56 protein-coding genes and 2 pseudogenes (1 of these 58 cut by a window edge) are annotated in these 55,147 nt (G+C 74.8%); 26 read left to right on the top strand and 32 right to left on the bottom strand.

The annotated features are described in order from the left end of the window. The 3 genes in view from ACWF41_RS14820 to ACWF41_RS14810 are tightly spaced (at most 19 nt apart) and all read left to right on the top strand, a layout consistent with a single transcriptional unit that may run on beyond the window. On the top strand, positions 1–1,412 hold the 3' portion of the coding sequence (locus ACWF41_RS14820) for a glycoside hydrolase family 1 protein (RefSeq protein ID WP_380325072.1). 160 nt of this gene lie to the left of the window's left edge; only the last 1,412 of its 1,572 coding nucleotides appear in the window; its start codon lies beyond the left edge, outside the window; its stop codon occupies positions 1,410–1,412. Between the two features lie 15 nt (positions 1,413–1,427). Next, positions 1,428–2,432, top strand: a complete 1,005-nt coding sequence (locus ACWF41_RS14815; RefSeq protein ID WP_380325094.1) for a LacI family DNA-binding transcriptional regulator — start codon at positions 1,428–1,430, stop codon at positions 2,430–2,432. Positions 2,433–2,451: 19 nt separating this feature from the next. Continuing rightward, the gene (locus tag ACWF41_RS14810; RefSeq protein WP_380325075.1) at positions 2,452–2,913 is read left to right on the top strand and encodes a YdeI/OmpD-associated family protein; all 462 of its coding nucleotides are present in this window, start codon (positions 2,452–2,454) and stop codon (positions 2,911–2,913) included. Between the two features lie 2 nt (positions 2,914–2,915). On the opposite strand, the gene ACWF41_RS14805 is transcribed toward ACWF41_RS14810, so the two are convergent. From ACWF41_RS14805 to ACWF41_RS14785, 5 genes are all read right to left on the bottom strand, one after another. Beyond that, the gene (locus ACWF41_RS14805) at positions 2,916–3,659 is read right to left on the bottom strand and encodes a class I SAM-dependent methyltransferase (protein WP_380325078.1); all 744 of its coding nucleotides are present in this window, start codon (positions 3,657–3,659) and stop codon (positions 2,916–2,918) included. 7 nt (positions 3,660–3,666) lie between these two features. After that, positions 3,667–5,286: an APC family permease gene (locus tag ACWF41_RS14800; protein ID WP_380325081.1), complete on the bottom strand. Its 1,620-nt coding sequence runs from the start codon at positions 5,284–5,286 to the stop codon at positions 3,667–3,669. A 90-nt stretch (positions 5,287–5,376) separates the two neighbouring features. Next, positions 5,377–6,438: a 1-acyl-sn-glycerol-3-phosphate acyltransferase gene (locus ACWF41_RS14795; protein ID WP_380325084.1), complete on the bottom strand. Its 1,062-nt coding sequence runs from the start codon at positions 6,436–6,438 to the stop codon at positions 5,377–5,379. Continuing rightward, positions 6,435–7,307, bottom strand: coding sequence for a patatin-like phospholipase family protein (locus tag ACWF41_RS14790; protein ID WP_380325087.1), 873 nt, complete (start codon positions 7,305–7,307; stop codon positions 6,435–6,437). Before ACWF41_RS14790 ends, ACWF41_RS14795 begins: the two co-directional genes overlap by 4 nt. A 187-nt stretch (positions 7,308–7,494) precedes the next feature. Then, positions 7,495–11,028, bottom strand: coding sequence for a proline dehydrogenase family protein (locus ACWF41_RS14785; protein WP_380322914.1), 3,534 nt, complete (start codon positions 11,026–11,028; stop codon positions 7,495–7,497). 53 nt (positions 11,029–11,081) lie between these two features. On the opposite strand from ACWF41_RS14785, the gene ACWF41_RS14780 reads away from it, so the two are divergent. Continuing rightward, on the top strand, positions 11,082–11,927 hold the full coding sequence (locus ACWF41_RS14780) for a helix-turn-helix domain-containing protein (protein ID WP_380322911.1): 846 nt from the start codon (positions 11,082–11,084) through the stop codon (positions 11,925–11,927). 3 nt (positions 11,928–11,930) lie between these two features. On the opposite strand, the gene ACWF41_RS14775 is transcribed toward ACWF41_RS14780, so the two are convergent. Then, the gene (locus ACWF41_RS14775) at positions 11,931–13,220 is read right to left on the bottom strand and encodes an Nramp family divalent metal transporter (protein WP_380322908.1); all 1,290 of its coding nucleotides are present in this window, start codon (positions 13,218–13,220) and stop codon (positions 11,931–11,933) included. 217 nt (positions 13,221–13,437) lie between these two features. On the opposite strand from ACWF41_RS14775, the gene ACWF41_RS14770 reads away from it, so the two are divergent. The 3 genes from ACWF41_RS14770 to ACWF41_RS14760 all read left to right on the top strand — a co-directional run bounded on the left by ACWF41_RS14770 (position 13,438) and on the right by ACWF41_RS14760 (position 16,465). Beyond that, positions 13,438–14,031 carry a biotin transporter BioY gene (locus ACWF41_RS14770; RefSeq protein ID WP_380322905.1) on the top strand — a complete coding sequence of 198 codons (594 nt, stop codon included), beginning with the start codon at positions 13,438–13,440 and terminating at the stop codon, positions 14,029–14,031. Positions 14,032–14,291: 260 nt separating this feature from the next. After that, complete coding sequence (locus ACWF41_RS14765) at positions 14,292–15,629, top strand: Glu/Leu/Phe/Val family dehydrogenase (protein WP_380322902.1); 1,338 nt, start codon at positions 14,292–14,294, stop codon at positions 15,627–15,629. Positions 15,630–15,646: 17 nt separating this feature from the next. Further along, complete coding sequence (locus ACWF41_RS14760; protein ID WP_380322899.1) at positions 15,647–16,465, top strand: putative protein N(5)-glutamine methyltransferase; 819 nt, start codon at positions 15,647–15,649, stop codon at positions 16,463–16,465. A 33-nt stretch (positions 16,466–16,498) separates the two neighbouring features. Here ACWF41_RS14760 and hemQ read toward each other — a convergent pair whose 3' ends face one another. The 4 genes from hemQ to ACWF41_RS14740 form a co-directional block, all read right to left on the bottom strand. Then, a complete protein-coding gene (gene hemQ, locus ACWF41_RS14755) occupies positions 16,499–17,284 on the bottom strand; it encodes a hydrogen peroxide-dependent heme synthase (RefSeq protein ID WP_380322896.1) in 786 nt (261 codons plus the stop codon). Continuing rightward, positions 17,281–18,426 carry a ferrochelatase gene (locus ACWF41_RS14750; protein ID WP_380322893.1) on the bottom strand — a complete coding sequence of 382 codons (1,146 nt, stop codon included), beginning with the start codon at positions 18,424–18,426 and terminating at the stop codon, positions 17,281–17,283. The genes hemQ and ACWF41_RS14750 overlap by 4 nt, the downstream gene beginning before the upstream one ends. A gap of 94 nt (positions 18,427–18,520) precedes the next feature. Next, the gene (locus ACWF41_RS14745) at positions 18,521–19,009 is read right to left on the bottom strand and encodes a MarR family winged helix-turn-helix transcriptional regulator (protein WP_380322890.1); all 489 of its coding nucleotides are present in this window, start codon (positions 19,007–19,009) and stop codon (positions 18,521–18,523) included. Between the two features lie 58 nt (positions 19,010–19,067). After that, positions 19,068–19,829: an isoprenyl transferase gene (locus ACWF41_RS14740; RefSeq protein WP_380322887.1), complete on the bottom strand. Its 762-nt coding sequence runs from the start codon at positions 19,827–19,829 to the stop codon at positions 19,068–19,070. Between the two features lie 268 nt (positions 19,830–20,097). Here ACWF41_RS14740 and trhA point away from each other — a divergent pair, with 268 nt between their 5' ends. Beyond that, complete coding sequence (gene trhA / locus ACWF41_RS14735) at positions 20,098–20,859, top strand: PAQR family membrane homeostasis protein TrhA (protein ID WP_380322884.1); 762 nt, start codon at positions 20,098–20,100, stop codon at positions 20,857–20,859. A gap of 31 nt (positions 20,860–20,890) precedes the next feature. Here trhA and ACWF41_RS14730 read toward each other — a convergent pair whose 3' ends face one another. From ACWF41_RS14730 to mca, 3 genes are read right to left on the bottom strand one after another with little or no spacing between them, the layout of a single operon-like run. Beyond that, positions 20,891–21,856, bottom strand: coding sequence for a nitrilase-related carbon-nitrogen hydrolase (locus tag ACWF41_RS14730; protein WP_380322881.1), 966 nt, complete (start codon positions 21,854–21,856; stop codon positions 20,891–20,893). Further along, positions 21,853–22,224: a hypothetical protein gene (locus ACWF41_RS14725; protein WP_380322878.1), complete on the bottom strand. Its 372-nt coding sequence runs from the start codon at positions 22,222–22,224 to the stop codon at positions 21,853–21,855. Before ACWF41_RS14725 ends, ACWF41_RS14730 begins: the two co-directional genes overlap by 4 nt. Beyond that, on the bottom strand, positions 22,221–23,096 hold the full coding sequence (gene mca / locus ACWF41_RS14720; RefSeq protein ID WP_380322917.1) for a mycothiol conjugate amidase Mca: 876 nt from the start codon (positions 23,094–23,096) through the stop codon (positions 22,221–22,223). The genes ACWF41_RS14725 and mca overlap by 4 nt, the downstream gene beginning before the upstream one ends. A gap of 107 nt (positions 23,097–23,203) precedes the next feature. Here mca and ACWF41_RS14715 point away from each other — a divergent pair, with 107 nt between their 5' ends. The 5 genes from ACWF41_RS14715 to ACWF41_RS14695 all read left to right on the top strand — a co-directional run bounded on the left by ACWF41_RS14715 (position 23,204) and on the right by ACWF41_RS14695 (position 27,073). Continuing rightward, the gene (locus ACWF41_RS14715) at positions 23,204–23,623 is read left to right on the top strand and encodes a DUF4307 domain-containing protein (RefSeq protein WP_380322875.1); all 420 of its coding nucleotides are present in this window, start codon (positions 23,204–23,206) and stop codon (positions 23,621–23,623) included. A 180-nt stretch (positions 23,624–23,803) separates the two neighbouring features. Then, positions 23,804–24,286 (top strand): transcription elongation factor GreA, encoded by a 483-nt coding sequence (gene greA, locus ACWF41_RS14710; RefSeq protein WP_380322872.1) that lies wholly within the window; start codon positions 23,804–23,806, stop codon positions 24,284–24,286. A gap of 281 nt (positions 24,287–24,567) precedes the next feature. Continuing rightward, positions 24,568–25,179 (top strand): diaminobutyrate acetyltransferase, encoded by a 612-nt coding sequence (ectA, locus tag ACWF41_RS14705; RefSeq protein ID WP_380346960.1) that lies wholly within the window; start codon positions 24,568–24,570, stop codon positions 25,177–25,179. Positions 25,180–25,306: 127 nt separating this feature from the next. Next, positions 25,307–26,617 (top strand): diaminobutyrate--2-oxoglutarate transaminase, encoded by a 1,311-nt coding sequence (ectB, locus tag ACWF41_RS14700; protein WP_380327098.1) that lies wholly within the window; start codon positions 25,307–25,309, stop codon positions 26,615–26,617. 51 nt (positions 26,618–26,668) lie between these two features. Further along, positions 26,669–27,073, top strand: a complete 405-nt coding sequence (locus tag ACWF41_RS14695) for an ectoine synthase (RefSeq protein ID WP_380327095.1) — start codon at positions 26,669–26,671, stop codon at positions 27,071–27,073. Positions 27,074–27,191: 118 nt separating this feature from the next. Here ACWF41_RS14695 and ACWF41_RS14690 read toward each other — a convergent pair whose 3' ends face one another. The 6 genes and pseudogenes from ACWF41_RS14690 to ACWF41_RS14665 form a co-directional block, all read right to left on the bottom strand. Next, positions 27,192–28,526 (bottom strand): RNA polymerase sigma factor, encoded by a 1,335-nt coding sequence (locus ACWF41_RS14690; RefSeq protein ID WP_380322368.1) that lies wholly within the window; start codon positions 28,524–28,526, stop codon positions 27,192–27,194. Continuing rightward, complete coding sequence (locus ACWF41_RS14685; RefSeq protein ID WP_380322419.1) at positions 28,523–28,867, bottom strand: YciI family protein; 345 nt, start codon at positions 28,865–28,867, stop codon at positions 28,523–28,525. The genes ACWF41_RS14690 and ACWF41_RS14685 overlap by 4 nt, the downstream gene beginning before the upstream one ends. Then, positions 28,867–29,244 carry a YciI family protein gene (locus tag ACWF41_RS14680; RefSeq protein ID WP_380322371.1) on the bottom strand — a complete coding sequence of 126 codons (378 nt, stop codon included), beginning with the start codon at positions 29,242–29,244 and terminating at the stop codon, positions 28,867–28,869. The genes ACWF41_RS14685 and ACWF41_RS14680 overlap by 1 nt, the downstream gene beginning before the upstream one ends. A 164-nt stretch (positions 29,245–29,408) precedes the next feature. After that, a complete protein-coding gene (gene ilvA / locus ACWF41_RS14675; RefSeq protein WP_380322374.1) occupies positions 29,409–30,632 on the bottom strand; it encodes a threonine ammonia-lyase in 1,224 nt (407 codons plus the stop codon). Beyond that, the gene (locus tag ACWF41_RS14670) at positions 30,633–31,889 is read right to left on the bottom strand and encodes an AI-2E family transporter (protein ID WP_380322377.1); all 1,257 of its coding nucleotides are present in this window, start codon (positions 31,887–31,889) and stop codon (positions 30,633–30,635) included. A 115-nt stretch (positions 31,890–32,004) separates the two neighbouring features. Then, a pseudogene (locus ACWF41_RS14665) lies at positions 32,005–32,618 on the bottom strand (YdeI/OmpD-associated family protein). Positions 32,619–32,724: 106 nt separating this feature from the next. Here ACWF41_RS14665 and idi point away from each other — a divergent pair. Together idi and msrA are read left to right on the top strand one after the other, a co-directional pair. Further along, positions 32,725–33,294, top strand: a complete 570-nt coding sequence (gene idi / locus ACWF41_RS14660) for an isopentenyl-diphosphate Delta-isomerase (RefSeq protein ID WP_380322380.1) — start codon at positions 32,725–32,727, stop codon at positions 33,292–33,294. Between the two features lie 128 nt (positions 33,295–33,422). Further along, positions 33,423–34,097 carry a peptide-methionine (S)-S-oxide reductase MsrA gene (gene msrA, locus ACWF41_RS14655; RefSeq protein ID WP_380322383.1) on the top strand — a complete coding sequence of 225 codons (675 nt, stop codon included), beginning with the start codon at positions 33,423–33,425 and terminating at the stop codon, positions 34,095–34,097. Positions 34,098–34,134: 37 nt separating this feature from the next. Here the strand turns inward: msrA and ACWF41_RS14650 are convergent, their stop codons facing one another. Both ACWF41_RS14650 and ACWF41_RS14645 read right to left on the bottom strand, forming a co-directional pair. Beyond that, positions 34,135–34,782 carry a response regulator gene (locus ACWF41_RS14650; protein ID WP_380347104.1) on the bottom strand — a complete coding sequence of 216 codons (648 nt, stop codon included), beginning with the start codon at positions 34,780–34,782 and terminating at the stop codon, positions 34,135–34,137. After that, positions 34,773–35,933, bottom strand: a complete 1,161-nt coding sequence (locus tag ACWF41_RS14645) for a sensor histidine kinase (protein ID WP_380322389.1) — start codon at positions 35,931–35,933, stop codon at positions 34,773–34,775. Before ACWF41_RS14645 ends, ACWF41_RS14650 begins: the two co-directional genes overlap by 10 nt. 131 nt (positions 35,934–36,064) lie before the next feature. Between ACWF41_RS14645 and ACWF41_RS14640 the strand changes: the two genes are divergently transcribed. Further along, positions 36,065–36,778, top strand: coding sequence for a DedA family protein (locus ACWF41_RS14640; RefSeq protein WP_380322392.1), 714 nt, complete (start codon positions 36,065–36,067; stop codon positions 36,776–36,778). Between the two features lie 9 nt (positions 36,779–36,787). Here the strand turns inward: ACWF41_RS14640 and ACWF41_RS14635 are convergent, their stop codons facing one another. After that, complete coding sequence (locus tag ACWF41_RS14635; RefSeq protein ID WP_380322395.1) at positions 36,788–37,075, bottom strand: hypothetical protein; 288 nt, start codon at positions 37,073–37,075, stop codon at positions 36,788–36,790. A gap of 145 nt (positions 37,076–37,220) precedes the next feature. Then, positions 37,221–37,496 (bottom strand): annotated as a pseudogene (locus ACWF41_RS14630) (aminoglycoside phosphotransferase family protein); the annotation flags it as partial. Positions 37,497–37,723: 227 nt separating this feature from the next. Here ACWF41_RS14630 and ACWF41_RS14625 point away from each other — a divergent pair. Together ACWF41_RS14625 and ACWF41_RS14620 are read left to right on the top strand one after the other, a co-directional pair. After that, complete coding sequence (locus ACWF41_RS14625; protein WP_380322398.1) at positions 37,724–38,581, top strand: aldo/keto reductase; 858 nt, start codon at positions 37,724–37,726, stop codon at positions 38,579–38,581. Positions 38,582–38,626: 45 nt separating this feature from the next. Continuing rightward, a complete protein-coding gene (locus ACWF41_RS14620) occupies positions 38,627–40,183 on the top strand; it encodes an ATP-dependent DNA ligase (protein ID WP_380322401.1) in 1,557 nt (518 codons plus the stop codon). Between the two features lie 25 nt (positions 40,184–40,208). On the opposite strand, the gene ACWF41_RS14615 is transcribed toward ACWF41_RS14620, so the two are convergent. Both ACWF41_RS14615 and ACWF41_RS14610 read right to left on the bottom strand, forming a co-directional pair. After that, on the bottom strand, positions 40,209–41,117 hold the full coding sequence (locus ACWF41_RS14615; RefSeq protein ID WP_380322404.1) for a hypothetical protein: 909 nt from the start codon (positions 41,115–41,117) through the stop codon (positions 40,209–40,211). A gap of 139 nt (positions 41,118–41,256) precedes the next feature. Beyond that, the gene (locus tag ACWF41_RS14610; protein ID WP_380322407.1) at positions 41,257–42,180 is read right to left on the bottom strand and encodes a LysR family substrate-binding domain-containing protein; all 924 of its coding nucleotides are present in this window, start codon (positions 42,178–42,180) and stop codon (positions 41,257–41,259) included. A gap of 54 nt (positions 42,181–42,234) precedes the next feature. Between ACWF41_RS14610 and ACWF41_RS14605 the strand changes: the two genes are divergently transcribed. Next, the gene (locus ACWF41_RS14605; RefSeq protein ID WP_380322410.1) at positions 42,235–42,651 is read left to right on the top strand and encodes a DUF5997 family protein; all 417 of its coding nucleotides are present in this window, start codon (positions 42,235–42,237) and stop codon (positions 42,649–42,651) included. A gap of 19 nt (positions 42,652–42,670) precedes the next feature. Here the strand turns inward: ACWF41_RS14605 and ACWF41_RS14600 are convergent, their stop codons facing one another. Next, entirely contained in the window at positions 42,671–43,435 is a 765-nt protein-coding gene (locus tag ACWF41_RS14600) for a glucose 1-dehydrogenase (RefSeq protein ID WP_380322413.1), read from the bottom strand. A 162-nt stretch (positions 43,436–43,597) separates the two neighbouring features. On the opposite strand from ACWF41_RS14600, the gene ACWF41_RS14595 reads away from it, so the two are divergent. Then, entirely contained in the window at positions 43,598–44,866 is a 1,269-nt protein-coding gene (locus ACWF41_RS14595) for a class I SAM-dependent methyltransferase (RefSeq protein ID WP_380322416.1), read from the top strand. Positions 44,867–44,963: 97 nt separating this feature from the next. On the opposite strand, the gene ACWF41_RS14590 is transcribed toward ACWF41_RS14595, so the two are convergent. Both ACWF41_RS14590 and ACWF41_RS14585 read right to left on the bottom strand, forming a co-directional pair. Beyond that, positions 44,964–45,365 (bottom strand): FKBP-type peptidyl-prolyl cis-trans isomerase, encoded by a 402-nt coding sequence (locus ACWF41_RS14590; protein ID WP_380324918.1) that lies wholly within the window; start codon positions 45,363–45,365, stop codon positions 44,964–44,966. A gap of 66 nt (positions 45,366–45,431) precedes the next feature. After that, a complete protein-coding gene (locus ACWF41_RS14585; RefSeq protein ID WP_380324915.1) occupies positions 45,432–46,340 on the bottom strand; it encodes a LysR family transcriptional regulator in 909 nt (302 codons plus the stop codon). Positions 46,341–46,422: 82 nt separating this feature from the next. Here ACWF41_RS14585 and ACWF41_RS14580 point away from each other — a divergent pair, with 82 nt between their 5' ends. Beyond that, entirely contained in the window at positions 46,423–47,382 is a 960-nt protein-coding gene (locus ACWF41_RS14580) for a DMT family transporter (RefSeq protein WP_380324912.1), read from the top strand. A 23-nt stretch (positions 47,383–47,405) separates the two neighbouring features. On the opposite strand, the gene ACWF41_RS14575 is transcribed toward ACWF41_RS14580, so the two are convergent. The 3 genes from ACWF41_RS14575 to ACWF41_RS14565 all read right to left on the bottom strand — a co-directional run bounded on the left by ACWF41_RS14575 (position 47,406) and on the right by ACWF41_RS14565 (position 49,662). Further along, positions 47,406–48,713, bottom strand: coding sequence for an RNA polymerase sigma factor (locus ACWF41_RS14575; RefSeq protein WP_380324909.1), 1,308 nt, complete (start codon positions 48,711–48,713; stop codon positions 47,406–47,408). Continuing rightward, positions 48,710–49,147: a YciI family protein gene (locus tag ACWF41_RS14570; RefSeq protein ID WP_380324906.1), complete on the bottom strand. Its 438-nt coding sequence runs from the start codon at positions 49,145–49,147 to the stop codon at positions 48,710–48,712. The genes ACWF41_RS14575 and ACWF41_RS14570 overlap by 4 nt, the downstream gene beginning before the upstream one ends. 86 nt (positions 49,148–49,233) lie before the next feature. Next, the gene (locus tag ACWF41_RS14565) at positions 49,234–49,662 is read right to left on the bottom strand and encodes a YciI family protein (RefSeq protein ID WP_380324903.1); all 429 of its coding nucleotides are present in this window, start codon (positions 49,660–49,662) and stop codon (positions 49,234–49,236) included. A 150-nt stretch (positions 49,663–49,812) separates the two neighbouring features. Between ACWF41_RS14565 and ACWF41_RS14560 the strand changes: the two genes are divergently transcribed. The 3 genes from ACWF41_RS14560 to ACWF41_RS14550 are packed head-to-tail and all read left to right on the top strand — an operon-like array spanning position 49,813 to position 52,074. Next, positions 49,813–50,700, top strand: coding sequence for an alpha/beta fold hydrolase (locus tag ACWF41_RS14560; protein ID WP_380324900.1), 888 nt, complete (start codon positions 49,813–49,815; stop codon positions 50,698–50,700). Further along, the gene (locus tag ACWF41_RS14555) at positions 50,693–51,343 is read left to right on the top strand and encodes a TetR/AcrR family transcriptional regulator (RefSeq protein WP_380324897.1); all 651 of its coding nucleotides are present in this window, start codon (positions 50,693–50,695) and stop codon (positions 51,341–51,343) included. The genes ACWF41_RS14560 and ACWF41_RS14555 overlap by 8 nt, the downstream gene beginning before the upstream one ends. Continuing rightward, positions 51,340–52,074: a hypothetical protein gene (locus tag ACWF41_RS14550; protein WP_380324894.1), complete on the top strand. Its 735-nt coding sequence runs from the start codon at positions 51,340–51,342 to the stop codon at positions 52,072–52,074. Before ACWF41_RS14555 ends, ACWF41_RS14550 begins: the two co-directional genes overlap by 4 nt. A 77-nt stretch (positions 52,075–52,151) precedes the next feature. Here the strand turns inward: ACWF41_RS14550 and ACWF41_RS14545 are convergent, their stop codons facing one another. Beyond that, the gene (locus tag ACWF41_RS14545; protein WP_380324891.1) at positions 52,152–53,042 is read right to left on the bottom strand and encodes a Bax inhibitor-1/YccA family protein; all 891 of its coding nucleotides are present in this window, start codon (positions 53,040–53,042) and stop codon (positions 52,152–52,154) included. A 236-nt stretch (positions 53,043–53,278) separates the two neighbouring features. On the opposite strand from ACWF41_RS14545, the gene ACWF41_RS14540 reads away from it, so the two are divergent. Together ACWF41_RS14540 and ACWF41_RS14535 are read left to right on the top strand one after the other, a co-directional pair. Continuing rightward, on the top strand, positions 53,279–54,220 hold the full coding sequence (locus ACWF41_RS14540; protein WP_380324888.1) for an ABC transporter ATP-binding protein: 942 nt from the start codon (positions 53,279–53,281) through the stop codon (positions 54,218–54,220). Continuing rightward, complete coding sequence (locus ACWF41_RS14535; protein ID WP_380324885.1) at positions 54,217–55,089, top strand: ABC transporter permease subunit; 873 nt, start codon at positions 54,217–54,219, stop codon at positions 55,087–55,089. Before ACWF41_RS14540 ends, ACWF41_RS14535 begins: the two co-directional genes overlap by 4 nt. Positions 55,090–55,147: the final 58 nt, after the last annotated feature.

The raw sequence follows: 55,147 nt of genomic DNA, 5'->3' as shown, positions 1-55,147 counted from the left end.
GCGCGTCGACGGAGGGCGGCCGCGAGGACTCCGTCTGGGACGCCTTCTGCCGCATCCCCGGCGCCGTGAAGAACGGCGACGACGGATCCGTCGCCGACGACCACTACCACCGCTACCGCGAGGACGTCGCGCTCATGCGGCGCCTCAACCTCGACACGTACCGGTTCTCGACGTCGTGGGCGCGGGTCGTGCCGGACGGCAAGACCGTCAACCGCGAGGGCCTGGACTTCTACTCGCGCCTCGTCGACGAGCTGCTCGGCGCCGACCTGCTCCCCTGGCTGACCCTGTACCACTGGGACCTGCCGCAGGCCCTCGAGGAGCTCGGCGGCTGGCCGAACCGCGACACCGCGTCCCGCTTCGTCGACTACGCCGTGACCATGCACGAGGCCCTCGGCGACCGGGTGAAGGTCTGGACCACGCTCAACGAGCCGTGGTGCTCCGCCTTCCTCGGCTACACGTCCGGCGCGCACGCGCCCGGCAAGAAGTCCCCGGAGCTCGGCCTCGCCGCGGCCCACCACCTCATGCTCGCCCACGGCGGCGCCACCCAGGCGCTGCGCGAGCGGGACCCGGAGGCCGTGCTCGGGCTCACGCTCAACTTCACCGTCTCCGACCCCGTCGACCCGTCGGACCCGGCGGACGTGGACGCCGCCCGCCGCGACGACGGCATGTTCAACCGCTTCTTCCTCGACCCGATCCTGCGCGGCGCCTACCCGCAGGACCTGCTCGACGACGTCGCGCACCTCGGGTTCGCCGACGTCGTGCGCGCGGGCGACCTCGACGTGATCTCCACCCCGATCGACGTGCTCGGCGTCAACTACTACAACGGCGGCGCCGTCTCGGCCACGCCCCAGGTGCCCGCGGGCGAGACCCCGGAGGGCACCGCCGGCCCCGACGGCGCGCGCGAGACCACCGAGGGCGCCCCCGTGTGGGAGACCCGGTCGCCGAACCCCGTCCCGGACGGCATCCACCACCACAGCCGCGGCCTGCCCGTCACCGACATGGGCTGGGAGGTGCAGCCCGAGGGCCTCACGCGCCTGCTCACACGCCTGCAGCAGGACTACACCGGGCCGCGCGGCACGTCGATGTTCGTCACGGAGAACGGCGCCGCGTACCCCGACGTCGTGCAGGCCGACGGCAGCGTGGACGACCCCGAGCGCCTCGCGTTCATCGACGCGCACCTGCGCGCCGTCCGCGACGCGATCGACGCCGGCGCCGATGTGCGCGGCTACTTCGCCTGGTCGCTGATGGACAACTTCGAGTGGGCGCTCGGCTACTCCAAGCGCTTCGGGCTGGTCCACGTGGACTACGAGACGCAGCAGCGCACGGTGAAGTCGTCGGGCCGCTGGTACGCCGAGGTCGCCCGCACCGGCGTCGTGCCCGCACCCGCCGTGACCGGCACGGACGCGGAGTAGTCTCCGCACGTGGTCATCGAGCATCCCAGCCCCACGCTGGACGACGTCGCCCGGACCGCGGGCGTCTCGCGGTCCACGGCGTCGCGCGCCATCAACGGCGGGGACCGGGTGTCGCCGGAGGCCCAGTCCGCCGTCGACGACGCGGTCGCCCGGCTCGGGTACGCCCCGAACCGGGCGGCCCGCTCGCTGGTCACCCGCCGCACCGACTCCATCGCGCTGGTCGTGCCCGAGCCCGACGCCCGCATCCTCACCGACCCGTTCCTCGCGGGCGTGCTGCGCGGCGTCAGCGAGGGGCTGACGGGCACGGAGCTGCAGCTGGTGCTGCTGCTCGCCCGCCCCGGCGAGCCGCCGGGCCACATCGCGCGCTACCTGCGATCCGGGCACGTGGACGGCGTGATCGTGGCGTCGCACCACAAGGAGGACCAGCTCGAGCCGGAGCTCGCGCGATCGCGGCTGCCCGCCGTCTTCGTGGGCCGCCCCTTCGACACGGACTCGTTGCACTTCGTCGACGTCGACAACGCCTCCGGCGGGCGCACGGCCACGCAGCGGCTCGTGGACCGCGGCTGCCGGCACATCGCCACCATCACCGGCCCGCTCGACATGACCGCGGCCGTCGACCGGCACGACGCCTGGCGGCACACGCTCGAGGACGCCGGTCTGCCGGCGGACGCCGTCGAGAACGGCGACTTCACCGTCTCGGGCGGCGCCGCCGCGATGCAGCGCCTCCTGGCCGCGCACCCGGACGTCGACGGCGTCTTCGCCGCCTCGGACCTCATGGCCACCGGCGCGCTGCAGGTGCTGCGCGAGTCCGGCCGGTCCGTGCCCGACGACGTCGCCCTGGTCGGGTTCGACGCCCTCGGCGCCGAGCGGACCACGCCGCGGCTCACCACGGTGCTGCAGCCCGTCGTCGAGATGGTCACGGCCGCGACGTCGACGCTGCTCGACATGCTCGGCGGGGAGGGCGCTCCCCCGCAGCCGCAGATCTTCGTCCCCCGGCTGATCGAGGGCGAGTCGGCATAGCGGTCGCTACGGTGGCGGCATGAGCGAGGCGGCCACCGTCCAGACGTTCACCACGACCCTGCTCGCCACGGGCGGCAACAACGTGGGCCTGCCCGTGCCCGACGACGTCGTCGCCGCCTTCGACCGGGGCCGGCGCGTACCCGTCGTCGTGACGGTCGACGACGACTACACCTACCGCACCACCGTCTCGGTGATGGACGGCCGCTTCCTCGTCTCGTTCAACGCCGAGACCCGCCGCGCCACGGGCCGCGGCGCCGGCGACGAGGTGGCCGTGCGGCTCGAGGTCGACGACGCACCCCGCACCGTGGACGTGCCGCCCGCCCTGGCCGCGGCCCTCGCCGACCGGCCCGGCGCGGCCGCCGCCTGGGCGGCGCTGTCCCCGAGCAAGCAGAAGGCCCATGCGCTCAGCGTCGAGGGCGCCAGGACCGACGAGACCCGCGACCGCCGCGTCGCCAAGGTCCTGGACGCCCTGACCGCCTGACCTCAGCCCTGCGGCGCCACCGGGTCCGGGGGCGCGGTGGCCACCCGGGTCACCAGGGTCGAGGTCAGGGTGTGGGCGGCGCCCCCGCGCTCCTCGCGGACGGATGCCGTCGACGCGTCGCTGGACTCCACCGTGAACCCCCGGAACGCCCGGTCCAGGAGGTCCTGCGCCTCGGCCGCGGTGAGCGCGGTCTCGACGCGGGCGGGCCGGCTGGTCCCGTCGGCGTCGACCTCGACGCGGTCCGCGACGATCCCGACGGCGACCACGCCGCCCGGGCGCATCGCGCCGCGGACCCGCGCCAGGGCGCGGCCCACGGCCGCCCGGCCCGGCAGGTGCTCGAGCGCGGAGAACGCCAGGACGAGGTCGGCCGGCGCCTCGAGCTCGTAGGCGTCCAGGTCGGCCGCCCGCAGGTGCAGCCCGCCGCGGAGCTCCGGGGGCACGGCCGCCGCGAGCCGCTCCAGGGCCGAGGGGAGCAGGTCGACGGCGTAGACCTCCGACCCGGGCGGGAGCGCGCGGAGCATCGGCACGGTGTGCCGCCCGATCCCCGCGCCGAGGTCGTACGCCACGACCGGCCCCCGGCCCTGCACGCGCCCGAGGGCGTCGCGCAGGAGCCGGTGCGGCCTGGCCAGCCAGGACCCCGGCTGCCCGAGCGCCGTCGAGGCGTAGAGCTCCTCGTGGTAGCGCACGGTCTCCCGGCGCGCGGCGTCGAACGCGCCGGGCTCGGGAGGCGGGGCGGGCGGCGTCACGTCGACCTCAGTCGCGGCGGGGCGTGTCGTCGTCGACGCCGACGGCCGTCTGCAGGGCCTCCCGGTAGTCGGCGGCGAGCTGGGACGGGTTCTTGCCGAGCTGCGAGCTGCGGTAGCTGTAGCCGAAGTAGATCGCGAACCCGAGGACGAGCCACACGAGGAACCGCAGCCACGTCTCGACGTCGAGCTGGAACATCAGCCACAGGCACAGCACGCCCGAGACGATCGGGAGCACGGGCGACCACGGCACGCGGAAGTGGTCGGCGTGGGCCTCCCCGCCGCCGGCCTTGAGCTGGCGCCGGCGCAGGATCGGGATGCCGAAGCTCACCAGCACGAACGCCGACAGGGTGCCGATGTTCACCATGTTGCCGAGCACGTCGACCGAGAAGAAGCAGGTGACGATCACCAGCAGGACGGCGGTGCCGACCTGGATCATGACCGGGGTGCCGCGCTTCTCGGACGTCTTCGACATGCCGCGGGGCAGCAGGCCGTCGCGGCTCATCGCGAAGACGATGCGGGTGAGGCCGAGCATCAGCACCATGACCACGGTGGTGAGGCCCACGAGGATGCCGACCGTGATGACCTGGGTGGCCCACGCCGGGGCGTTCGGCTGCAGCTGGAACGCGGTGATGATGGTCGCGGACGCGCCGCCGTCGGGCGTGGCGTCGCGCAGCTGCTGCGGGGTGGCCATGCCGGACAGCGCGAGCGAGACCGCGATGTACAGCACGGTGCAGATGACCAGGCCGCCGAGGATGCCGCGCGGCACGTTGCGCCGCGGGTTCTTGGTCTCCTCGGCCGCGGTGGCGACGACGTCGAACCCGATGAACGCGAAGAACACGGTGCCCGCGCCGGCGAGGATGCCCATCACGCCGCCGACGGAGAGCTCGGCCCCGGCCAGCCAGGAGAAGAGCGTCTGCGTCATCGCGGTGCCGTGCGTGGTGGACTCGCCGAACGACTCCGGGGTCGGCACGAACGGGCTGAGGTTGGAGGCGCTGAAGAACGCGAACCCGACCACGATGATGAGCAGCACGATGGCGACCTTGACGGCCGTGAGGATGCCGGTGACACGCGTCGAGAGCTTGGTGCCGACGGCCAGCAGCGTCGCGAGCACGGCGATGAGGATCGCGGTGCCCCAGTCGAAGGACACGCCCCCGAGGTGGATCGTGTTGTGGATCCCGGACGCGACGCCGTGCTCGTCCACCCCGCCGAGGCCGAAGACCTGGAGGAAGTTGTCGAAGTACAGGCCCCACGCCTTCGCGACGACCGACGCGGCGAAGAACATCTCGAGGATGAGGTCCCAGCCGATGATCCAGGCGAGCAGCTCGCCCATCGAGGCGTAGGAGAACGTGTAGGCCGAGCCCGCCACCGGCATGTACGACGCGAACTCCGCGTAGCACAGCGCGGCCAGCGCGCACACGACGCCGGCGATGACGAACGAGACGACGACGGACGGGCCGGTCTGCGTGGCCGACACCTGCGCGGCCTTCGAGAAGATTCCGGCGCCGATCACCACCGAGATGCCGAGGACCACGAGGTCCCAGGCTCCGAGGGTGCGCTTCAGCTGGCGCTGGGGCTCGTCGGACGCTGCGATCGTCGCTTCGATCGAGCGCCTCCGCATGAGCTGCATCGTTGGGGGCTCCTTACTGGTCCGTACCAGCCACCGGGTCTCGGCGGCTGGGAGACCCTACCCGACGCTACGCCCAGGTGAAGGGGGTGTTCAGCCCGAGTGATCCCGGCGCAGGTCCGACACCGGCCGGTCGACGTCGCGCGCGGTGATCCAGGCGTCCACGCGCTCCCACTGCTCGAACAGCCACAGCTCGCGCCCCTCGGCGTCGGCCGGCAGGTCGGCGACCGGGGTGAGCTGCCCGCCGAGGACGATCTCCTTGTCCATGGGCAGCTCGCGCCAGATGTCGCGGACGGTGACGAGCCGCTCGAGGCCGCTGTGCGCGACGACGAGCACCACGGCGTCCTCACGCACGGTGTCGAGGGCGGACAGGAACCCGCCGGCGTGCGGCACCATGACGTGCGGCATCCGCTCCGCCCGGTCGGCGAGGGCGTCCTTGCCGCGGGCGCGCAGCGACGCGATCCGCTGCTCGCGCCGCTTCGGCGTCACGTTGCCGCCCTCGGGGAACAGCACGAGCGCGCCGTCGGGCCCCAGGTGCGCGGAGATCCGCGCGATCGTCTCGGCCGCGCCGGGCTGCCCCGCCCGGCGCCGCGACAGCGGCGTGACGAACGCGGCGGGCAGGCGGCCCAGGAGGACGTCGATCGCCGGGTCCCACTGCAGCGTGTCCTTGAGGACGATGGCGGGCGTGCGGCGGCCGCGCCCCAGGAGGGTGTCGACCAGGATGAACGAGTCCCCCGGGCCGGCGTGCCGGCTCAGCACGAGCACCGGGACGTCGGGGACGCTCGCCCCGGTCGGCGCCTCGACGACGATCCGCAGCCGCAGCGTCCAGCGCACCTGCCAGAACAGCACCGCCAGCGCCCAGCGGGCGACGGCCACGTGGGCCCGCTGCATCCAGGGCCGACGCATCGCGAGCCCGAACCCGGAGGCGATCCAGAGACCGAGCAGCACCACCAGTGCGGCGGCGTCCCACAGCACGTAGAACGACAGCATCCACAGCAGGCGCACCACCCGCAGCCGCCCCGGCAGCACCCACGTCAGCGCGGCGCCGACCACCAGCGCGAGCATGATCGACGTCGGCACCAGCAGCACCGCCAGCAGCACGACCAGCGGCGCGAGCACCAGCCGCCGGACCACCTTCGGCGGGGGCGCGATCACGGCTCCCCCGCGTCATCTGGGTCGGCAGCGTCGGCCACGCCGGACAGGCCGGAGACACCGGCGAGGTAGTCCCTCGCGGCGGCGTAGGACTGTGCGACGCGGCGGTGCGTGGCGTCGAGCTTGCGGAACGCGCCCAGCTTGTCGTCGCCGGGGAGCGCCCCGCCGGTGGGCAGCACGTGCACGGTCGCGACGGCGCGCGCCTCCTCCAGCTCGCGGAAGTACCGGTGCCGGCGGGCGATCTCGAAGCTCACGCGCGCGACGTCCGACGGCTTGGTCGGGGCGGTCAGCGGCTCCTCGACGCGGCCGACCTGCAGCACGTAGACGGTCGTCGCCCCGCGCCGCACCGCCTCGCCGAGGGGGATCGAGTTCACCATGCCGCCGTCGACGAAGTGCTCGCCGTCGATCTCCGTGGGCGGCAGCGCGCCGGGCACCGACGCCGACGCGAGCACCGCCTCCACCAGCGGCCCGGAGTCGAACCACCGCTCCGACGCCCGCTCGATGCTCGCCGCGACGACGACGAGCGGCACCCGCAGGTCCTCGAACGTCGTGCGGTCACCCAGGGTGCTCGCGATGAGGCGGCGCAGCGCCGCCGGGTCGTACAGGTGCGTGCGGGACTTCGCGAGGCGGCCGAGCTGCCGGTACCAGGCCTCGCCGTAGACGTCGTTCGCCGTCGGCGACGCCCACGCCGCGCCGAGGAGGTCGACGACGGCGAGGCTCGGCTCCGCGGCCACGGCCGCGCCGTTGATCGCGCCGATCGACGTGCCGACCACCAGGTCGGGGGTCACCCCCGCCTCGAACAGCGCCTGCAGCATCCCCACCTGGACGGCGCCGCGCACGCCTCCGCCGCCGAGCACGAACGCCACCGTCATGGGCGCGATCGTGCCACGGGGACGACGACGGGGCGCGCCGACATCGGGGCGCGGGGTCCGCGGGGGGCGGGGACGTTCTTGTCGCCAGGCGCGCCATCCGCCTCGCTCGTGCCTCGCTCGGCTCCCGCCAGGCCCGACCAGCCTGGCGACAAGAACGTCCCCGCCCCCCGCTCAGGGGTTGGCCCGGTCAGGCGTGCACGTGGCCGTACCGGTGACGGGTGCGGCTGACGGCCTGTTCGCGCACGACGGCGAGCAGCTCGCGGCGGCCGCTGGCGACCACCGGGGCGTCGAGGACCGTCACGGTGCCGAGACGCTTCGCGGCCGCCTCGCGCAGGCCCGGAGCACGGCCGACGACGCGGACGCGGCCGGTGACGCGGCCCGCCGCGACCGCGGCGGCGAAGTCCTCGTGGGACATCGGCGCCTCGTGCGGCACGCCCCACCCGCTGTCGCTGTCGGGGACGACGACGGCCGGCACGCCCGCGCGCTGCGCCGCCGCGAGCACGCGGCGCACCTCGATGGGGAGGGCGCCGTCGCCGACGCGGACGGTGAGCCGCTCGATCGGGCGGTAGCGGAAGGTGTTCTCCTCCACGCGCAGCCCGGATCGGTCGTGCCCGACGCCGATCTCGGCGGCCCAGGCGGCGTCGTCCGACGCCCGCGCGGCGGCGAGCCAGCCCTCGGGGTCGGCGGTGCGCGACGGCACGTCCGCCGCGTCCGCCCAGGAGCCGAGCTCGGCCACGTAGTTCGGGCCGCCCGCCTTGGCGCCCGGGCCGACCGCCGACGCCTTCCAGCCGCCGAACGACTGGCGCTGCACGATGGCGCCGGTGATGTGGCGGTTGACGTAGACGTTGCCGGCCTCGACGCAGTCGAGCCAGGTGGCGATCTCGTCGTCGTCGAGGGAGTGGATGCCGGCGGTGAGGCCGAAGTCCACCTGGTTCTGCAGGCGGATCGCCTCGTCCAGGTCCTGGGCGGTCATGATGCCCAGCACGGGTCCGAACACCTCGGTGAGGTGGAAGAACGACCCCGGAGCGACGCCGTCGCGCAGGCCCGGCGACCAGAGGCGGTCCGCCTCGAGCCCGGCGGCCGCGGCCGCGTCGTCGAGGCGGCGGGGGCGCACCAGCCAGGACTCGCCCGGCTCGAGCGTCGTGAGGGCGCGCAGCAGCTTGCCCTGCGCGGGCTCGGTGAGCGGCCCCATGACGGTGGACAGCTCGGTGGCCGAGCCGACCGCGAGCGACTGCACGGCGTCGACGAGCTGGCGGCGGAACCGCTTGCCGGTCTCGGCCGTCGGATCGCCGACGGAGCCGACGAGGATGACGAGCGACGCGGCCGAGCACTTCTGGCCCGCGTGCCCGAAGGCGCTCTTGACGAGGTCCGCGACGGCGAGGTCGAGGTCGGCCGACGGCGTGACGACCAGCGCGTTCTTGCCGGAGGTCTCCGCGAGCACCGGGCGCTCCGGGTTCCACGACGCGAACATCTCGGCGGTCTCGATGGAGCCGGTGAGGATGACGCGCGCCACGTCGGGGTGCGTCACGAGGTGCTGGCCGAGGTCGCCGTCGGGCACGCGCAGGAACTGCACGACGTCCTGGGCGAGCTGCGGGTCGAGCCCGATCTCCGGGGCGGCCTCGTCGAACGCGGCGTGGACGGCCTCGATCACCAGCTCGTAGCACCGGGGCGTGGTGGGGGCGGGCTTGGCGAGCGCCGCCGAGCCGGCCGCGAGCGCCGCCAGCACCCCGCCCGCGGGGATGGCGACGGGGAAGTTCCACGGCGGGGTCACGAGGGTGATGCCGTCGGGCGTGAACGTGGCGCCGGGCACCTGCTCGAGCGCCTCGGCGGACGCGGCGTAGTAGTTCGCGAAGTCGATGGCCTCGCTGACCTCGGGGTCCGCCTCGGCCACGGTCTTGCCGGGCTCGTGCACCATCGCGGTGACGAGGTCGGTGCGGCGCGCCTCGAGCTGGCGGGCGGCGGCGCGCAGCACGCGCGCCCGGTCGGCGGGGGTGACGCCGCTCCAGGCGCGCTGTGCGACCACGGCGCGCGCGACGGCCTCGTCGATCGCCTCGGCCGTGGCGACCTCGGGCGCCTGCACGGGCACGTAGCCCGAGTCCGGGCCGACGATGCTGCCGGCCCACGCGCGGTGCGCGGCGACGGCGGGGTCGGTGTCGACGGCGTTGCGGAACGGCTCCGACGTCGGGCACCCGGTCGCGGTGAGCGCGGAGGCACCGCCGGCGAACCGGTCGCGACGACGGGGCGCGACGTCCACGGCCTCGTAGTGCACGCCGTGCGTCACGGACGCGCGGAAGGCGAGCTCCTGGCGCTCCATCGGGGTGGACGCGACGCCGGCGGACCCGGCGGCCGGCGCGAAGGCGGCGTGCAGGAAGTTCTGCTCGGCGGCGTTCTCCTCGAGGCGGCGCACCAGGTAGGAGATCGCGACGTCGAAGTCCTCGTCGCGCACGACCGGGGTGTAGAGGACGACGTGCCCGCCGTCCTTGGCCACCTCGTCGCGCACGAGGCGCGCCTCGATGGGCGCCATGCCCTGGAGCATCTCGATGTCGAGGCCCTCGGTGACGCCGCGGCCGCGGGCCAGCAGCACGGCGAGCGCGACGTGGAAGAGGTTGTGCGACGCGACGCCGAGGCGGACGGCGGCGGTGCGGTCGGCGCGCAGGTGGTGGTCGAGGATGCGCACGTAGTTGGCGTCCACGTCCGGCTTGGTCGGGTAGGGGGCCTGCGCCCAGTCGTGCAGCTCGGCCTCGACCTGCTCCATCGCGAGGTTGGCGCCCTTGACGAGGCGCACCTTGATGCGGGCGCCGCCGGCGGCCACGCGCCGCTGCGCGAACTCGGTGAGCCCGTCGAGCGCGCCCATCGCGTCGGGCAGGTAGGCCTGGAGCACGATGCCGGCCTCGAGGTCCTTGAACTCCTCGCGGTCGAGCACCTGGGTGAAGACCGCGGTGGTCAGCGCGAGGTCCTTGTACTCCTCCATGTCGAGGTTGAGGAAGACGCCGTGGTCGCGCGCGGCGCGGTACAGGGGCAGCAGGTGCTCGACGACGCGCTCGCGCGAGCCGTCCAGGTCCCAGGTGACGAGCTGGGCCGCGACGGACGACACCTTGACGGAGACGTAGTCGACGTCGGGCCGGCGCACCAGGTCGATGGTGCGCTGCAGGCGGGCGGCGGCCTCGTCGTCGCCGAGCACGGCCTCGCCCAGGAGGTTGACGTTGAGGGTGTAGCCCTCGGCCCGGGTGCGGGCGAGGTGGGCGGTGAGGCCCTTGCCGGCGTCGGCGACGAGGTGGCCGACGAGCTGGCGCAGCCGGACGCGCGCGGCGGGCACGACGACGGACGGCAGCACGGGGGCGACGGCGGCGCCGACCTTGAACAGGGTGCGGTCGACGGGTCCGAGGAAGGTGGCGGAGCCGGCGTCCCGGCCGAGGCGAGCGAGCGCGGTGGCGGCGACGCCGATGTCCTGCGGGCGCGCGACGTCGTCGACGAACCCGACGGCGAGCTCGAGCCCCGCCGGGTCGGAGACGAGGGAGCCCAGCCGCTCGGCGGTGGCGCGGGTCTTGCGGTCCCCACGGGTGGTGGAGCCGGGGGTGCCGGACGAGCCGGACGCGACGGCGATCCAGTGGTGGGCGAGGGCGACGGCGTCCTCGACCAGGGCTTCGGCGCCGACGTCGGTGGGGGCGCTGTGCACGGCGGGAGGGGTGGCGCCGCCGCGCGCCGGAACGGAGGTACTCATGCCCCCAGGGTGCGCCCTGCGGGCGGGGCCCGTCTTGTACGATCGGGCACGCGATGGGGGCAGATTCCGACAACACGAACCGCCCGGCGGGCGACGCCCCCGGCGACCCCTCCGCGGCACGGTCCTCGACACGGTCGGGCACCCCGGCGGACGTGCCCGGCACCGCCGCCCTCATGGCCGCCCTGTCCCCCGTGATGGTGGACCTGATGGACGAGCTGTCGGACGTGATGTTCTGCGCCAAGGACGCCGACGGGCGCTACCTCGCCGTCAACCAGGTCTTCGTGCGCCGCACCAACGAGCGCTCGCGCCGGCAGGTGCTGGGCCGCCGGGCCGTCGACCTGTTCGTGCCCGAGCTGGCCGAGCGCTACGAGGCCCAGGACGCGGAGGTGCTGCGCACCGGCCGGCCCCTGCGCAACGAGCTCGAGCTGATCCGTCGCGTGGGCGGCACCCCGGGCTGGTTCCTCACCGCGAAGCTGCCCGTGCGGGACGCCGCCGGCCGCGTCGTCGGGCTGGTCTCCGTGTCCCAGGACCTGCGCTCGGGCGACGCCGACGACGCGACCATGGACGCGATGGCGCGCCTGGTCGGCGCCGTCGAGCGACACCTCGACACCTCCCCCGGCGAGCCGCTGTCGGTGGCCGACCTGGCGGCCATGGCGGGCAGCACCCCGGCCGTGCTGGACCGGCGGGTGCGCAAGGTCTTCGGGCTCTCGCCCCGCCAGCTCGTGCTGCGCACGCGGGTGGACCGCGCCGCCCACCTGCTCACCTCGACGACGACGCCGCTGGCCGAGGTGGCCGCCGCGTCCGGCTTCTACGACCAGCCGTCGTTCACGCGCACGTTCGCGCGCCTCACGGGCGAGACGCCGTCGTCGTTCCGGCGCCGCGCCCGCGCGGCGGGCTGAGGCTCACCCGCCGAGGACCGGCGCGAGCGCCTCGACGAGCTGCTGCACGCCGAGCACCACGAACATCAGCGTCACCAGCCCGAGGACCACGTTGGTGAGCGGCTTGTTGCGCCACCGCTCCGGCACCCGCGAGGAGTTCATGAGGATGAGCAGCGTGATCGCGAGGAACGGCATGAACAGCGAGCCCAGCGCCCCGTACGCCACGACGAGCGCGATGGGCTTGTCGAGCAGGAGCAGCAGCATCGGCGGGAACGTGAGCCACAGGATGTACGCCTTGTAGTAGCTGCCGCCGGCCTTGCGCCGCGGGTCGTCCTCCGGCAGGCCGCGCACCGTGGCGACGAAGTCGGCGAACATCAGGGACACGCCGTTCCACACGCCCAGCACGGACGAGAACGACGACGCCCAGAACCCGACGAGGAACAGGGGCGCCATGAAGGAGCCGTACCGCTCGGCGAGCACGTCGGCCAGGTCCACCAGGCCGCCCTCGCCGTCGGCGATCGTGATGCCGGAGGAGTACAGCAGTTCGGCGCCCACGATGAGCATCGAGATGACGAAGACGCCGGAGATCACGTAGGCCATCGCGTTGTCGATCCGCATGACCTTCATCCAGCGCGGCGAGTGCCAGCCCTTCTCCTTGAGCCAGTACCCGTACGCCGCCAGGGTGATGGTGCCGCCGACGCCGCCGGCGAGGCTGAGCGTGTAGAGGATCGAGCCGGAGGGGATGCGCGGCACGAGGCCGCCGACGATCTCGCCGAGGTTCGGCAGGGTGAGCACCGCGGAGCCCACGATCGTCACGAACATGACGCCCACGAGCACGGCGATGACGTACTCGAACACCTTGTACTTCCCGAGCCACACGATGGCCGCGCCGATCAGGCCCATCCCGATCGCGAACCAGATGAGGTCGACCTGCGGGAACAGCGCCACGAGCGGCAGCGCGGAGCTCGACATCGCGGCCGCGCCGTAGCTGAAGCCCCACACGACGACGTAGACGCCGAAGTAGATGCTCGCCCACGTCCCGAGCGACTTCCACCCGTCGAAGATCGTGCGGTTCGTGGCGAGCGACCAGCGGCCGGCGCCCTCGACGAGCACGATCTTGATGACGACGCCGAGCACCGCCGCCCACAGCAGGGTGTAGCCGAACTTGCTGCCCGCGACCAGCGTGGCCACGAGGTCGCCGGCGCCGATGCCGGTGGCGGCGACCACGAGGCCGGGCCCCACCAGGCGCCAGCGCGGCCGTTCTTCCGTGAGCTCGTTCTCGAGGGCGGGCGATGCGACGTCCTTGTCAGCCATGGTGCCGCAGGCTACCGACCGGAACGGATGGGGCAACGCCGACATGCCGGGCGCCACCCATGGCCGGCATGGCCGGTGTGCACGATTCCCACAACGCAGGGGGCCCGGCACGCCCCCGACCCCCCTGCGTGTGTGCGACCTGCACAAACGAGCACCCCCCAGTGTTGGCACACCCCGGTCATGACCCGGGCCCGGGGCACGCCCTAGCGTCGTCGGCATGACCGCAGCCGTACTCCCCCTCGCCCCCGCCCGCCCGCGCCGCGTCCTCGCGGACCTGCTGCCCGGGGCCCTCGCCCGCGACGTGGTGCTCGTCGTCGCCGTGGCCGCCCTCACCGCCCTGGCCGCCCAGGTCGTGATCCCCGTGCCCGGCCTGCCCGTGCCGCTCACCGGCCAGACCTTCGCCGTCCTGCTGGGCGCCGCCGCCCTCGGACCCCTCCGCGGCGCCGCCGCCCAGGGCGTCTACCTCGCCGCGGGCGTCGCGGGCCTGCCCGTCTTCGCGGGCGCCACGTCGGGCTGGGAGTCGGTCGCCGGCGCGACCGGCGGCTACCTGGTCGGGTTCGTGCTCGCCGGCCTCGTCGTCGGGTCCCTCGCCCGCCGCGGCGCCGACCGCCGCGTGCTGACCACCGCCGGCGCGTACGCGCTCGGCACCCTCACCGTCTACGCCGTCGGCGTGCCGTGGCTCGCCGTCAGCACAGGGATGCCCGTGGGCGCCGCGCTGCTCACCGGCGCCGTCGTCTTCCTGCCGGGCGACGCGCTCAAGGCGGCGCTCGCCGCGGCCCTCCTGCCCGCCGCGTGGCGCCTCGCGCGCTGACCTCCCGCCGTCGTCGAGCCCGCCCGGGACCTGCGCCCCGGGCGGGCTGGACGGCGCCCCGGTCGCGGTCGCGTCAACCGGGAGCCCGCCGAGACCATGGCCGGGTCAACGCTCGGGAACGGCTCCGCAACCCCGCGAGTTTCGCCCGCGGAGGCCCCCGCGGAAGGGGCTACGGTGGGCGCCGAGGCCCACCATCCCGGGCCGCGCCACCCCTGCCGGCCCCCGACCCGGGGCCACCGGCACCGTGTCCTGGAGGACCCGTGACGACGACGACGTCGATGACCTCGACACCCCTGCACACCACCCCCACGGCCGCCCCGGCGGCCCCCACGACCGGCACCGAGGCCGCCCCCCGCGGGGGCTCGCCGCTGGTCACCGCGCACAGCCAGCTCGCCAGCGCCGTGGCCGTCCTCGGTTACGACGAGGGCCAGCACCAGATGCTCGCCACCCCGCGCCGCGAGATCCACGTGGCCGTGCCGCTGCGGCGCGACGACGGCGAGACCGTCCTGTTCCACGGCTTCCGCGTGCAGCACAACATCACCCGCGGCCCCGGCAAGGGCGGCCTGCGCTACGCGCCCGGCGTCGACATCGACGAGGTCCGCGCGCTCGCCATGTGGATGACGTGGAAGTGCGCCATCGTCGACCTGCCGTACGGCGGCGCCAAGGGCGGCGTCGCCATCGACCCGCGGGCCTACTCGACGGCCGAGCTGGAGCGGGTCACCCGCCGGTACACGTCCGAGATCATGCCGATGATCGGCCCGGACACCGACATCATGGCGCCCGACATGGGCACCGACGAGCACACCATGGCCTGGGTCATGGACACCTACTCCGTGAACCGCGGGTACACGATCCCCGCCGTCGTCACCGGCAAGCCCCTGGACCTGGGCGGCTCCCGCGGGCGCGGCACCGCCACCAGCGCCGGCATCGTGCACGTCACCGCTGCCGCGCTCGGCGAGGCGGGCGTGCCCCTGAGCGACGTGACCGTCGCCGTGCAGGGCTTCGGCAAGGTCGGCTCGCACGCCGCCGCGATCTTCGCCTCGCGCGGGGCGACCGTCGTCGCCGTCAGCGACCAGTACGGCGGCATCCGCAACGACGCGGGGCTCGCGATGGACCGCCTGTTCTCGCACGTCGCCGCCACCGGCTCCGTGGTCGGGTTCGACGGCGGCGACCCGCTGTCCAACGACGAGCTGCTCGCGCTCGACGTCGACGTGCTCGTGCCCGCCGCGGTGGAGGGCGTGCTCGACGGCGAGACCGCCGCGACCGTCCGCGCCCGCTGGGTCGTGGAGGGCGCGAACGGCCCCACCACCACGGACGGCGACCGTGCCCTGGCGGCGAAGGGCGTCACGGTGGTGCCGGACGTGCTCGCCAACGCCGGCGGCGTCGTCGTCTCCTACTTCGAGTGGGTGCAGGCCAACCAGACGTACTGGTGGTCGGAGCAGGAGATCGCCGACAAGCTCGAGCACCGCATGACGTCCGCCTTCGGCGACGTGTCCGCGCTCGCGAGGCGCGAGGGGCTGTCGCTGCGCGACGCCGCGCTCGTCATCGGCGTGCAGCGCACCGCCGAGGCCCACCGGATCCGAGGGCTGTACCCCTGAGCACCGACCGCACCGACGTGCCGCCCGCCGCCCGCGACCTGGACGCCCTGGTCGTGCGGCTGCGGGCGGCCGGCTGCGTGTTCGCCGAGGACGAGGCGGCGCTCCTGGTGGAGGCCACGGCCGACGACGAGGCGGGGCTCGAGGAGCTGGTCGCGCGGCGCGTGGCCGGCGAGCCGCTGGAGCACGTGCTCGGGTGGGTGCGGTTTGCGGGCCGTCGCTGGTCCGTGGGTCCCGGCGTGTTCGTGCCCCGCCGGCGGACGGAGCTGATGGTCGCCGCCGCGCTCGCGCTCCCCGCGCCGTCGACGGTGCTCGACCTGTGCTGCGGGTGCGGCGCCGTGGGCGGCGCGGTGCTGCTCGGCCTGCGGACCGCGGGGGCCGGGCCGGTGCTGCACGCGAGCGACGTCGAGCCCGCCGCCGTCGGGCACGCCCGGCGCAACCTGGAGCCCCTCGGCGCGGCGGTGCACGAGGGCGACCTGCTCGCCGCCGTGCCCACGATCCTGCGCGGGCGGGTCGACCTGCTGCTGTGCAACGCGCCCTACGTGCCGACCCGCGCGATCGCGACCATGCCGCCCGAGGCCCGCGACCACGAGCCCGCCGTCGCGCTCGACGGCGGGGACGACGGCCTCGACGTCCTGCGCCGCGTCGTGGCCGCCGCCCCGGGGTGGCTCGCGCCGGGCGGGTCGTTGCTGTTCGAGGTCGGCACGGACCAGGTCGACGGCGCGACGGCCCTGGTCGCCGCGCACGGTCTGCGCCCCGCCGTCACCACCGACGAGGACCCGGACGCCGACGACGCCACCGGCGGCACCGTCGTCGTCGCCACCCTGAGCGCGAGGTAGTCCGATCTGCGCCGAGGCGGGACCACCTCGCGCTCAGGCGCGGGGCTGCTTGTCCGCCCAGTCGGCGAGGGTGACGCGGGGGCCGGTGAAGAACGGCACCTCCTCGCGCACGTGGCGGCGGGCCTCGGTGGCGCGCAGGTCGCGCATGAGGTCGACGATGCGGTGCAGCTCGTCGGCCTCGAAGGCCAGCAGCCACTCGTAGTCGCTCAGGGCGAACGTGCTCATCGTGTTGGCGCGCACGTCCTTGTAGCCGGCCGCGGCCATGCCGTGGTCGCGCAGCATCGTGCGGCGGTCGGCGTCGGGCAGCAGGTACCAGTCGTAGGAGCGCACGAACGGGTACACGGTGAGGTAGTCGCGGGGACGCTCGCCGGCGAGGAACGCGGGCACGTGGCCCTTGTTGAACTCCGCCGCGCGGTGCAGCGCCACGACCGACCACTCCGGCGCGAGCGCCGACCCGAGCCGGGATGCGCGCAACCGCTGGTAGGCGCCCTGCACGGACTCCACCGAGGGGCCGTGCACCCACACCATGAGGTCGGCGTCGGCGCGCAGGCCGGCGACGTCGTACACGCCGCGCACGACGACGTCGCCCTCGGCGCGGGCCGGGTCGCGGGCGTCGTCGGGCTGGCCGTCCCACAGGGCGGCCTCGGCCTCGGCGGCGATCTCCGCGCGCTCGGCGTCGCCGGCCGGCAGTGGCTCGGCGGTGGAGAAGACCGCGATCATCGCGTACCGGATCGACTCGTTGATCGCGGCGGCGTCGACGGCCTCGCCGGTGTCGCCATGCACGTGGGCGGTCTCGGGTGTGCTGCTGGGCTGGGTCATCGGTGCATGTCCTCGCTGCAGAGTGCCGGGATGCCGCTGGGCTCCTCGTGGCGCCGCAGGCAGCAGTCGTCCGGCGTGACGGACGGGAACGCGGGCAGGGAGCCCACGGTCGCCTGCTCGACGTCCTCGCCGCGGGCCAGGGCCGCGCGCTCGAGGATCAGGTCGACCAGGCCGGACACGAACACGCCCCGCGTGCCGACCGTGCCGGCGCGCACCGCGGTCAGGCCGAGCTCGGCGGCGGTGGCCATGGCCTCGGTGTCGAGGTCGTACGCCACCTCCATGTGGTCGGAGACGAAGCCGATCGGCGACAGGACGACGTCCGTGAGGCCCTCGCCGGCGCGCTCGGTGAGCAGGTCGTTGACGTCGGGCTCCAGCCAGGGCTGCGACGGCGGGCCGGAGCGGGAGCAGTACGCCAGCTCCCACTCGACGGCGTGGCCGCGCACCTCGGAGACGACGGCCGCGACCACCGCCGCGACGTCGCGGTGCTGGGCGGAGTACGTGGCGTGTCCCACCCCGGACGCCGCCTCCATCGTGTCGGGGATGGAGTGCGTGACGAAGACGAGCTTCGCGGCGGCGGGGTCGCCGCCCTTGGCCTCGAGCGCCTCGTAGGCCTCGAGCACGGCCTCGGCGTTGCCCGCGACGAAGCCGGGGTGGTTGAAGTAGGAGCGGATCTTGTCGAACTGGACACCCGTGGAGCCGTCGGGGCCGAGCTGGCCGCGCTTCTCGAGCGTCACGGCGAGGTCCTCGCGGTACTGGCGGCAGCCGGAGTACGACGAGTACGCGGACGTCACGAGGGCGACGGCGCGCTTCGCCCCGATCCGCTCCAGCTCGTCGATCGCGTCGGTGGTGTACGGCTCCCAGTTGCGGTTGCCCCACACGACCGGGAGGTCGATCCCGCGCTCCGCGAGCTCGGCCTCGAGCGCCGCCTTCAGCGCGAGGTTCTGCTCGTTGATGGGGCTCTTGCCCCCGAAGCCGTAGTAGTGCTCGCCGACCTCCTCGAGCCGGGAGTCGGGGATCCCCTTGCCGGCGGTCACGTTGCGGAGGAACGGGACCACGTCCTCCGGCTTGTTGGGACCGCCGAAGGAGTACAGGAGCAGGGCGTCGTAAGGGCCGGCATCGGCCGACTGGGGGGTCAGCGACATGACTGCCATCCTCGCACCGAGGCGTGGCCCGACCCACCGCGCGGCCCCCCGGGGCGACGTGACGTTGAAGGCACGCCTTGTCATCTCCGCCGGGTCAGGACGCGGACGCGCGGTCCGGGATCCCTCCCTGGGCCGCGCGCAGCCGGTCCAGCAGGCCACGCAGCTGCTCGAGCTCGGCCGGGTCGAGCGCCTGCCCCACGTACTCCGCGATGGTGCGCACGTGCGCCAGACCCGTCTCGCGCTGGCGCCGGGTACCGTCGGCGGTGAGCCGGACCAGCGTGCCGCGGGCGTCGTCGCGAGGCACCGAGCGCTCGACCAGGCCGCGCGCCTCGAGTCGCTCGACCATCCGGGACAGGGACGACTGGGCGATGAGCATCCCCTCGTTGAGGTCGCGCAGCCGCAGCTCGCCGCCCGGCGCGCGCGACAGCGTGAACAGCACGTCGTACTCGCGCATCGACAGGTCGCGCCAGATGTCGTCCGCCTGGAACCGCCGCATCAGGGTGACCTGTGCGCGGAACAGGGACTCCCACGCCTCGGCGGCGAGGCGGACGTCGGGCGCGGGGCGGGTCTCGGGCGGGGTCACCGTGGCAGTGTGCCGCAGGCCTCCGACGGGCGCCCGGCGACGTCCCCGTCCGGCCGGCTCAGCGGCCGAGGCGCCGCTCCCGGCGCGAGAAGTCCCGCAGGGCGCGCAGGAAGTCGACGCGGCGGAAGTCGGGCCAGTACGCCTCGCAGAAGTACAGCTCGGAGTGCGCGCTCTGCCACATGAGGAAGCCGCCCACGCGCAGCTCGCCCGACGTGCGGATCACGAGCTCCGGGTCCGGCTGGCCCTTGGTGTAGAGGTGGGCGGCGATGTCGTCGACGTCGATCCGCTCCGCGAGCTCGGCGAGCGTCGCCCCGTGCGCCGCCTCCTGCGTGAGGTAGGACCGGACGGCGTCGGCGATCTCGTGCCGGCCGCCGTACCCGATCGCGACGTTCACCTGCAGCCCCTGGACGTCCGCGGTGCCGTCCGCGGCGGCCCGCACCGCGTCGGCGAGCTCCGTCGGCAGCAGGTCGAGCCGGCCCATGACGCGCAGCCGCCAGCGCCGCGACTCCGCGAGGTCCTGGACGGCGTCGCGGATGATGTCGAGCAGGTCGGTGAGCTCGCCGGCGGGGCGGGCCAGGTTGTCGGTGGACAGCATCCAGAGCGTGACGACCTCGACGCCCAGCTCCTCGGCCCAGCCCAGGAACTCCGTGATCTTGTCCGCGCCGCGCCGGTGCCCCGTCGCCGCCGTCTCGCCGAACGACCGCGCCCACCGGCGGTTCCCGTCGAGGATGACGCCCACGTGCCGGGGCGTCTGCGCCGTCGGCAGCGAGGCGGCCAGGCGCCGCTCGTACAGGCCGTAGAGCAGGTGGGGCATGCGCACGCGAGACCTCGGGGGATCGGGCCGCGCCGCGCCGGCGCACGAGACGCGCGGGCATCCGGCGGGCGGGCGGGACGAGCGGGACGGACGAAGAGCGGGACAACGGTACCGCTCCGCCGGACCCGCAGGTCGCGCGCCCGCGCGGCGGTCGGCGACGGCCCGCAACCCCCACCCACGATCTTCACAGCGCGCGGTCGACCCGCCCCGCCCGCGTCGCCTACGCTGGCGTAACCTACGGATGCGTAGGTTAGTCGTGGACGAGGAGAACACCGTGGCAGCTGCCGCCCAGCCGAACGGCCACCGCGCCGACCGCGTGCCCGACCCCGCCGACGTGGCCCGCGGCGCGAAGGGCGCCGTCGGCGACGCCGTCCAGACGGTCACGGAGGCCGCCGCGACGGGAGCGGCGAAGCTCAAGCCCTTCCTGCGCGGCTGGATCCACGCGGTGACCACCCCGCTGGCCCTGGCGGCCTCGATCGTGCTGGTCGTGCTGGCCGACACCACCGCCGACAAGGTCGCCTGCGCCGTCTTCGGCGTCACCGCGGTGATGTTGTTCGGCACCAGCGCCGTCTACCACCGCGGCACGTGGTCCCCGCGCACCGCGGCCGTGCTGCGTCGGCTCGACCACGCGAACATCTTCCTCATCATCGCGGGCACGTACACGCCCCTGGCCGTGATGCTGCTCCCGCGCAGCACCGCGACCGTGCTGCTCGCCGTCGTCTGGGGCGGCGCGATCCTCGGCCTGGTGGCGCGGGTGTTGTGGATGAGCGCCCCCCGCTGGGTCTACGTGCCCGTGTACGTGGCGCTCGGCTGCGTCGCCGTGGGGTACATCCCGCAGTTCGCGGCGGCGGGCGGCGCCGCCGTCGCGTGGCTCGTCGCCTCCGGCGGCGTCGCCTACATCGTCGGCGCCGTCGTCTACGGCACCAAGTTCCCCGACCCGTCGCCGCGCTGGTTCGGCTTCCACGAGATCTTCCACGCGCTCACCGTCGTCGGCTTCACGTGCCACACCGTCGCCATCTACCTGGCGGCGCTCTGACCCCGCCGGGCGCCCGCCGCAGGGCCCCGCGTCAGGTGCGGGGCACCACCACGTAGCGGCGGTTCGCCAGCGACGGGTTCTGCCGGCGCACCTGCGCCAGCGGCTCCGGGTCGAGGTCCACGGTGCGCACCTGCGGCGTCTCGTCGAGCTCGAGCCCGACGACGCCGTCCGGCCCCGCCAGCAGCGACCGGCCCACCAGGCCCGGCCCCGCCATCCCGACGCCGATCACCACGGCCGTGTTCTCGATCGCCCGCGCCCGCAGCAGGGTGCGCCAGTGGTCCGCCTTGAGCGGTCCGTCGACCCACGCCGCCGGCACCACGATGACGTCCGCGCCCGCGTCCACGAGGCGGCGCGCCGACTCCGGGAACCGCAGGTCGTAGCAGGTCACGACGCCGAACGTCAGGTCGCCCAGCCGAATCACGAGCGGCGGCACGCCCGCCGGCCCCGGCTCGAGCCGGTCGGACTCGCGGGTACCGAAGGCGTCGTACAGGTGCACCTTGCGGTACGCGCCGACCAGGGCCCCGGTGGCGTCGACCGCGACGACGGTGTTGAAGGCCCGCGTCGGAGCCTCGGGGGCCGACCCCACCGCGGGCGTCGTCCCCGTGATCGCGGGCACGGAGCCCGTCACGGCGGGGAACGCGCCCGTCACCGCCGGGAACGCGCCGCTGACGGCGGGGAACGCCCCGGTCACCGCCGGGTGCTGCCCGGTGCGCGCCTCGGGCGCGCCGTACGCGGGCAGGGTGGTGCCCGCCACCACCGCGATGCGGTACCGGGCCGCGTGCTGGCGCAGCGCCGCCACGAACGGGCCGTCGAGCGGCTCGGCGTGCTCGACGCCGACGCCGTGCGGGTCGTAGCCCGAGGCGTACTCGGGCAGCACCAGCAGGTCCGCACCCACGCGGCCGGCGGCGAGGAACGCCTCCGCCACCGCCTCCCGGTTGGCGTCGTGGTCCGCGGTGATCGCGAGCTGCGCGACCGTGACGCGTACCGACGCGCTCATCGGCCGCCCTGGCCGTCCGCCTCGCCCTCGGGGCCCGCGTCGGGCGATCCGTCGTCGGGCGAGCCGTCGCCGGGCGAGCCGTCGCCGGGCGCCGCGACCGTCCCGCCGGAGGTGCCGCCGGGCTCGTCCGCCCGGCGGAAGCCGACGCGCTTGGGCTCCTCGATCGGCAGGCCTCGCTCCTCGGCGTTGTGCTGCGCGCGGCGCAGGTGCCGGGTCAGCGACAGGAACAGCAGCACGCACGCCAGCGCGACCGCGAAGGTCGCGACGAAGCCGGCGAGGCCGGGCGTCACCTGCAGCTCGTCCGGGCCCTGCGTGGGGCTCGGCGACGGGCTCGGCGCGGTGGTCACCAGCACCAGGAGGGCGCTCACCGGGCCTCCCCCCGCAGGCCGGCGAACAGGTCGTCCTCGGGCTGCGTCGTCGGCACGCGCGAGTCCGCGAGCTCGTACTCCTCGGTGGGCCAGACGTCGGCCTCGAGGTCGCGCGGCACCGCGAAGAAGAACCCGTCCGGGTCGATCTGCGAGGCGTGCGCCACGAGGGCGGCGTCGCGCTGCGCGAAGTAGTCGGCCACCGGGATGCTCGCTGTCGCGGTGCGCTCCGGGATCTCCCGCGCGGCGCGCGACTCGATCCAGTCGCCGAACGGCGACTCCAGGCCGGCGCCCTGCATGGCCTCGTGCACGGCGCGCATCCGCTCCATCGAGAAGCCGTGGTTGTAGTAGAGCTTGCTCGGCTCCCAGGGCTCCGCGCCGCCGTCGACGACGTAGCGCGAGGGGTCGCCCGCCGCGTGGTACGCCTCGAACGCGACCTCGTGGCACTTGATGTGGTCCGGGTGCGGGTAGCCGCCCGACGGGTCGTAGGTGGTCATGACGTGCGGGCGGAACTCGCGCACCAGCTCGACCAGCGGCGCCGCCGCCTCCTCGAGCGGGACGAGGCCGAACGAGCCCTCCGGCAGGGGCGGCAGCGGGTCGCCCTCGGGCAGGCCGGAGTCGACGAAGCCGAGCCACGTCTGGCGGACGCCGAGCGCCTCGGCCGCGGCCGCCATCTCGAGGCGGCGGACGGCGCGGCGGCCCTCGATCGTCTCGAACTCGTGGCCGGCGGGCACCTCGAAGCTGGGGTTGAGCACGTCGCCCCGCTCGCCCCCCGTGCAGGTGACGACCAGGACCTCCACCCCCTCGGCGGCGTACCGCGCGGTGGTGGCGGCGCCCTTGCTCGACTCGTCGTCCGGGTGCGCGTGCACCGCCATCAGACGCAGGGGCGCGGGCCGCCCGGTGGGCGGCACGGAGGTGGCGGAGGACAAGGTCCCTCCCGGGGTGACGGGTCGGCTTCGGGGTTCAGGGACAATGGTGCACCATGAGCGAGCCCGTCAGCCCCACGCCCCCCGCCGACCGGTACGGCACGCGCCCGGAGCGCCGCGGCCTGGGGACCGGGGCCAAGGTGGCGATCGCCGCCGCGCTCGCCGCCGGGGTCGGGCTCGCGGCCTGGTTCTCGATCGAGCAGAACCGGCGCGACCCGGTCGACGTGGACGTCGTGAGCTTCACCGTGCCGAGCCCCGAGCAGGTGGACGTCACGTTCCAGGTGCACATGCCGCCGGGCACGACGGCGACCTGCGAGGTGGAGGCGCTGGCCCCGAGCTACGCCCAGGTGGGCACGATGCAGGTGCCCGTCGGCCCCAGCGAGACGCAGACCACGACCTACACGGTGACGGTGCGCACCTCGGAGGAGGCGACCAGCGCCGTCGTGGAGTCGTGCGACGTCGCCGACCGCTCCTGACGCGCCGCGACCGGGATCACGCTGTTCGCCCTGGGCGCAGACCTGGGTTCTGGGGCTCGCGCGGGCTATCCTGAGGGATTCACACGCACAGTCCTGCCCAGCCGACGCGCGTGCCGACGCTCGTCGGTCGCCCGCGCACGGCCGAAACAGGCCAACGAGCACCACGAAAGGAGAGCCCTCGTGACCGAGAGCACCGTCACCTGGCTCACCCAGGAGGCTCACGACCGGCTGCAGGCCGAGCTGGAGCACCTCTCCGGCCCCGCCCGCACCGAGATCGCCGAGCGCATCGCCGCCGCCCGCGACGAGGGCGACCTCAAGGAGAACGGCGGATACCACGCGGCCCGTGAGGAGCAGGCGAAGAACGAGGCCCGCATCCGCGAGCTGACCGAGAAGCTGCGCCACGTCCAGATCGGCACCCCGGCGGACGACGGTGTCGTCGAGGCCGGCATGGTCGTGACGGCGGTCGTGGCAGGGGACGAGATGACGTTCCTGCTGGGCTCCCGCGAGATCGCCGGCACGACCGACCTCGACGTGTACTCGCCGACGTCGCCGCTCGGTGCCGCGATCGACGGCCACAAGATCGGCGAGAAGGTGGCCTACACCGCGCCGAACGGCCGGGAGATCCCCGTCGAGATCCTCAAGGCCACGCCCTTCGCGGGCTGACCTCCCCGGGCTCGCCCGGACCAGACGCATGCCGTGGGCGTGCCCGTGCTGACGGGCACGCCCACGGTCGTCTCCGGGCCCAGCGGCGGCGCCCCGGCAGGATGTCTCACCATCCGAGACGGATGACCCTCCGTAGAACAGTCGATGATCCGTCGATGGCCATCCGGACCTTTCGCTGCGCTCCCAACGATCGACGACCCTCGACGCGGCGACCCTCCGTCGAGGAACGGTCATGGCGGAGGTGAACTTTCCCCCGCGATACGTCTATGGTCGACAGCGGTATGGACACGACGGACACCGCAACGACCAACCACCCGACCGACGACAGCTCGACCGACGCCGCCCCTGACCGCGCGGCGTCGTCCCCGCCCACGGCCCCGCTGGAGGGGCTGACGGTGCGACCGCCGACGACGGCGGACGGCGCCGCGATGTGGCGGCTGGCCCACGACTCGGGCTCGCTCGACCTCAACTCCTCCTACGCCTACCTGCTCCTCGCGGACCACTTCGCCGCGACGTGCCGCCTCGCCCTCCTCGGCGACGCCGCCGGCGAGGAGCCGGTCGGCTTCCTCTCCGCCTACCGGCTGCCCGCCGACCCCGCCACGCTCTTCGTGTGGCAGGTCGCCGTCGACCCGCGGGCCCGCGGCCGGCGCGTGGCAGGACGGCTGCTCGACGCCGTCGTCGACGAGGTGACGCGCGACGGCGGGCCCGCCGTCGCGCGGATCCACACCACCGTGACGACGGACAACGCGTCGTCGCGGCGCGTCTTCGCACGCTGGGCCGCCGAGCGCGGCGCGACGCTGCGCGAGACCACCGGCTACGCGGCCGCCGACTTCCCCGACGGGCACGAGGGCGAGCCGCTCCTCGTGATCGAGGGCTTCAGCCCCACCCGCTGACCCCGGTCGCCGGCCCCCATGGCCGGCGACCAGACCCCGGGCTGCGCCGGTTCGGCGCGCAGGTGACGACGCAGCCCCTCCACGACCCGATTCGCACCGGCGCGCACCACCTCAAGGAGTGTCCTTCGTGACAACCCCGACCGTCCCCACCACCGAGGCGTCCGCCGCCGACGACCCGACGGGCTTCACCGCCCTCGAGTCGGAGGTCCGCAGCTACTCGCGCTCCTGGCCCGTCGTGTTCGACCGGGCCGTCGGAGCGACGGTGTACGCCGAGGACGGCACCGAGTACCTCGACTTCTTCGCCGGAGCGGGCACCCTCAACTACGGGCACAACGACCCGCGGCTGAAGCAGGTGCTGGTCGACTACCTCACCGACGACCGCATGGTGCACACGCTCGACATGTTCACGGCGGCGCGCCGGGAGTTCCTCGAGACGTTCAGCGAGACGATCCTGCGGCCGCGCGGCCTGGACCACAAGGTCGTGTTCCCCGGTCCCGGGGGCGCGAACGCGGTCGAGGCGGCGCTGAAGCTGGCCCGCAAGGTGACCGGGCGCGAGTCGGTCATCAACTTCACGAACGCGTTCCACGGCATGACGCTCGGCGCCCTGTCCGTGACGGGCAACTCGATGAAGCGCGGCGGCGCGGGCATCCCCCTGGTGCACGCCACGCCGATGCCCTACGACGACTACTTCGACGGCGACGTGCCGGACTTCATGTACCTCGAGCGGCTGCTCGAGGACAGCGGCTCGGGTCTCAACACGCCCGCCGCCGTCATCGTCGAGACGGTGCAGGGCGAGGGCGGCATCAATGCCGCGCGGGCCGAGTGGCTGCGCGGCCTGGCCGACCTGTGCCAGCGCCACGACATCCTGCTGATCCTCGACGACATCCAGATGGGCTGCGGCCGCACCGGCAAGTTCTTCTCCTTCGAGGAGGCCGGCATCGTGCCCGACATCGTCTGCCTGTCGAAGTCGATCTCCGGCTACGGCCTGCCCATGGCCCTCACCCTGGTGCGCCCGGAGCTGGACATCTGGGAGCCGGGCGAGCACAACGGCACGTTCCGCGGGTTCGCGCCCGCGTTCGCGACGGCCGCCGAGGCCATCCGCCTCTACTGGTCCGACGACGAGCTGGAGCGCTCCACGACCGACAAGGGCGCGCTCGTCGAGGCGCACTTCAACTCCCTCGTCGCCCGGTACGGCGACGACGTCCTCGTCGCCAAGGGCCGCGGCCTGGCCCGCGGCCTGCAGACCCCCGACGGCGAGACCGCGAGCCGCATCTGCGACGAGGCGTTCTCGCGCGGGCTGCTCATGGAGACCTCCGGCCCCGACGGCGAGGTCGTCAAGCTGCTGCCGCCGCTGACGATCACCTACGACGAGCTGCAGCGCGGCCTGCGCATCATCAGCGACTCCGTCGCCGCCGTCCTGCCCGCACCGACGGTCTGATCGGCCGGCCCCACCCGAACCACCGCACCCGAACCACCGGAGGTATTACCCATGCTCGTGCGCACGCTCGACGAGATCACCGACACCGACGCCGACGTCAAGAGCGAGAACTGGCGCTCGAAGCGGATCGTCCTGGCGAAGGAGGGGGTAGGCTTCTCCGTGCACGAGACCACCCTGTACGCCGGCACCGAGAGCTTCTTCTGGTACGCCAACCACATCGAGGCCGTCTTCATCACGTCCGGCGAGGGCGAGATCGAGGACCTCGGCACCGGCGAGGTCCACCAGCTGAAGCCGGGCTCGCTGTACCTGCTGAACGACCACGACAAGCACAAGGTGCGCCCGCGCACCGACATCACGTGCGTGTGCGTGTTCAACCCGCCGGTCACGGGCCGCGAGGTGCACGACGAGAACGGCGTCTACCCGCTCGTCACCGAGCCGGAGACCGCCGCCGTCTGACCCTGCCCCCGCCGCCGTCTGACCCGGCACCCCCGCCCGGATCGTTGTGAGCGGGCGTTTGGCCCTGTTTCGTCGTCGAAACAGGGCCAAACGCCCGCTCACAACGATCCGGGCGGGGTCAGACGCCGCCGAGGGCGGCGAGTCGGCCGCGGAGCAGGCGGCGGTCGCCCTCCCGGTCGACCTGGTCGAGGGCGCGGCGCAGCTCGCGCACCGCCTCCGCCGGCCGGCCGGCACGGACCAGCAGGTCGGCGCGGAGCGCGGGCCGCAGGTGGTACCCCTCGAGCTCGGGGGCGTCGTCCAGCTCGGCCAGCGCCGCCAGCGCGGCCTCCGGGCCGCGGACCTGGGCCACCGCGACGACGCGGTTCAGCGCGACGACGGGCGTCGGGACCATGCCCAGCAGCACGTCGTAGAGGGCGAGCACCTCGCCCCAGTCCGTCTCCCCCGCCGACTGGGCCCGGCAGTGCAGCGCCGCGACGGCGGCCTGCACCTGGTACGGCCCGGGGCGGCCCGCCGCCAGGGCGTCGTCGAGCACGGCGAGCCCCTCGTCGATCTCGTCGCGGCGCCACCGGGAGCGGTCCTGCTCCGCGAGGGTGCGCGCGACGCCGTCGCGCCCGGTGCGCGCGTCGCGGCGCGCGTGCTGCAGCAGGAGGAGGGCGAGCAGGCCGCGGGCCTCGGGCTCGTCCGGCAGGAGGCGGGCGGCGAGCCGCGCCAGGCGCACCGCGTCGCCCGCGAGCGCCCGCCGCTCCGCGCAGCCCTCGACCTCCTCCGCGGGCTCGGCCCAGGCGTCGTAGCCCTCGGTGAACAGCACGTACAGGACGGCGAGCACCGCGGACGTGCGCTCGGCGAGCTGGCCGGGCGGCGGCACCCGGAACGCGATCCCCGTGGCGCGGATGCGGCGCTTGGTGCGCACCAGCCGCTGCGACATCGTCGCCTCGGGGACGAGGAACGCGCGCGCCACCTGCGCCGTCGTCATGCCGGTCAGCGAGCGCAGCGTGAGGGCCACGCGCCCCTCGGCGGGCAGCGCCGGGTGGCAGCAGGTGAAAAGCAGCCGCAGCAGGTCGCCGTCGGGGTCGTCGACGTCCCAGCCCTCGTCGTCCAGGCCGCGCTCGACCTCGTCGTGCACGGCGTCCTGGGCGCTCCCGTCGGCCGCCCCGACGGCCGTGCCGGACGTCGCGACGCGGCGCTCCTCCAGGCGCGCCGCCGCCGCCGTCCTGTCCCGCTCGACCCCGCGACGGCGCAGCACGTCCAGCGCGTGCCGCCGCGCCGTCGTCGTGAGCCACGCGCCGGGCCGGTCCGGCACGCCGTCGCGCGACCAGGTCCGCAGCGCCGTCGCGAACGCCTCCTGCGCGGACTCCTCCGCGAGGTCGAGGTCGCCGGTGGCGCGCGCCACCGCGCCGAGGACGCGCCCCCACTCGCTGCGGAACGCGTCCTCGACGGCGGCGGGCGTGCTCACGCGGGCTCGACGCCGTCGGTCGGCCAGAACGGGTGCACCTCGACGGTGCCGCCGCCCCACGACCCCGGGTGCTCGGCGGCGATCGCGAGCGCCGCGTCGAGGTCGGGCGCCTCGATGATGTCGAACCCGCCGATGACGTCCTTCGTCTCGGTGAACGGCCCGTCCGTCACCAGGGGCCGGCCGTCGGACACCCGCACGCGCCGCACGTCGGCGGCGGGGCGCAGCCGCTCCCCCAGGACGCGGGAGCCGTCGGCGTCGTGCCGGCGCACCCAGTCCTCGATGGCGTCGTCCGGGCCGCGGTCCGGCACGTCGGGCTCGATCACCAGCATGAGGTACCGCATCACGCGCCCCCGTCCGTCGCGCCACCGACCTCGAGGTCGAGCGGCCAGAACGGCCGCAGCTCGATGGCGCCGCCGTGGGCCACCGGGTGCTCGGAGGCGATGGCGATCGCCGTGTCCAGGTCGGGGGCGTCGATGACGTCGAAGCCGCCGATCGCCTCCTTGGTCTCCGAGAACGGGCCGTCGGTGACCAGCGTGCGGCCGCCGCGCACCCGCACCCCGACCGCGTCGGCGGGCGGGCGCAGCCGGTCGCCGAGCACGGCCACGCCGCTCCCGTAGTACTTCTCCACCCACCCCTCGATGGGCGGGGCGCCCGCCTCGTCCTCGGGACGCAGCTCCGTGTCCTCGGGCGTGGACAGCACCAGCATCAGATAGCGCACGACGGTCTCCTCGGGTCGGTCCTCATCCGGCACGGCCCCGTCGGCCGTGTCATGAGGACGACGAACGAGGGACCCCCGGACCGACACCTTTCCCGAAAGTCGGTGCCGGCGCCCTCCGCCGCGCCGCCCGGACAGGCCCGCCCGGACACAGCAGGGGCCCGCGGTCAGGCGACCGCGAACCCTGCGGCGCGCAGCCGCTCGACGACCGCCTCGCAGTGCTCGTGCCCCTTGGTCTCGAGCTGCACGTTCACGAGCACCTGCGACACGGTGAGCGACGTGTCGGTGCGGGTGTGCTCCACCTGCCCGATGCTGGCGCCCGCGGCGGCGATGACGTCCAGCAGGCCCGCGAGGGAGCCCGGCTTGTCGTCGATGCACACGCGCAGCTGCAGGTACCGGCCGGCGGCCACGAGGCCGTGCTGGATGACGCGCAGCAGCAGCAGCGGGTCGATGTTGCCGCCGGTGAGGACGGGAACGATCGTGCCGGGCAGGGAGCCCGGCTCGGCGGCGAGGACGGCCGCGACGCCCGCGGCGCCGGACGGCTCGACGATCAGCTTGCCCCGCTCGGCCACGAGCAGCAGCGCGCGCGACATCTCCTCCTCGGAGACGGTCCGCACCTCGACGCCCAGGCGCGCCAGCACCTCGAAGGGCACGTCGCCGGGGGTGCCGATGGCGATGCCGTCCGCCATCGTCGCCCCGAGGGACAGCGGGACCGGCCGGCCGGCGGCGAGCGACTCCGGGTAGGCGGCGGCCGTCTCGGCCTGCACGCCCACGACCTTCACGTGCGGGGCGGCCTCCGCGAGCACGGTCGCGATGCCGGCCACGAGCCCGCCGCCGCCGAGCGGCACGACGACCGTGCCGACGTCGGGCACCTGCTCGAGGATCTCGAGGGCCACCGTGCCCTGCCCGGTCACGACGTCCAGGTGGTCGAACGGGTGGATGAGGGTGCGGCCGGACCGCGCCGCCTCGGCGCGGGCGGCGACGAGCGCCTCGTCGACGCTCTCCCCCACCTGGCGCACCTCGGCGCCGTACCCGCGGGTGGCGGCGAGCTTGGGCACCGACGCGTCCACGGGCATGTAGACGATGGCGTGGATGCCGAGCATCTGGGCCGCGAGCGCCACGCCCTGGGCGTGGTTGCCGGCGCTGGCCGCGACGACGCCGCGCGCCTTCTCCTCGTCCGACATCCGGCTCAGGCGCGTGTACGCGCCGCGGATCTTGAAGGAACCGGCGCGCTGCAGGTTCTCGCACTTGAGGACGACGGGCGCGCCCGCGACCTCGGTCATCGCGCGGAACGCCTGCACCGGGGTGCGGGTGATGACGCCGTCGAGCAGCGCCGCGGCGGTGCGGACGTCGTCGAGGGTCACACGGTCGATCGGGGGGTGCTGTGCCACTTACCTGTTCTCTCCTGCCGGGCCCGCGTCGGGCGAGGCAGGGCCGTCGGGCAGGTCGCTGGTGCCGTCCGACGCGCCGCCCGCGGCCGCCGCGTCCTGCGACGACCCCCGTCCCGACCAGAGCAGGGTACCGGGCAGCTGAGGCCGCCTGCGCAGCAGCGGCACGTGGTCCTCGTGGCCCAGCTCGGGGAACTTGTCGTGCCCGTGCAGATACAGCAGGACCGTGTTGAGCACGGCCGCGAGCGGGACGGCGAACAGGGCGCCGACGATGCCGGCGGCGAGGCTCCCGGCCGCCACCACGAGCACCACGGCCACCGGGTGCAGCGACACCGCGTGGCCCATGAGGAACGGCTGCAGGATGTGGCTCTCGGCCTGCTGCACCAGCAGCACGATGCCGAGCATGACGAGCGCCGCGACCCACCCGTTGGCGACCAGCACGACGGCGGTGGCGATGGCGCCCGTGACGATCGCGCCGATGATCGGCACGAACGAGCCGATGAAGACCAGGATGCCGATCGGCAGCGCGAGCGCCGGGACGAAGAACGCCGAGCCGATGCCGATGCCGACCGCGTCGACGAACGCCACCAGGATCTGGGTGCGCACGTACGCCGACAGGGTGACCAGGCCCCGGCGACCCGCCTGGTGCACGGGCTCGCGGGCCCGCACGGGCAGCAGGTTGACCAGCCAGGTCCAGATGGTGCGTCCGTCGAGCAGGAAGAAGATCGTGCAGAACAGGGCGATCAGCGCGCCCACCAGGACGTGCCCGACCGTGGTCGCGGCGCCGAGCGCCCCGGAGACGAGGCCCGAGCTCTCGACGATCGAGCTCTGCAGCTGCTGCCCGTACTTCGACAGCTGCTCCGCGTCGAGCTGCAGCGGGCCCTCCGCGAGCCACTTCGTGAACTGCTCGAAGCCGGCGACCGCCTGGTCCGCCAGGTCCTGGAACCCCCCGACGATCGACGTCCCCGCCAGCGTGATCAGCGCACCGACCAGCACGATCAGCCCCACGATGGACACCGCGGTCGCGATCCCCTTGCCCAGCCCCCACCGCTGGAGGGCGCGGCGCACCGGCGCGAGCAGGATCGTCACGAGCAGGGCGATGGCGACCGGCACGACGATCGTCTTCAGCGCGGCCAGCAGCCACAGGAAGGCGGCCACCGCCGCGGCGATCAGGAGGAGGCGCCACGACCAGGAGGCCGCGGCACGGATGCTCTGCGGGACGGCGTCCGCGCCGGAGGGGGAGGTACGTTCCGAGCTCACGCGGAAACCCTAGGTGGCATGCGGGAAGGTCGCGCGAGGGCACGTCCGGGCGTCCGCCGTCGTGACCCCGATCTTCACCCCGCGTCCACACGTCGTGCGCCCCGGGGGCCCGGCGTCAGGCGCCCGGACGGCGCTTCTGCGGGTAGACCGACTCGCCGCGCTCGAGCATCGCGACGTACTTCGCGACGTTGCGCTCGCGCGCCTCCGCCGTCTTGAGGGCTCCCAGGCGGTGCAGGATCGCGTACCGGCTCTCGACGTGAGCACCTCGAACATCGCCGCCGCAGCGGGGCTGGCCGCGATCGCCGCGGCGAGGTCCTCGGGCACCTCGGCACGGGCGGAGCCGTGGTACGCGGCCTCCCAGCGCCCGTCGGCCCGGGCCGCGTCGATCTCCGCCTGGCCCCGCGGGCGCATCCGCCCCTCGTCGGTGAGGCGCGCGACGATCTCCTGGTTGCGCACCGACCACCGGCTGCGCGGGCGCCGCGGGCAGAACCGCTGCAGCATCGTGTCGGCGCCCAGGCTGCGCATCTGCGCGTCGATCCAGCCGCTGCACAGCGCCTCCTCCAGCGCGGTCGCGTGGGTGAGCGTCGTGGGCGCCGGGCGGCCCTTCTTCGCGAGCACCAGCCACGCGCCGTCGGGGCACGAGTCCTCGTGCTCGTCCAGCCACGCCCGCCACGCCGCGGGGTCGGGCAGCACGAGCTGTTCGGGCAGGTCAGGTCGGGGGTCAGCCATGCCGGGACGGTAGCGCCCCGCCCACCGTCGGGCGCGGGGAACACCCGTAGGCTGGGTCCGTCGTGACCGCACCGACGACCCGCGCCGCACGTCCCAGGGAGACGCCATGACGACGACCGGTTCCGCCGCACCGACCGACGACCTGGTCGTGCTCACCGACGACGAGGGCCGCCCCGTGGGCACGGCGCCGCGCGCGAGCGTCCACTCCTCCGCGACGCCGCTGCACCTGGCGTTCTCCTGCTACGTCGTCGACGACGGGGGCCGCGTGCTGGTCACCCGGCGGGCGCTGTCGAAGCGGACCTGGCCCGGGGTGTGGACCAACTCCTTCTGCGGCCACCCGCGGCCCGGGGAGGACCCGGCCGCCGCGGTGCGCCGGTACGCCCGGCACGAGCTCGGCCTGACGATCGCCGAGCCGCGGGCGGTGCTGCCCGACTTCCGCTACCGCGCGACGGACGCCGCCGGGGTCGTGGAGAACGAGATCTGCCCCGTCTTCGCGACCCGCACGGCCGACGTCCCCGCGCCGCACCCGGACGAGGTGATGGACCTGCGCTGGGTCGACGCGCAGGACCTGGTGCTCGCCGTGCGGTCGGCGCCCTGGGCGTTCAGCCCGTGGATGGCGCTCCAGCTGGAGCAGCTCGACCTGCCGGCCCTCGTCGCCGCCACCCCCGCGGCGTGACCACGGCCGCACCGGGGAACACCTGTCCCCGCGGCGTCGTTGCGCCTACCGGGACGCGAGCGTCCCACGGCCCCGGGGGGACCCCGGGATCGGAATGAAGGGCTATGCAGGTCCATGGAGGTAACGCGATGAACTCGATCTTCGACCAGCTGCTCGGCCGCTCCGGCAAGACCACGATGGTGGCGCCGGAGGACGCCCTGCCCGGGCGCGAGTCGCCCGTGCTGCCCGCCGCCCGCCCGCACACGGTGCTCGGCACCTCGATCGTGGGACCGTGGCCCGAGGGCACGCGCGTGCTGTACCTGGCGATGGGCTGTTTCTGGGGCGCCGAGGAGATCTACTGGCAGGTGCCCGGAGTGGTGAGCACGGCCGTCGGGTACATGGGCGGCACGACGCCGAACCCGACGTACGAGGAGGTGTGCACGGCGCGCACCGGGCACACCGAGACGACGCTCGTGGCCTACGACCCCGCGAAGGTCTCCGAGGCCGAGCTGCTCAAGATCTTCTGGGAGCGGCACGACCCGACGCAGGGGTACCGGCAGGGCAACGACGTCGGCACCCAGTACCGCTCGGCGGTCTACTGGACCACGCCGGAGCAGGAGCAGGCGGTGCGCGAGACGGCGGAACGGTACTCCGCGGTGCTCGCGGCGAAGGGCTACGACCCGATCACCACCGAGCTGCGACCGGCCGTCGAGGCCGGCCCGTTCTACTACGCGGAGGACTACCACCAGGAGTACCTCGACAAGAACCCGAACGGCTACCGCTGCCACGCGACGACGGGCGTGCCCTACCCCGACGCCGCGTGACCCCCTCCGGCCGGAGGCGCACCCCGCCTCCGGCCGGTCAGTCCTGCAGGTACTGCAGCACCGCGAGCACACGGCGGCTGTAGCCGTCGGAGGCGTCGAGCCCGAGCTTGGTAAAGATGGCGTTGCCGTGCTTCTCGACCGCCGAGAGCGACAGGTGCAGCGCGGACGCGATCCCGGCGTTCGTGCGGCCCTCCGCCATGAGGCCGAGCACGTCCCGCTCGCGCGGGGTCAGCCGCGCGAGCGGGTCCGCCCGCCTCGAGTCGGCGAACAGTTGGAGCACCACCTCGGGGTCGACGACGAAGTCCCCGCGGGCCACCCGGTGCAGCGCGTCCAACAGCTCCGCGACCCGCATGACGCGGTCCTTGAGCAGGTACCCGACCCCCGCTCCCCCACCGGTCACCAGCTCGCGCGCAGAGCCGCTCTCCACGTACTGCGACAGCACGAGCACCGCCACCCCGGGCCAGCGGCGCCGGATCTCGAGGGCGGCCCGGATGCCCTCGTCGGTGTGCGTGGGCGGCATGCGCACGTCCACCACGACGACGTCCGGGGGCGTGCGCGCGCCCAGCAGCGCGAGGAGCTCCGCGGCGTCGCCGACGGCGGCGTCCACCGTGATGCCCTCGTCGGTCAGCAGCGCCCGAAGCCCCTCGCGCAGCAGCGCCGAGTCCTCCGCGATCGTCACGCGCACGGCAGCACCGCCCGCACCACCGTCGGCCCGCCGGCCGGGCTGCGCACGTCGAGGACGCCGCCCAGCGAGCCAGCGCGCGCGGCGAGCCCCGCCAGACCGCGGCCTCCGCCCAGCCCGGCGCCGCCCACGCCGTCGTCCTCGACCGTCACGACCACCGCGCCGTCGGACGGCTCGACGGCCACGTCCACGCGAGACGCCCGTGCGTGCTTCCCCACGTTGGTGAGCGCCTCGGCGACGACGTAGTACACGCACGCCTCGACGGGCGGCGGAACCCGACCCGGCACGCGGTAGTCCAGGGTCGCCGGCGGCACGGACCGCGTGGCCAGGCGCCCGAGCGCCGGGCGCAGGCCCTGGGTGTCGAGAGCCGTGGGGTGCACGCTCCACGCCACGTCGCGCACCGCCGTCAGCAGGCGCTCGGTCTCGTCGGCGGCCTGCGCGAGCAGGGCGTCGCGCGCGGCGTCGTCGGTGGCCCGGCGACTGCGGTCGACGAGCATCCCCAGCGCGACCACGTGCTGCTGCGCGCCGTCGTGCAGGTCACGCTCCACCCGGCGGCGCTCCGCCTCGACCGCCGCGACGATCCCGGCGCGAGACGCGACCAGGGACTCGATGCGGGACACCAGCTCGGCGGGGTCCTCGTGGCCGAGGTAGCGCGCGGCGGCGGCACGCTCGAGCGCCGCGGTGCCGACCAGCCCCATCACCGCGAGGTAGAGCAGCAGCACCCCGGGTACCGCCGCCGACAGGATGGTGATCCCGGTCGTGGGCTCGCCCTCGTCGTTGGTCACCGCCGGCACGCGCAGGCCGAACGCCCACGACCCGACCATCAGCACCGCGGCCAGCACCCCGTACGCGAGCAGCAGGAGGACGCCCAAGCCGGTGAGGCCGACGACGAGGCGCACCGCCAGGTATCGCGCGCGCCGGTCGGTCGCCGTGGGGGCGCCGGCGGGGCGGCCAAGCCACCGCTCGAGCCGCCGGGTGTGCACCGCCACCGCCGCCGCGAGCACGCGGTCACGCCGCGCCCGGGCGCCCGGGACGACCCGGCCCGCGAACGACCAGGCGCCGGCCGCGGCCAGGGCAGCGGCGTCGAGCGGGACGAGGCACGCCCCGAGCACGACCCCGTACGTCACGCTGAAGACGGAGCTGCGGATGGCCACGCGGCAACCCTAGCCACGGGTCGCGGGCGCCGTACTGCGGTGAACCGCACCCCTGACCTGCGGTTCCCCGCCCCGAACCGTGCGCGAAGCCGCGCCGTGGCGGCAGCGGTGGCGTTCGTAGCGTCGACGGCATGAGCACAGCACTCCTCGCGACGGCCACCACGGCAGCCCCCCTCACGACGACCACGACGGCGGACGCCCCCGGGATCGTCTCCCGCCTCACCGACTGGGCGGTGGGCCTCATGGAGTCGCTCGGCGCACCGGGCGCGGGCCTCGCCGTCGCCCTCGAGAACCTCTTCCCGCCCATCCCCAGCGAGGTGATCCTGCCGCTCGCCGGGTTCACCGCGAGCCAGGGCACGCTCGGGCTGCTCCCCGTGGTCCTGTGGACCACCGCCGGGTCCGTCGTCGGCGCGCTCGCCCTCTACCTCGTCGGCGCGGCGATCGGCCGGGACCGGCTGCGGCGCGTCGTCGACCGCATGCCCCTGGTCCGCGTCGAGGACCTCGACACCGCCGAGGTCTGGTTCGCCCGGCACGGCGCGCGCGCCGTCCTGATCGGCCGGCTGATTCCCATCGTGCGGAGCCTGATCTCGGTCCCCGCCGGCGTCGAGCGGATGCGGCTGGGCCGGTTCGTGACGCTCACGGCGGTCGGCAGCCTCGTCTGGAACGCCGTCCTCGTGCTGGTCGGGTACCTGCTTGGCGAGCAGTGGCACGCCGTGGAGGGCGTCATGGGCCGCTACCAGTCGGTCGTGATCGTGCTGGCCGGCGTCGCGCTCGCCTGGTACGTCGCGCACGCGGTCGTCACCCGGCGCGCCGTGGCCGGCCGTCGGCACGCGCGCTCGCGGTGACCAGCGGGCTCAGGCGAACCCGTCGAGCAGGCGGCGGCAGCGCACCGGGTCCTCGGTGAGCCCGCGCGCCAGGCCCCACAGCAGGTACGACGTCGCGCGCAGCACCACCCAGGCGCGCGCCCGGTCGCGCGGGACGTCGGCGACGCGCACGAACCGGTCGAACGCCGCGACGACCGCAGCCTCGGTGGGCAGCTCGTCGAGGCGCGTCCACAGCACACGGCCGAGGTCGGCCTCCGGTTCCCCGCGCCACATCACGGGGTCGACGACGAGCCACGGCGCATGTGTGCCGGCCAGCACCTGCTCGTGGTGCAGGTCGCCGTCGACGGCGAAGGTCGACGCCGGCGCGCTCGGCGGCCAGCGCGGTCGCGACGTCGAGCTGCCGCGCCGGGAGCGGCTCGCCCAGCGCCGCCCACTCGCGCGGGAACGACGCCGTCATCCCCGCGGCGATCCCCGCCGTCGACGGCGCGTCGCCGGGGGCGGGCACGGCGAGCGTCCGGGTGAGCCCCGCGAGCACCTCGAGCGCGGCGTCCAGGGGCTCGCCCGCCAGCGACCGGCCGCCGTCGAGCCGCTCCAGGAGCGTGGCGCCCTCGTCCTCGTCGGCGTCGACCAGCAGCACCGTGCCGCGGCCGGCCCACACCCGCAGCGCGCGCACCTCCGCCCCGACGTCGTCCCCGGGCGGCGTCAGCCGCGGGGCCAGCGGCTCGCCGCCGCGGGCCACCGGCACGACCAGCGCGTTCGAGCCGTGCGCCGGCTCGCCGTCGACCGCGAGGCCCCAGGCCGCGCACCGCGCGGCCACCCGCGAGGGCAGGTCGTCGAGCCAACCGCACCGGCGTCGTCGTGCCGCCAGCGCGGCATCGCGCGGAACGAGGGCGGCACCGTGATCACGGCGCCACCCTAGGGCGGCGGCTGGACGACCGGCGGCGCAGCGGGTGTGGAATGGGAGGCATGAGCGAGCACCCCACCCCGCCCGAGGTCCCCACCCGTGCGGCCGCCGACGGCACCGCCGTCCCCGCGGTCGGCTTCGGCACCTACAAGCTCAAGGGCTCGGCCGGCGCCGACACGATCGCCCGCGCGATCGACGCGGGCTACCGCCTGATCGACTCCGCGTTCAGCTACGAGAACGAGGGCACGGTCGGCCGCGCCGTCCGCGCGTCGTCCGTGGCCCGCGAGGACCTGCTGATCACCTCGAAGCTCCCCGGCCGCCGGCACGCCTACGACGACGCCGTCGCCACGGTCGAGGAGTCGGTCTACCGCAGCGGGCTCGACCACCTCGACCTGTACCTCGTCCACTGGCCCAACCCGCGCATCGGGAAGTACGTCGAGGCGTTCCAGGCGCTCGTCGACTGTCGCGAACGCGGCCTGGTCCGGCACGTCGGGGTGTCGAACTTCCTGCCCGAGCACCTCGACGCCGTCATCGAGGCCACCGGCGTGACCCCCGTGGTGAACCAGGTCGAGCTGCACCCGTACTTCCCGCAGGCCGCCCAGCGGGCCGCCGACGCCGCGCGCGGCGTCGTCACCGAGGCGTGGAGCCCGATCGGCCGGGCCAGCGCGTTGCTGTCCGACCCGGTGATCGCCGAGGTGGCCGCCGCGCACGGCGACTCCCCCGCCCGCGCCATCCTGCGCTGGCACGTGCAGCTCGGTGTCGTGCCGATCCCCAAGGCGTCGAGCCCGGCGCGCCAGGCCGACAACCTCGACCTGTTCTCCTTCGAGCTCACGGCGGACGAGATGGACCGCATCACCGGCCTCGGCCGCCCCGACGGGCGCACCAACGACCAGGACCCGGCGGTCTACGAGGAGCTCTGAGGCACGCACCGCGACACCGTCGGGGGCGGGTGCGACGATCGTCGGGTGCTGCTCGCCGAGCTGGTCGCCACGCACGCCGCCGTCGCCGCGACACGCTCGCGGCTGCGCAAGCGCGAGCTGCTCGCGGACGCGCTGCGCGCCGCCGAGCCGGGCGACGAGGTCGAGGTCGTGGCGGCGTTCCTCTCCGGCCGCCCCCGGCAGCGCCGCACGGGCCTGGGCTGGCGCACGCTGGGCAGCCTGCCCTCCCCCGCCGCCGAGCCGTCCCTGAGCCCCGCCGACGTCGACGCCGCCCTCGGCCGGCTCGAGCGGCTCGCGGGCGCCGGCTCGCAGGCCGCGCGCCGGGCCGCGGTCGACGACCTGTTCGGCCGCGCCACCGAGGCCGAGCAGGACTTCGTGCGGCGCCTCGTGCTGGGCGAGCTGCGACAGGGCGCGCTCGACTCGCTGCTGCTCGACGCGATCGCCGCCGCCGCCGACGTGCCCCTGCCGACGGTGCGCCGCGCCGCCATGTTCAGCGCCCTCACCGGGCCGATCGCCCGGGCCGCGCTCGACGGCGGCGCCCCCGCCCTGGAGGCGTTCCGCCTCGAACCCGGCCGCCCCGTGCGGCCCATGCTCGCGGCGTCCGCGCCCGACGTCGCGGCCGCGCTCGAGAAGTTCGACGGCGCCACCGTCGCCGCCGACACCAAGCTCGACGGCATCCGCGTGCAGGTGCACCGCCGCGGCGACGAGGTCGTCGTGTTCACGCGGTCGCTCGACGACGTCACCGAGCGCCTGCCCGAGGTCGTGGCCGTGGCGCGGTCGCTCGACGTGGAGACCGTGGTGCTGGACGGCGAGGCCCTTGCCCTCGACGACGCGGGCCGGCCGCGCCCGTTCCAGGAGACCGCGGCCCGCACCGGCAGCCACGACGCCGAAGCGGGCAGCGCCGCCGTGCCGCTCAGCGTGCGGTTCTTCGACGTGCTGCACCACGACGGCACCGACCTCATCGACGCGCCCGCCGCCGAACGGCTCGACGTGCTCGACCGCGTGCTCCCGCCCGAGGTCGTGGTGCCGCGCCTGGTCTCCGCCGACGTCGGCGAGGTGGAGCGCTTCTTCGCCGACACCGTCGCCGCCGGCCAGGAGGGCCTCGTCCTCAAGGACCTCGCCGCCCCGTACGCGGCCGGTCGCCGCGGCGCCGGGTGGGTCAAGGTGAAGCCGCGGCACACCCTCGACCTCGTCGTCCTCGCCGTCGAGTGGGGCTCCGGACGCCGCCAGGGCCGACTCTCCAACATCCACCTCGGCGCCCGCGACCCCGGCACCGGCGGCTTCGTCATGCTCGGAAAGACGTTCAAGGGCATGACCGACCAGATGCTCACCTGGCAGACCGAGCGGTTCACCGAGCTCGCGACCTCGCCGGCCGACGGGTCGGAGTACGTCGTGCACGTGCGCCCCGAGCAGGTGGTGGAGATCGCGTTCGACGGCGTGCAGCGCTCCAGCCGTTACCCCGGCGGCATGGCCCTCCGGTTCGCCCGCGTCGTGCGCTACCGGGACGACAAGACCGCCGCCGAGGCGGACACGGTGGACACCGTGCGCGCCCTGGCGGCGGTCGTCGGGAAAGCAGCCGGCTGAGCCGGCGGTCGTCAGCGGTCGAGCGTCAGCTCGCGCGGCGCTGGCGGACCCAGATCATCGCGCCCACACCCGCGCCGAGCAGCGCGACGGCGGCCATCGCCATCCCGAGCACCTGCGCGCCCGTGACCGGCAGCGACTCCGGCGCCGCGGTGGCCTCCGCCTGCTCCTGCGGCGCGCCGACGACCTCGTCACCGGTCGCGGCGGCGTCGTCGACGACGGTGCCCTCGTCCTCGTAGTCCGCGCCGCCCATGCCCGGGGTCGAGCCGTCGGTCGGCGCGGTGGGCAGGGTGGACGGCGTGTCCGACGGCGTCGGCTCGGCCGGCGGGGTGGTCTCCTCATCCGTCGGCGGCGTCGGCTCGGCCGGCGGAGTCGTCTCCTCATCCGTCGGCGGCGTCGTCTCCTCGGCCGGCGGGGTGGTCTCCTCGGCGGGCGGGGTCGTCTCCTCGTCGGTCGGCGGGGTGGTCTCGGTGGGCGTCGTCACGTCCACGTACGCCACGGCATAGTGGCTGATCCCGCGGCAGATGCTCTTGCCGCCGCCGTTGACCGTCGGGTAGGCGATGGTGAGCGTCGCGACCGGCTCATCGAGCGTGACGATCTTGGGGCCCTCGCCCTGCTTGGCCGACGCCGACTTGATGCAGTACGCCGAGATGAGCTTGCCCTCGGGGGCGACGATCTCGAGGGTCTCGGGGTCACCCGAGGTGTTCGTCTTCTTCACGTCCATGTCCGGGCACGTGTCGTCGTCCCACGACCGCGTGTTCTCCGGCCAGCTGTAGGTGGTGCCCTCCCAGGTCGCCGAACCACCGTCCCACTCCGACCCGGTGCGGGAGTCGCCCGGCCCCTCCCACGGCACCCGCTCTCCGGCGACGGCGGGCCCGGCGGCGGCCAGCGAGGCGAGCAGGAGGAGCGAGGCTCCGAGGACGGCGGGTGTGCGCACGAAAACTCCAGGGGCAGGCGGGATCGACCGCGACGGCAGGAAACGCGGCCTCCGGCCGCGCCGGAATGCTAGCGAGTCCGAAGTGCCCGGGGAAGGGTGAAATTTCCGGACGAGTCGCCCGGGTGCGACATACCCGTCGTCAGCGCTTCCCGCGGCCTCCGCGCGGGCGGCCGCGACCCGGCTTCCCGCCGCCCCGCGGCCGCCGTGCACCGGGCTGACCGCCCCCGCGCGAGTCGCCCCGGCCGCCGTCGCGCCGCCCGGCTCCACGCCGTGCGTCCGCGCCGTCGCGGGCGGGCTCGGCCGCCTCCGCGCGCTCGCGCCCGGCCCTCCCCCGCGAGCTGTTCACGGTGCGGCCGCGCACGATGCCGATCATCTCCTCGACGAGCTCACGCTCGTCGTCGGACAGCCCGTCGACCAGCCACGCCAGGCCCACGGGCGCGCCGGGGCCGCCGTCGAGCACCCGGTACGTGACGTCCTTGCGGCGGTGCAGGCGCGCCAGCGACATCGGCACGACGGTGACGCCGACGCCGCTGGCCACCAGCGCGATCACGTCCGCCGCAGTGGCGGGACGCTCCGGCTCGACGGTGTCGCCCGCGCCGTCGTCGTAGGGCGCGGGCCTGTGGCCGGGAGCGTCGGCGTCGCCCGGGTAGAGGACGTCGTCGGCGGCCAGCCACACGACGTCGTCGGCGAGGTCGTCCGCCGTCACGGCCTCCTCGTCGGTGGTCGCGGCGAGCAGGTGGTCGCGGGACACGACGACGACCGGCAGCTCCGTGTACAGGGGGATCGCGTGCAGCACGCCGCCGTCCACCGGCAGGCGCAGGACGGCCGCGTCGACGCGCCGCTCGGCCAGCGCGGCGGGAGCGTCGGCGGCAGTGACCTGCACCAGCTCCAGGCGGACGTCGGGGAGGCGGTCGCGCCAGGTGCCGGCCCAGCGGCCGGGGGTCGCACCCGGCACGTACCCGAGGCGGAAGGTGGGCCGCCCGTCGTCGGGCATCTCCTCGATGGCGTCGTCGGTGGCGTCGTCGAAGGCGTCGTCGAGGTCCTCGCCCGGCTGGTCGGTCACGGGTCCAGGCTACGTGGGCGTGCCGTAACGTCCGCCGCGACTACGCTGGACCCCATGGCCGGAACCCCCTTCTCCCAGCAGGTCCTCAAGCCGACGAACGCGGCGAAGAAGCTCGGGGTGTACCTGCCCGCCACGCCGCCCGAGTTCCAGGAGCACGGCATCACGCGCGCCGAGCTCGAGGAGCTCGAGAAGAACCCGCCGGCCTGGCTCGACGAGCTGCGCCGCCAGGGCCCGCACCCGCGACCCGTCGTCGCCGGCCGCCTCGGCGTCTCCATCGCCGGCCTCGCGCGCGGCGGCGTCACCGAGCCGCTGACCACCGAGCAGATCGACGAGCTGCGGCAGGACCCGCCCGCCTGGCTCGTCGCCGAGCGCGAGACCGCGGCCAAGGTGCGCGAGGAGGAGGACCGCGTCGCGGCCGAGGCCGCGAAGAAGGCCGAGAAGGCCGCGCGCGCGGAGCGCCGCTCCCGCTGACCCCCTCCCCGCGTCCGGGTCACTGACCCATGACGTACTTCACCGTGGGGCCGGCGGTCCAGCCGCCGTCGACGGCGAGCTCCGCGCCCGTCATGTACGACGCGGCGTCGGAGAGCAGGAAGACGACCGCCGACGCGATCTCCGGCGCCTCGCCCACGCGACCCATCGGCGTGTTGGGGTAGTTGCCCTCGCCCTGCTGGATGCCCACCTCGGCGGTCATCGGCGTGTACGTCATGCCCGGGTGCACGGAGTTGACGCGGATCTTCTCGGTGCCGAGCTCGACGGCGGCCACCTTCGTCAGGCCGCGCACGCCCCACTTCGACGCGCCGTAGCCGGCGGTCAGCGCCAGGCCCATGAGGCCCGCGGCGGACGAGATGTTGACGATCGACCCCTGGCCGCGCTCGCGCATGGCGGGCACCACGGCCTGCATGCCGAGGAAGACGCCGGTGAGGTTGATCTCGAGCACCCGGCGGAAGTGGTCGGCCGGCTCGTCCATGATCGGCGCGCCAGTGGAGACGCCCGCGTTGTTCACCAGGCCGTCCACGCCGCCGAACCGCTCGACGGCGGCGCGCACGACGTCGGCCCACCCCTCGGCCGAGGTGACGTCGTGGCGCACGAACAGCGCCCGGTCGCCGAGCTCCGCGGCCGTCGCGCGCCCCTCGTCCTCGAGCACGTCCGTGATGACGGCGTTGCCGCCGGCCGCGACGACCTGGCGCGCCGCCTCGGCCCCGAGGCCCCGCGCACCACCGGTGATGACGACGGTGCGTCCGTCCAGCTGTCCCATGACTCCTCCTGCACTCCTGTCGGCCCACCGCGCCCGACGGGCGCCGTCGCAGACCCTCTTCCTGACAGGATACGCCTGAGTGGCACAACGTGCCGTTGTGAGCCTGGGCACCCCGCACCGCTCCGGCGGCGCCACGACGCGCGCGTCGGGGAGACTGGGCACGTGCACACCCCCGACCCCTCCGCCCCGGACGAGCCCACGACCGACGACGCCACCGCGCGCCTCGCGACCGTCCTCGCGTCCCTCACCCCGTGGCCCGACGACGGCTCCCGCGCCGACGGCCCCGTCGCCGTCGACGCCACCGACCGTCTGCTGCTCGACGAGGCCGCGCCGCTGCTGGCGGCGGCCGGGCCGGGCGACGTCGTCGTCCTCGGCGACCGGTTCGGCGCGCTCACGCTCGGCGCCCTGACCCTCGGCCCGGACGCGGTGCGCACGTCCACGGACTCCGTCACGGCCGAGGCCGCGCTGCAGCACCACGTGCGCGAGCCGCTCATGTCGGCCGTCCGGGGCGACCGGGACGAGGTCGGCATCACGACCTTCGACCACCTGGAGGCCGGCCTCCTCGACGGCGCCCGCGTGGTGCTGCTGCAGCTCCCGCCGTCGCTCGGGGAGCTCACCGAGATCGCGGAGGCGATCGCCCGGCACGCCGCGGACGACGTCACCGTCCTCGCGGGCGGCCGTGTCAAGCACATGACCCGCTCGATGAACGAGGTGCTGGCCGCGTCGTTCGGCGACGTCCGCGCCAGCCTGGCGCGCCAGAAGTCCCGGGTGCTCGTGGCGTCGGGCGTGCGGCCCGAGGCGCGCGACGCCGCGCCCAGCTTCCCGGTCCGCGCCGTCCTGCGCGACGCCGAGCTGCTCGCGGCCACCTCCGCCGAGGGTGCGGCACCCGACGGGATCACCGTCGCCGCGCACGGCGGCACGTTCGCCGGACCGTCGCTCGACCTGGGCAGCCGCTTCCTGCTCACGACGGCCGAGAAGTGGCCCGCCGCCGACCGCGTGCACGACGCCCTCGACCTGGGCAGCGGCACCGGCCTCCTCGCCACCGTCCTCGCGCTCCGCTACCCCGAGGCGCGGGTGGTCGCGACCGACCGCTCCGCCGCGGCGGTCGCCTCGACGCGGGCCACGACGTCGGCCAACGGCGTGGGCGAGCGCGTCGCCGTCCTGCGCGGCGACGCGGGCGAGGACCTCGAGCCCGCGAGCCTCGACCTGATCCTGCTCAACCCGCCGTTCCACGACCGCGCGGCCGTACGGACCGACGCCGCGCACCGCATGTTCCGCGCGGCGGGGCGGGCGCTGCGCCAGGGCGGGGAGCTGTGGTGCGTCTTCAACACGGCGCTGCGCTACCGCGACGCGCTCACCCGCGCCGTCGGGCCCACCGTGCACATCGCGCAGAACCCGAAGTTCACCGTCACGCGATCGCGCCGCCGCTGAACCTGCCCACCCCTCCCCCGAACGCCGAACAGGCGGCTGCGCACGTTCTGGCAGCCCAGAACGTGCGCAACCGCCTGTTCGGCGGGGCAGGGTGCGGTCAGCGCACGTCCACGACGTCGACGACGAAGACGAGCGTCGCGCCGCCGGGGATGCCGGCCTGCGGCACGCCGCGCTGGCCGTAACCGTGCTCCGACGGGATGGACAGCAGCACGCGGTCGCCGACGTTGCGGCCGACGAGCCCCTTGTCCCAGCCGCCGATGACGGCGCCGACGCCGATCGGGAAGTCGATGGTCTGGCCGCGGTCGTAGGAGTTGTCGAACACCCCGCCGCCCCAGGTCTGACCCAGGTAGTTCACGACGATGGTGCGGCCGGCGTCGACCACCGGGCCGGAGCCCTCGGTCAGCACCTGCACCTGCAGGCCGGCGGGGGCGTCGCCCTCCGGGAACGTGATCTGGGGCTTGTCGCCGAAGCCGCCGGTGGCGGTGGGGAGCGTGGTCACAGGGGTACCTCGTCTTCGTCCGGGAGTTCCGCGGGGCGGGGCCACCGCGGGAGTGCGTCGTCCAGCCTACGTCGCGGACGCCGCCGACGACCCGGCGACCTCGTGCAGCGCGGCCAGCGCCGCGCGCACGGGCGGGGTGTCGGCGGCGGCGTCGCGGACGACGGCGTGGATGGACCGCGTGGGCGTGGGCCGCACCGTCGGCACCGCGACCGTCCCCGTCGGGAGGTGGGCAGCGCCCAGCACCGGCAGCACCGTGATGCCGATGCCCGCGCCCACGAACGCGAGCGCCGTCGGGTAGTCGTGCGCCTCGACGGCGAACGTCGGGCTGAACCCGGCGGCGCTGCACGCCTCCAGGAGGTTGCGGCGGCACCAGCCGCGCGCGAAGTCGTTGTCGACCCACCGGTCGCCGGCGAGCTCGGCGAGCTCGATCTCGTCGCGCCCGGCGAGCGGGTGCGACGCGTGCACGACGGCGACGTACGGGTCGTCGAGCAGGTGGTGGGAGGTGAACCGCGGAGCCTCCGGGGTGTCGCCCCACTCGGCGACGACGAGCTGCAGGTCCGGGCGCTGCGCCGCGTCGGTCGCCACGTCCTCGCGCAGCTCGAGGGCGAGGCGCACGCCCGGGTACTCGGTGGTGAGCGTGCGGACGACCGACGGCAACCACGCCGCCCCGACGGACGCGAAGTACGCGATCGACAGCGTGCCGGTGCGGCCGGCGCGCAGGTCGGCCACGAACGTCTCGACCTCGCCGAGCCGGGACAGCACGACGTCGGCCTCCGCGGCGAGCGCCAGGCCGGCCGCCGTCGGCCGGACGCCGCGGCCGTGCCGGTCGAGCAGCCGCAGCCCGGTCTCGCGCTGCAGCGCGGCGACGTGCTGGCTGACGGCGGACGGCGTGTAGCCCAGGTTGCCGGCCGCGGCGGCGACGGAGCCGCTGGCGACCACGGAACGGAAGACACGGAGGCGGTGGACGTCGAGCATGGCGTGACACTACAGCGGGACTGAAGCGTTCGGTAGATATCTGAACTGGTGCTCACGGGTCATGGCGGGGCACGATCGGCGCATGACCACGAGGACCCCGGACGCGACGAGCGTCGCCGACCCCGCCCGCCCGACCCGGGTCGGCGCGCTCACCGCCACGGCGATGGCGGTGACCGTGGTGCTGTGGGCGTCGGCGTTCGTCGGCGTGCGCGCCGTCGGGCACGACCTCGACGCCGGGGCGCTCACCCTCGGCCGGGTCGCGGTCGGCACGGCCGCCCTGTCCGTGATCCTCGGCGTCGCGCGCCTGCGCCGACGTGCCCCCGTGCGCCTCCCGCGCGGCCGGGCGCTCGTCCTCGTGCTGGCGTGGGGCGTCGCCTGGTTCGGCGCCTACAACCTCACGCTCAACGCGGCCGAGCAGCACCTCGACGCCGGCACCACCGCCCTGCTGGTCAGCATCGCACCCATGCTCGTCGCCGTCCTGGCCGGGGTGCTGCTGCGCGAGGGCTTCCCGCGCCGCCTGCTGGCCGGCATCGCCGTCGCGTTCACGGGCGTGGTCGTCATCGCGGTCGCGACAACCTCGGGCCGCTTCGACGTCGCGGGCGTGGTGCTGGGCCTCGCCTCCGCCGTCCTGTATGCCGGCGCCGCCACGCTGCAGAAGCGCCTGCTCCCCCACGTCGACGCGCTCACCATGACCTGGCTCGGGTGCCTCGCGGGCACGGTCGCGGCGCTGCCGTTCCTCCCGGCGCTCGTCACGCAGGCCGCGGCCGCGCCGACGTCGTCCCTGCTCGGGGTCGTCTACCTGGGCGTGTTCCCGACGGCGATCGCGTTCAGCACCTGGGCCTACGCGCTGGCCCGCGTGAGCGCCGGCCGCGCCGCCGCGTCGACGTACGCCGTGCCGCCGCTGGTCGTGCTGCTGTCGTGGGCGCTGCTCGACGAGGTCCCCGCGCCCGTCGTCCTGCTCGGCGGGGTGCTGGCGCTGGCCGGCGTCGCCGTGGCCACCCTCCCCCGCCGACCTGCCAGAGCCACGCGCACGAATACGTGAACCTGGCCCTGACAGGTCGCGGGTCAGAGGGCGGCGGCCTTGGCCTCCAGCACGCCGCGCTCGCGGGCGTTGCCGCACAGCCGGGCGGCGAGCTCCAGCTCGCCGCGCGCCTCGTCGTTCCGCCCCAGCCGGGCCAGCAGCTCGCCGCGCACCGACGGCAGCAGGTACGACCCGGACAGCACCTCGCGGGCGACGAGGTCGTCCACGACGGCGAGCCCGGCGGCCGGCCCCGACGCCATCGCGACCGCGACGGCCCGGTTCAGCTCGACGACGGGCGACGGCGCCACGCGGCCCAGCGCCTCGTAGAGCAGCACGATCCGCTCCCAGTCCGTGCTCGCCACGGAGCGGGCCGTGTCGTGCTGCTCGGCGATCGCCGCCTGCAGCCCGTACGGGCCGAGGCCGCGGCCGACGGCGACGGCGCGGGCGAGCGCGTCCCGCCCGCGGCCGATCGCCGACCGGTCCCACCGCCGCCGGTCCTGGTCCTCCAGCAGCACCGGCTCCCCGTCGGGGCCGGTCCGGGCAGGGAACCGCGCCGCGGTGAGCTCGAGGAGCGCGAGCAGCCCGTGCGCCTCGGGCTCGTCGGGCACGAGGCGCGCGAGGACGCGGGCGAGCCGCACCGCCTCGTAGGCCAGGTCCGGGCGCATCCAGTCGTCGCCCGCGGACGCCGTCGAGCCCTCCGAGAAGATGAGGTAGAGGACGTTGAGCACCGAGCCGAGGCGCTCGGGCCGGTCCGCCGCGGTCGGCACCTCGAACGGCACGCGCGCGGCGGCCAGGGTCTTCTTCGCCCGCGTGATGCGGGCCTGCACGGTCGGCACTGACACGAGGAAGGCCCGGGCGATCTCCTCGCTCGTCAGGCCGCCCACCACCCGCAGGGTCAGCGCCACCCGCGCCTCCTTGGCGAGCACCGGGTGGCAGGCGACGAACAGCAGCGCGAGCCGGTCGTCCTCGATCCGGTCCGGGTCCCACAGCAGGTCGTCGCCCGTGTCGGCCGCTCCCGCGCCCGTGACCACGCCACCCTCCCCGAGGTCCCGGGCCAGCGCGGCGTACCGCTCGTCGCGCCCGGCCCGGCGGCGGAACGCGTCGATGGCCCGACGCCGGCCGGTGGCCAGCAGCCACGCCGTCGGGTCGCGCGGCACGCCGTCCCTCGGCCAGGCCACCAGCGCCTCCGCGAGCGCCTCGGACGCGACGTCCTCGGCGAGCGCGAAGTCGTTGGTGTAGCGGGCGAGCGCACCGACGATCCGGCTGGACTCGATGCGCCACACCGCCTCGACGGCGCGACGGGAGGCCGCGCCGTCGTCGGCACGGCCCCCGTCGGGTGCGCTCGGGCTCACTGCGCCTGCTGGGTCCGGCGAGCCTGCTCCTCGCGCCAGCCCTCCTCCTTCTGCACCCACTCGTCGTCCTGCGGGAAGTCCTCGGGGCCGTTGACGCGACGCACCTCGAGCTTGGTGCCCGGGCCGCTGAGCGGCGCCCGCTTGGCCCACTCGATCGCCTCCTCCTTGGTGGCGACGTCGACGATCCAGAAGCCGTTGAACAGCTCCTTGGTCTCCCCGTAGGGGCCGTCCGTGACGACGGGCGTCTCGGAGGAGAAGTCGACGACCGACCCCTCGGACGCGTCGGACAGGCCCTCGCCCGCCGCGAGGACGCCCGCGTCCATCATCGACTCGTTGTAGCGGCCCATCGCCGCGATGACCTCCGTGAAGTCGAGCTGCTCGTAGGCAGCCTGGCCCTCGTCGGTCCCGCGCATGATCAGCATGTACTTCGGCATCGTGGTCACTCCGTCCGGTCGTCGTTGGTCGTTCGTGGGTGTGTGTTGTCGTTCGTGGGTGGTCGGCGCGTCTGCGCCTCGCCGGCTCAGAGCTGGTGCGTGCGCTCGCGCCAGGCGCGCTCCCGGCGCACCCACTCGTTGTCCTGCGGGAACTCGTCGATCGACGGGATGCGGCGGATCTCGGCCTTCATCCCCGGGCCGGCGAGCGGCGCCTTCTTGGCCCAGCCGACGGCGTCGTCGATCGTGTCGACGTCGAGGATCCAGTAGCCGTTGAACAGCTCCTTGGTCTCGCCGTACGGCCCGTCGGTCACCACCGGCTCGGCGCCCGAGTAGTCGACGACGACACCCTTCTCCGGCTCCTCGAGCCCCTCGGCGGCGACCAGCACCCCCGCCTCGATCAGCGCGTCGTTGTAGCGGCCCATCCGCTCGAGCATGTCGTCGAAGCTGAGGCCGGACTCCTGGAACGCGCGCTGCGACGCGTCGTCGGACCGCATGATCAGCATGTACTTGGCCATCGTCGTGCTCCCTGTCGTGTGCGCGGGTCGCCCCCCTGGGCGACCTTCTCATCCCCAGGTCGAACGGGGAACGACGGGATCGACACGGGCGCGGAACTTTTTTCGAGAAGCCTCTTGCGCCCTTCGGCTAACGGCATTAGCTTAATGGCTATGGACATCACCCCGACCGCGTCGATCCGGTATCTCGCCCGCCCCGAGGGGCGCATCGCCTACACGGACGCGGGCACCGGCCCGCTCGTGGTCGCGGTGCCCGGCATGGGCGACCTCCGCTCCACCTACGACGACCTCGTCCCCGCGCTCGTCGCCGCCGGCCACCGCGTGGTGGTCGCCGACCTGCGCGGCCACGGCGACTCCGACACCACCTTCCGCACCCACGGCGACGTCGCCACCGGCACCGACCTCGTGGCCCTCGTCGAGCACCTCGACGCCGGGCCCGCGGTGCTGGTCGGCAGCTCCATGGGCGGCTCGGCCGCCGTGTGGGCCGCCGCCGAGCGCCCCGACCTGGTGCGCGCCCTCGTGCTGCTCGCCCCGCACCTGCGCGAGGCCGCCTCCCCCGGCCAGCTGCGCCTCAACCGCGCGCTGTACCGCGCGCTGTTCGTCCGCCCGTGGGGCGGCGCGGCCTGGGCCTGGCTGTACACGTCGATGTTCGCGAAGGGCCGCAAGGGGGCCCGGCACGCGGAGCACGTCGCCGAGATCCGCCGCAGCATGAGCGACCCGGCGCACCTACGCTCCTTCCGCGACCTGGCCGTCGCGCTCGACCACTCCGTGATCGAGCCGCTCGTCCCCGCCGTCGAGGCGCCGTCGCTCGTCGTCGTCGGCGAGCTCGACCCCGACTACCAGGACGCCGGCGCCGCGCTCGCCGACATGCACGAGGCCCTCGGCGGGCAGGGGCTCCTGGTGCCTGGCGTGGGCCACTACGCGCAGCACCAGGCGCCCGAGGTCGTGACCCCGGCCGTCGTGGAGTTCCTCGCCGGCCTCCCCGCCGCCGACCTTGCCCCTCAGGAGAACGGCACCGACGGGCGGGGTTCCCGTGCCTAGGGCCGGGCTGTCCCGCGACGCCGTCGTGCGCCTCGCGCTGGAGCAGGTGGACGCCGGCGGCCCGACCGGGCTCGCGGACCTCACCCTCGCGAAGGTCGCGGCCAGCGCCGGCGTCGCCACCCCCAGCCTCTACAAGCACGTGGGCTCGCTGGCCGCCCTGCGCCGCGAGGTCGCGCTGGTCGCGCTCGAGGAACTGACGACGACGAGCGCGGCCGCGACCGTCGGCCGGGCGGGGCCCGACGCCCTGCGGGCGCTCGCCGGCGCGTGGCGGGCCTACGCCCTCGCCCACCCCGGCCGGTACGCCGCCGTCCAGCTCGCGCCCGACCCCGACCCCGAGGCCGTCGAGGACGCCGAGCACCGCGCCGCCGGGGCCCGCGTGGTCGCGCTCGTCGCCGCCGTGCTGCGCGGCTTCGGGCTCCCCGACGACCGCACCATCGACGCGGTGCGCGTCGTGCGCGCGGGGGTGCACGGCTTCGTCGCCCTCGAGCTGGGCGGCGGCTTCCGCCTCCCGGAGGACCTCGACCGCAGCTTCGACGTCCTCGTCGACATGCTCGTCGCCGGGGTCAGCGCCCTGGCCGACGCGTCGTCGGACGCCCCGTCGCTGACCACCACCTCGCCGGCCCCCACGAAGGAGCAGCCATGACCGCCGCACCGCACCCCGTCGCCCGCACCGCGCCGTCCGCTCGCCAGGGTGCGCGGCCCGACGAGGGCGCCCCCTCCCCCGCGGTGGCGCGCCCGGCCGTCGCGCGCTGGACCGTCGCCGGGGCGGTCGCCGCCGGCGTGCTCCTGCTGCTGTTCCCCGCGCTGCGGCCGTGGCCGGACGAGTCCGTGCCGACACTCGCGCTCGCCGCCGGGTTCGCGTCCGACCACTGGGTGCTCGCCCACCTGTGCGGCATCGCCGGGCTCGGGCTGCTCGCGCCGACGCTCCTGGGCGTGCGCGCGCTGCTGCGTGGCCGGCCCGGCGCCCGGGCGGCGACGGCGGCGGTCGTGACCGCGTGGGCCGGCGCCGGCATGAGCGCCCTGTACTTCGGCGCCGAGATCTTCGGCATCCGCACGATCGCCCAGGCCGCGCTGCGCACGGGCGACACCGCCCTCCTCGCCGACGTCGACGCGCTGCGCGAGCAGCCCGCCGCGATGACCCTCTTCGGCCTAGGCCTGGCGCTCGTCGCCGCGGCCGGCGTGCTCGCCGCCGTCTCCCTGTGGCGCGGCGGGGCCGCCCCGCGCTGGGCGGGCGTCGTCCTCGCCGCCGGCCTGCTGCTCTACCTGCCCCAGTTCTTCACCGCCCCCGCCGTGCGCGTCGGGCACGGCGTCCTCGTGGCCGTCGGCCTGGGCCTCGTCGCCTGGGCCGTGCACCGCCTCGGCGACCGCCGCTGAGCCCGGCCCGCCCCGGGCACGACGACGGCCGGCCACCCCGCGGGGTGACCGGCCGTCGGCCGTGGTGCGGGCGAGGGTCAGTCGCCGCCGCGCAGGATCGCCAGGATGCGCAGGATCTCCAGGTACAGCCAGACCAGGGTCACGATCAGCCCGAATGCCGCCGACCACGCGAACTTGGCCGGGACGCCCTGCTCGACGCCGCGCTTGATGGAGTCGAAGTCCATGATCAGCGACATCGCGGCGAGGCCGACGGCCACCAGGCCGACGATGATGCCGATCGGGCCGGAACGCAGACCCCAACCCTCGACCAGCCCGGTCCACGTGAGGATCACGTTGATCAGCGAGAACGCCAGGTAGCCGACCATCGCCACCAGCAGCCAGCGCGTGAACTTCGGCGTGACGCGGACCTTGCCGGACTTGAACAGGAACAGCGCGGCGGCGAAGGTCGCCATCGTCGCGATCACGGCCTGCAGCACGATGCCCGTCAGCGGCTCGCCCGAGTTCCCGACGGCGATCTGCGCGAACGCGATGCTGATGCCGCCGAGGAACACGCCCTCCGCGACCGTGTACGCGATGATGAGCGCCGGGCTCGGGTTCTTCTTGAAGGCATTGACCAGGCCGAGCACCAGCCCGGCGATCATGCCGACGGGCCACAGCTGCGGCATCACGTTCCACGTCACCGCGGCCACCGCGATCAGGAGCGCGAGCAGACCGCCGGTCTTGATGATGACGTCGTCGTAGGTGAGGCGCTTGGTGTCGGCCGTCGTGGCCGACGGCGCGCCGTACATGTTCTCCAGCGACGCCGCGTCGGCGGCCTGCGCGCCGGTGGTGCCCGCGGTGGTTCCGTAGGCGACCTGCCCGTACTGCGGCTGCGCCGTCGTGGTACCCCCAGGACGTGCACCCTGGCGCGCGCCGTTGCGGCGGGGCTCGCCGAAGACGTCGCTGTTCGAGAAGACGGGGTTGCTCATGAACTCCTCCTGGTCGCGGCTGCCGGGTGCCCGACGACGGGTCGTCGCGCGCGCAGTGCCGGGTCGCTGGCCGTGCGATCCATCGTAGGGAACGCACGGGGAGCACGAGACGTTCCCACGATCACCCGCCCCGATCGAGACGGAGACGTGACCCGGCCGTAGGCTCGAAGGCGAACCGTGCTCCCCGCCGCACCGCCGTCCGACGCCGGACCGGCGCCACCACACCCTGGGGCGACATGATCGAAGCACACGGCTTGACCAAGAGGTACGGACCGAAGCTCGCGGTGGACGACGTCACGTTCACCGTGCGGCCGGGCACCGTGACGGGCTTCCTCGGCCCGAACGGCGCCGGCAAGTCCACCACGATGCGCATGATCATGGGCCTCGACCGGCCCACCGCGGGGACGGTCACCGTCAACGGCCGGCCGTACGCGGAGCACACCGAGCCGCTGGCGGAGGTGGGCGCGCTCCTGGAGGCGAGGGCCGCGCACCCGGGCCGGACGGCGCGCCAGCACCTGCAGGCCCTGGCCGCCACGCACGGGATCGGCCCGGCTCGGGTGGACGAGGTCGTCGAGCTCACCGGCCTCACGACCGTGGCCCGCAAGCGGGTGGGCGGGTTCTCCCTCGGCATGGGACAGCGGCTCGGCATCGCGGTCGCCCTGCTCGGCGACCCCCGCACCCTCATCCTCGACGAGCCGGTGAACGGCCTCGACCCCGAGGGCGTGCTGTGGGTGCGCAACCTGGCCCGGTACCTGGCGTCCGAGGGCCGCACGGTCTTCCTGTCCAGCCACCTCATGAGCGAGGTGGCGCTGACGGCCGACCACGTGATCGTCATCGGCAAGGGCCGCATCCTCGCGGACACACCCGTGCAGTCCCTCGTCGACGGAGCGTCCCGCCGCACCGTGCGCGTGCGCTCCCCGCAGGCCGCCGACCTCGCCGACGCCCTGCGGCGCGAGGGCGGCGAGGTCGCGCCGGGCGAGGATGGCGCCCTCGACGTCACCGGCCTCGAGGCCGCCCGGGTGGGCGAGCTCGCCGCGGCCGGCGGCCTGGTGCTGCACGAGCTCACCCCGGTCTCGTCCACGCTCGAGGAGGCCTACCTCGCGCTGACCGCCGACGCCGTCGAGTACCAGACGGAGTCCCCGGTCGGGGCCCCGGCCAAGGACGGAGCGCCCCGATGAGCACCGCCACCGCGCCGGCCCACGACACCGCGCCCGCCGTCGTCGTCCACCGCGTCACGTTCGGCCGCGTGCTGCGCGGCGAGTGGATCAAGTTCCGCACGCTGCGCCCGACGGTGTGGACCGTGGTGATCACCGCCGTCGTCATGGTCGGCCTCGCCCTGATGATGGCCGCGATCATGCGCGTCGCGGCACAGACACCCGAGATGTCGGAGGGGATGTCCCAGGACCCGGGCCTGCAGGCGATCGGGCTCACCGGCACCACGATCGTGACGTTCGGCTACTCGTTCGGCGCCCTGGCCGTCGGCGTGCTGGCCACGCTGATCGTCACCAGCGAGTACTCCACCGGCACCGTGCGGTCGACGTTCGCAGCCGTGCCCCGGCGCCTGCCCGTCCTGTGGGCCAAGCTGGTCGTCATCGTGCTCGCCACCGCCGTGGTCGTGACGATCGCCCTGGCGATCGCGTACGTCTCGACGGCGCCGCTGCTCGAGGACGCCGGGATGAGCGTGGACCTGTCCGACGGCGAGCAGGTGCGGGCGCTGCTCGGCTGCGTGCTCTACCTCGCCACCGTGGCGGCGTTCTCCCTGGCGGTCGGCACCCTCATGCGGCACAGCGCGGGTGCGATCTTCACGATCGTCGCGATCTTCTTCGTGGTGCCGCTGATCTTCAGCATCGTGGTGCAGGCGACCGACGCGGCGTGGACCGACTGGGTCAACAAGCTGCTGCCCAGCGTCGCCGGCGAGCGGGTCATCTCCCGCGGCGCCCCGACCGACGCCCTGCTCGACCCGTGGGTCGGCTACGCCGTCCTCGCCGGGTACACCGTCGTCCTGCTGGTCGCCGCCGCGATCACCCTCAAGCGCCGCGACGCCTGAGGAGCACCACCGCGTGTTGTGAGCGGGATCTTGGCCCTGTTTCGACGCGAAACAGGGC

Source organism: Isoptericola sp. NPDC055063 (assembly GCF_053608125.1).
The sequence above is the reverse complement of the archived record's forward strand: the minus strand, read 5'-3'. Positions and strand labels throughout refer to the sequence as shown.

Excerpts from the sequence above, each read along its gene's own strand:
- ACWF41_RS14810 (WP_380325075.1), top strand. The coding sequence starts at position 2,452 with ATGAGCGAGGCGGCCACCGTCCAGACGTTCACCACGACCCTGCTCGCC.
- ACWF41_RS14800 (WP_380325081.1), bottom strand. The coding sequence starts at position 5,286 with ATGCAGCTCATGCGGAGGCGCTCGATCGAAGCGACGATCGCAGCGTCC.
- ACWF41_RS14790 (WP_380325087.1), bottom strand. The coding sequence starts at position 7,307 with ATGACGGTGGCGTTCGTGCTCGGCGGCGGAGGCGTGCGCGGCGCCGTC.
- ACWF41_RS14785 (WP_380322914.1), bottom strand. The coding sequence starts at position 11,028 with ATGAGTACCTCCGTTCCGGCGCGCGGCGGCGCCACCCCTCCCGCCGTG.
- ACWF41_RS14780 (WP_380322911.1), top strand. The coding sequence starts at position 11,082 with ATGGGGGCAGATTCCGACAACACGAACCGCCCGGCGGGCGACGCCCCC.
- ACWF41_RS14775 (WP_380322908.1), bottom strand. The coding sequence starts at position 13,220 with ATGGCTGACAAGGACGTCGCATCGCCCGCCCTCGAGAACGAGCTCACG.
- ACWF41_RS14770 (WP_380322905.1), top strand. The coding sequence starts at position 13,438 with ATGACCGCAGCCGTACTCCCCCTCGCCCCCGCCCGCCCGCGCCGCGTC.
- hemQ (WP_380322896.1), bottom strand. The coding sequence starts at position 17,284 with ATGACCCAGCCCAGCAGCACACCCGAGACCGCCCACGTGCATGGCGAC.
- ACWF41_RS14750 (WP_380322893.1), bottom strand. The coding sequence starts at position 18,426 with ATGTCGCTGACCCCCCAGTCGGCCGATGCCGGCCCTTACGACGCCCTG.
- ACWF41_RS14730 (WP_380322881.1), bottom strand. The coding sequence starts at position 21,856 with ATGAGCGCGTCGGTACGCGTCACGGTCGCGCAGCTCGCGATCACCGCG.
- mca (WP_380322917.1), bottom strand. The coding sequence starts at position 23,096 with ATGGCGGTGCACGCGCACCCGGACGACGAGTCGAGCAAGGGCGCCGCC.
- ACWF41_RS14715 (WP_380322875.1), top strand. The coding sequence starts at position 23,204 with ATGAGCGAGCCCGTCAGCCCCACGCCCCCCGCCGACCGGTACGGCACG.
- ectA (WP_380346960.1), top strand. The coding sequence starts at position 24,568 with ATGGACACGACGGACACCGCAACGACCAACCACCCGACCGACGACAGC.
- ACWF41_RS14695 (WP_380327095.1), top strand. The coding sequence starts at position 26,669 with ATGCTCGTGCGCACGCTCGACGAGATCACCGACACCGACGCCGACGTC.
- ACWF41_RS14685 (WP_380322419.1), bottom strand. The coding sequence starts at position 28,867 with ATGCGGTACCTCATGCTGGTGATCGAGCCCGACGTGCCGGACCGCGGC.
- idi (WP_380322380.1), top strand. The coding sequence starts at position 32,725 with ATGACGACGACCGGTTCCGCCGCACCGACCGACGACCTGGTCGTGCTC.
- msrA (WP_380322383.1), top strand. The coding sequence starts at position 33,423 with ATGAACTCGATCTTCGACCAGCTGCTCGGCCGCTCCGGCAAGACCACG.
- ACWF41_RS14640 (WP_380322392.1), top strand. The coding sequence starts at position 36,065 with ATGAGCACAGCACTCCTCGCGACGGCCACCACGGCAGCCCCCCTCACG.
- ACWF41_RS14625 (WP_380322398.1), top strand. The coding sequence starts at position 37,724 with ATGAGCGAGCACCCCACCCCGCCCGAGGTCCCCACCCGTGCGGCCGCC.
- ACWF41_RS14605 (WP_380322410.1), top strand. The coding sequence starts at position 42,235 with ATGGCCGGAACCCCCTTCTCCCAGCAGGTCCTCAAGCCGACGAACGCG.
- ACWF41_RS14600 (WP_380322413.1), bottom strand. The coding sequence starts at position 43,435 with ATGGGACAGCTGGACGGACGCACCGTCGTCATCACCGGTGGTGCGCGG.
- ACWF41_RS14585 (WP_380324915.1), bottom strand. The coding sequence starts at position 46,340 with ATGCTCGACGTCCACCGCCTCCGTGTCTTCCGTTCCGTGGTCGCCAGC.
- ACWF41_RS14580 (WP_380324912.1), top strand. The coding sequence starts at position 46,423 with ATGACCACGAGGACCCCGGACGCGACGAGCGTCGCCGACCCCGCCCGC.
- ACWF41_RS14570 (WP_380324906.1), bottom strand. The coding sequence starts at position 49,147 with ATGCCGAAGTACATGCTGATCATGCGCGGGACCGACGAGGGCCAGGCT.
- ACWF41_RS14565 (WP_380324903.1), bottom strand. The coding sequence starts at position 49,662 with ATGGCCAAGTACATGCTGATCATGCGGTCCGACGACGCGTCGCAGCGC.
- ACWF41_RS14560 (WP_380324900.1), top strand. The coding sequence starts at position 49,813 with ATGGACATCACCCCGACCGCGTCGATCCGGTATCTCGCCCGCCCCGAG.
- ACWF41_RS14550 (WP_380324894.1), top strand. The coding sequence starts at position 51,340 with ATGACCGCCGCACCGCACCCCGTCGCCCGCACCGCGCCGTCCGCTCGC.
- ACWF41_RS14545 (WP_380324891.1), bottom strand. The coding sequence starts at position 53,042 with ATGAGCAACCCCGTCTTCTCGAACAGCGACGTCTTCGGCGAGCCCCGC.
- ACWF41_RS14540 (WP_380324888.1), top strand. The coding sequence starts at position 53,279 with ATGATCGAAGCACACGGCTTGACCAAGAGGTACGGACCGAAGCTCGCG.
- ACWF41_RS14535 (WP_380324885.1), top strand. The coding sequence starts at position 54,217 with ATGAGCACCGCCACCGCGCCGGCCCACGACACCGCGCCCGCCGTCGTC.